This is a genomic window from Actinokineospora spheciospongiae, assembly GCF_003182415.1.
In the GTDB taxonomy this organism is placed as follows: domain Bacteria; phylum Actinomycetota; class Actinomycetes; order Mycobacteriales; family Pseudonocardiaceae; genus Actinokineospora; species Actinokineospora spheciospongiae.
In genome coordinates this window covers 1-57,671 of record NZ_QHCP01000013.1, presented here as the reverse complement: position 1 = coordinate 57,671, position 57,671 = coordinate 1, and the positions used below count along the sequence as shown (strand labels likewise).

At 73.5% G+C, this 57,671-nt stretch carries 44 protein-coding genes (1 of these 44 running past the window's edge); 16 read left to right on the top strand and 28 right to left on the bottom strand.

Annotated features, from left to right (window positions below):
* The 3 genes from DFQ13_RS27495 to DFQ13_RS27485 all read left to right on the top strand — a co-directional run.
* Window positions 1-30: the end of a methyltransferase domain-containing protein gene (locus tag DFQ13_RS27495; protein WP_110081876.1), read on the top strand. Its footprint begins 306 nt before the window's first position; the window shows 30 of its 336 coding nt (coding positions 307-336); its start codon lies beyond the left edge, outside the window; its stop codon occupies window positions 28-30.
* Window positions 31-588: 558 nt separating this feature from the next.
* Window positions 589-1,515, top strand: a complete 927-nt coding sequence (locus DFQ13_RS27490) for an LLM class F420-dependent oxidoreductase (protein WP_110081948.1) — start codon at window positions 589-591, stop codon at window positions 1,513-1,515.
* A 730-nt stretch (window positions 1,516-2,245) separates the two neighbouring features.
* A complete protein-coding gene (locus tag DFQ13_RS27485) occupies window positions 2,246-2,848 on the top strand; it encodes a DUF6801 domain-containing protein (RefSeq protein WP_052020462.1) in 603 nt (200 codons plus the stop codon).
* A 112-nt stretch (window positions 2,849-2,960) separates the two neighbouring features.
* Here the strand turns inward: DFQ13_RS27485 and DFQ13_RS27480 are convergent, their stop codons facing one another.
* Window positions 2,961-4,961 (bottom strand): SEL1-like repeat protein, encoded by a 2,001-nt coding sequence (locus DFQ13_RS27480; RefSeq protein WP_146241373.1) that lies wholly within the window; start codon window positions 4,959-4,961, stop codon window positions 2,961-2,963.
* A gap of 256 nt (window positions 4,962-5,217) precedes the next feature.
* On the opposite strand from DFQ13_RS27480, the gene DFQ13_RS27475 reads away from it, so the two are divergent.
* From DFQ13_RS27475 to DFQ13_RS27465, 3 genes are all read left to right on the top strand, one after another.
* Window positions 5,218-5,694, top strand: a complete 477-nt coding sequence (locus DFQ13_RS27475; protein ID WP_110081874.1) for an ATP-binding protein — start codon at window positions 5,218-5,220, stop codon at window positions 5,692-5,694.
* 72 nt (window positions 5,695-5,766) lie between these two features.
* Window positions 5,767-6,120, top strand: a complete 354-nt coding sequence (locus DFQ13_RS27470; protein WP_052020466.1) for an anti-sigma factor antagonist — start codon at window positions 5,767-5,769, stop codon at window positions 6,118-6,120.
* A 9-nt stretch (window positions 6,121-6,129) separates the two neighbouring features.
* A complete protein-coding gene (locus DFQ13_RS27465; protein WP_233438597.1) occupies window positions 6,130-6,513 on the top strand; it encodes a PRC-barrel domain-containing protein in 384 nt (127 codons plus the stop codon).
* 48 nt (window positions 6,514-6,561) lie between these two features.
* Here the strand turns inward: DFQ13_RS27465 and DFQ13_RS27460 are convergent, their stop codons facing one another.
* Window positions 6,562-7,071 carry a hypothetical protein gene (locus DFQ13_RS27460; RefSeq protein WP_110081873.1) on the bottom strand — a complete coding sequence of 170 codons (510 nt, stop codon included), beginning with the start codon at window positions 7,069-7,071 and terminating at the stop codon, window positions 6,562-6,564.
* A gap of 63 nt (window positions 7,072-7,134) precedes the next feature.
* Complete coding sequence (locus DFQ13_RS27455) at window positions 7,135-7,716, bottom strand: TetR/AcrR family transcriptional regulator (protein WP_052020469.1); 582 nt, start codon at window positions 7,714-7,716, stop codon at window positions 7,135-7,137.
* 123 nt (window positions 7,717-7,839) lie between these two features.
* Here DFQ13_RS27455 and DFQ13_RS27450 point away from each other — a divergent pair, with 123 nt between their 5' ends.
* The 3 genes from DFQ13_RS27450 to DFQ13_RS27440 all read left to right on the top strand — a co-directional run bounded on the left by DFQ13_RS27450 (window position 7,840) and on the right by DFQ13_RS27440 (window position 10,536).
* On the top strand, window positions 7,840-8,490 hold the full coding sequence (locus tag DFQ13_RS27450) for a helix-turn-helix transcriptional regulator (RefSeq protein ID WP_052020471.1): 651 nt from the start codon (window positions 7,840-7,842) through the stop codon (window positions 8,488-8,490).
* Between the two features lie 367 nt (window positions 8,491-8,857).
* The gene (locus DFQ13_RS27445) at window positions 8,858-9,595 is read left to right on the top strand and encodes a maleylpyruvate isomerase family mycothiol-dependent enzyme (protein WP_110081872.1); all 738 of its coding nucleotides are present in this window, start codon (window positions 8,858-8,860) and stop codon (window positions 9,593-9,595) included.
* Between the two features lie 14 nt (window positions 9,596-9,609).
* Window positions 9,610-10,536, top strand: a complete 927-nt coding sequence (locus DFQ13_RS27440; RefSeq protein WP_035278131.1) for an NAD(P)/FAD-dependent oxidoreductase — start codon at window positions 9,610-9,612, stop codon at window positions 10,534-10,536.
* A 4-nt stretch (window positions 10,537-10,540) separates the two neighbouring features.
* Here the strand turns inward: DFQ13_RS27440 and DFQ13_RS27435 are convergent, their stop codons facing one another.
* Window positions 10,541-11,809: a cation:proton antiporter gene (locus DFQ13_RS27435; protein WP_035278132.1), complete on the bottom strand. Its 1,269-nt coding sequence runs from the start codon at window positions 11,807-11,809 to the stop codon at window positions 10,541-10,543.
* A 137-nt stretch (window positions 11,810-11,946) separates the two neighbouring features.
* Here DFQ13_RS27435 and DFQ13_RS27430 point away from each other — a divergent pair, with 137 nt between their 5' ends.
* From DFQ13_RS27430 to DFQ13_RS27415, 4 genes are all read left to right on the top strand, one after another.
* On the top strand, window positions 11,947-12,198 hold the full coding sequence (locus DFQ13_RS27430) for a hypothetical protein (RefSeq protein WP_035278134.1): 252 nt from the start codon (window positions 11,947-11,949) through the stop codon (window positions 12,196-12,198).
* A gap of 71 nt (window positions 12,199-12,269) precedes the next feature.
* Entirely contained in the window at window positions 12,270-12,749 is a 480-nt protein-coding gene (locus tag DFQ13_RS27425) for a DUF6328 family protein (RefSeq protein WP_110081871.1), read from the top strand.
* A gap of 70 nt (window positions 12,750-12,819) precedes the next feature.
* A complete protein-coding gene (locus tag DFQ13_RS27420; protein ID WP_110081870.1) occupies window positions 12,820-14,454 on the top strand; it encodes an adenylate/guanylate cyclase domain-containing protein in 1,635 nt (544 codons plus the stop codon).
* Between the two features lie 121 nt (window positions 14,455-14,575).
* Complete coding sequence (locus DFQ13_RS27415) at window positions 14,576-15,166, top strand: class I SAM-dependent methyltransferase (RefSeq protein WP_219994682.1); 591 nt, start codon at window positions 14,576-14,578, stop codon at window positions 15,164-15,166.
* Window positions 15,167-15,186: 20 nt separating this feature from the next.
* On the opposite strand, the gene DFQ13_RS27410 is transcribed toward DFQ13_RS27415, so the two are convergent.
* The 4 genes from DFQ13_RS27410 to DFQ13_RS33320 form a co-directional block, all read right to left on the bottom strand.
* The gene (locus DFQ13_RS27410) at window positions 15,187-16,098 is read right to left on the bottom strand and encodes a hypothetical protein (RefSeq protein ID WP_146241372.1); all 912 of its coding nucleotides are present in this window, start codon (window positions 16,096-16,098) and stop codon (window positions 15,187-15,189) included.
* Window positions 16,099-16,144: 46 nt separating this feature from the next.
* Window positions 16,145-16,603, bottom strand: a complete 459-nt coding sequence (locus DFQ13_RS27405; RefSeq protein ID WP_267897668.1) for a carboxymuconolactone decarboxylase family protein — start codon at window positions 16,601-16,603, stop codon at window positions 16,145-16,147.
* A complete protein-coding gene (sigJ, locus tag DFQ13_RS27400; RefSeq protein WP_200873277.1) occupies window positions 16,600-17,466 on the bottom strand; it encodes an RNA polymerase sigma factor SigJ in 867 nt (288 codons plus the stop codon). The genes DFQ13_RS27405 and sigJ overlap by 4 nt, the downstream gene beginning before the upstream one ends.
* A 110-nt stretch (window positions 17,467-17,576) precedes the next feature.
* Window positions 17,577-17,807, bottom strand: a complete 231-nt coding sequence (locus DFQ13_RS33320; protein ID WP_146241371.1) for a DUF2630 family protein — start codon at window positions 17,805-17,807, stop codon at window positions 17,577-17,579.
* A gap of 123 nt (window positions 17,808-17,930) precedes the next feature.
* Here DFQ13_RS33320 and DFQ13_RS27395 point away from each other — a divergent pair, with 123 nt between their 5' ends.
* Entirely contained in the window at window positions 17,931-18,671 is a 741-nt protein-coding gene (locus DFQ13_RS27395) for a carbonic anhydrase family protein (protein WP_181400171.1), read from the top strand.
* On the opposite strand, the gene DFQ13_RS27390 is transcribed toward DFQ13_RS27395, so the two are convergent.
* Window positions 18,640-19,440, bottom strand: coding sequence for an MOSC domain-containing protein (locus tag DFQ13_RS27390; protein ID WP_110081866.1), 801 nt, complete (start codon window positions 19,438-19,440; stop codon window positions 18,640-18,642). The two genes, DFQ13_RS27395 and DFQ13_RS27390, sit on opposite strands and share 32 nt — an antisense overlap.
* A gap of 392 nt (window positions 19,441-19,832) precedes the next feature.
* Window positions 19,833-20,456: a DUF6801 domain-containing protein gene (locus DFQ13_RS27385; RefSeq protein WP_035278146.1), complete on the bottom strand. Its 624-nt coding sequence runs from the start codon at window positions 20,454-20,456 to the stop codon at window positions 19,833-19,835.
* Window positions 20,457-20,868: 412 nt separating this feature from the next.
* Between DFQ13_RS27385 and DFQ13_RS27380 the strand changes: the two genes are divergently transcribed.
* Window positions 20,869-23,118, top strand: a complete 2,250-nt coding sequence (locus tag DFQ13_RS27380) for an MMPL family transporter (RefSeq protein ID WP_084175230.1) — start codon at window positions 20,869-20,871, stop codon at window positions 23,116-23,118.
* On the opposite strand, the gene DFQ13_RS27375 is transcribed toward DFQ13_RS27380, so the two are convergent.
* From DFQ13_RS27375 to DFQ13_RS27290, 18 genes are all read right to left on the bottom strand, one after another.
* A complete protein-coding gene (locus DFQ13_RS27375; protein ID WP_110081865.1) occupies window positions 23,115-24,362 on the bottom strand; it encodes an RNA polymerase sigma factor in 1,248 nt (415 codons plus the stop codon). The two genes, DFQ13_RS27380 and DFQ13_RS27375, sit on opposite strands and share 4 nt — an antisense overlap.
* Window positions 24,359-24,727, bottom strand: a complete 369-nt coding sequence (locus tag DFQ13_RS27370) for a YciI family protein (RefSeq protein ID WP_110081864.1) — start codon at window positions 24,725-24,727, stop codon at window positions 24,359-24,361. The genes DFQ13_RS27375 and DFQ13_RS27370 overlap by 4 nt, the downstream gene beginning before the upstream one ends.
* 211 nt (window positions 24,728-24,938) lie before the next feature.
* On the bottom strand, window positions 24,939-26,090 hold the full coding sequence (locus DFQ13_RS27365) for an MFS transporter (RefSeq protein WP_181400169.1): 1,152 nt from the start codon (window positions 26,088-26,090) through the stop codon (window positions 24,939-24,941).
* Between the two features lie 311 nt (window positions 26,091-26,401).
* Window positions 26,402-26,755: a hypothetical protein gene (locus DFQ13_RS27360; RefSeq protein ID WP_146241369.1), complete on the bottom strand. Its 354-nt coding sequence runs from the start codon at window positions 26,753-26,755 to the stop codon at window positions 26,402-26,404.
* 10 nt (window positions 26,756-26,765) lie between these two features.
* Window positions 26,766-28,034, bottom strand: coding sequence for a glutamate synthase-related protein (locus DFQ13_RS27355; RefSeq protein ID WP_233438596.1), 1,269 nt, complete (start codon window positions 28,032-28,034; stop codon window positions 26,766-26,768).
* On the bottom strand, window positions 28,031-29,017 hold the full coding sequence (locus DFQ13_RS27350; protein WP_110081862.1) for an asparagine synthetase A: 987 nt from the start codon (window positions 29,015-29,017) through the stop codon (window positions 28,031-28,033). The genes DFQ13_RS27355 and DFQ13_RS27350 overlap by 4 nt, the downstream gene beginning before the upstream one ends.
* 12 nt (window positions 29,018-29,029) lie before the next feature.
* Complete coding sequence (locus DFQ13_RS27345) at window positions 29,030-30,232, bottom strand: methylaspartate mutase (protein ID WP_219994676.1); 1,203 nt, start codon at window positions 30,230-30,232, stop codon at window positions 29,030-29,032.
* Window positions 30,229-30,648: a cobalamin B12-binding domain-containing protein gene (locus tag DFQ13_RS27340; RefSeq protein ID WP_110081861.1), complete on the bottom strand. Its 420-nt coding sequence runs from the start codon at window positions 30,646-30,648 to the stop codon at window positions 30,229-30,231. The genes DFQ13_RS27345 and DFQ13_RS27340 overlap by 4 nt, the downstream gene beginning before the upstream one ends.
* Window positions 30,649-30,702: 54 nt before the next feature.
* Window positions 30,703-31,206 carry a GNAT family N-acetyltransferase gene (locus tag DFQ13_RS27335; protein ID WP_110081860.1) on the bottom strand — a complete coding sequence of 168 codons (504 nt, stop codon included), beginning with the start codon at window positions 31,204-31,206 and terminating at the stop codon, window positions 30,703-30,705.
* A 5-nt stretch (window positions 31,207-31,211) separates the two neighbouring features.
* Window positions 31,212-32,060, bottom strand: a complete 849-nt coding sequence (locus tag DFQ13_RS35300) for a GNAT family N-acetyltransferase (protein WP_110081859.1) — start codon at window positions 32,058-32,060, stop codon at window positions 31,212-31,214.
* 51 nt (window positions 32,061-32,111) lie between these two features.
* Window positions 32,112-32,318, bottom strand: coding sequence for an MbtH family protein (locus tag DFQ13_RS27325; protein WP_035278156.1), 207 nt, complete (start codon window positions 32,316-32,318; stop codon window positions 32,112-32,114).
* A 55-nt stretch (window positions 32,319-32,373) separates the two neighbouring features.
* Window positions 32,374-45,678: a non-ribosomal peptide synthetase gene (locus tag DFQ13_RS27320; protein WP_110081858.1), complete on the bottom strand. Its 13,305-nt coding sequence runs from the start codon at window positions 45,676-45,678 to the stop codon at window positions 32,374-32,376.
* 52 nt (window positions 45,679-45,730) lie between these two features.
* Entirely contained in the window at window positions 45,731-47,422 is a 1,692-nt protein-coding gene (locus DFQ13_RS27315) for a non-ribosomal peptide synthetase (protein ID WP_110081857.1), read from the bottom strand.
* Window position 47,423: 1 nt separating this feature from the next.
* Window positions 47,424-48,452: a TauD/TfdA family dioxygenase gene (locus tag DFQ13_RS27310; protein WP_110081856.1), complete on the bottom strand. Its 1,029-nt coding sequence runs from the start codon at window positions 48,450-48,452 to the stop codon at window positions 47,424-47,426.
* A 21-nt stretch (window positions 48,453-48,473) separates the two neighbouring features.
* Window positions 48,474-49,244: a thioesterase II family protein gene (locus tag DFQ13_RS27305; protein WP_200873278.1), complete on the bottom strand. Its 771-nt coding sequence runs from the start codon at window positions 49,242-49,244 to the stop codon at window positions 48,474-48,476.
* A gap of 190 nt (window positions 49,245-49,434) precedes the next feature.
* A complete protein-coding gene (locus DFQ13_RS27300) occupies window positions 49,435-55,521 on the bottom strand; it encodes a non-ribosomal peptide synthetase (protein WP_110081855.1) in 6,087 nt (2,028 codons plus the stop codon).
* A gap of 91 nt (window positions 55,522-55,612) precedes the next feature.
* Window positions 55,613-55,843, bottom strand: a complete 231-nt coding sequence (locus DFQ13_RS27295) for an acyl carrier protein (protein WP_035278158.1) — start codon at window positions 55,841-55,843, stop codon at window positions 55,613-55,615.
* 92 nt (window positions 55,844-55,935) lie between these two features.
* A complete protein-coding gene (locus DFQ13_RS27290) occupies window positions 55,936-57,132 on the bottom strand; it encodes a helix-turn-helix domain-containing protein (protein WP_110081854.1) in 1,197 nt (398 codons plus the stop codon).
* A 259-nt stretch (window positions 57,133-57,391) separates the two neighbouring features.
* On the opposite strand from DFQ13_RS27290, the gene DFQ13_RS34150 reads away from it, so the two are divergent.
* Window positions 57,392-57,568 carry a hypothetical protein gene (locus tag DFQ13_RS34150; RefSeq protein WP_181400168.1) on the top strand — a complete coding sequence of 59 codons (177 nt, stop codon included), beginning with the start codon at window positions 57,392-57,394 and terminating at the stop codon, window positions 57,566-57,568.
* Window positions 57,569-57,671 lie beyond the last annotated feature (103 nt).

Below are 57,671 nucleotides of genomic sequence, written 5' to 3'. Positions count from 1 at the left end.
AGGCCGCGGAATGTCGGTGGTCGTCGGTAAGCTTGAGTCGGAAATGGCGCGCGGGGGCGGACGACATCCTCTGGGCCCTCGGCTCCGATGCCGACCTGCCGGTACTGGCCCAGGTGCTCGGCCCGGCCACGGTCGGCGCACTGACCGTGACACACGCCCTGCACCGGATGGACCACGACCGCCTCTTCGCCGAGGCCCACACCCAGCTCCGCCCCGGCAGCGGCGGCGCGGCAGCGGCGGCGGCAGCGCGGCGGCGCGGCAGCGGCGGCGGCAGCGCGGCGGCGCGGCAGCGGCGGCGGCAGCGCGGCGGCGCGGCAGCGGCGGCGGCAGCGCGGCGGCGGCGGCGCGGCGGCGGCGGTGGTGGCGCGGCGGCGGCGGCGCGGCGGCGGCGGTGGTGGCGCGGCGGCGGCGGCGCGGCGGCGGCGGCGCGGCGGCGGCGGCGCGGCGGCGGCGGCGCGGCGGCGGCGGCGCGGCGGCGGCGGCGCGGCGGCGGCGGTGGGCGGTGGGCGGTTCACGGAGTGGGTGCCGGTTCCGGCGCTGTTCGCGCGGGCGGACTACCGTGGCCGGGTGACCACCGCACACCCCCCACTGCGCTTGCGCGTCTTCACCGAACCCCAGCAGGGCGCGGACTACGCGGACCTGCTCGCCGTGGCCCGCCGGGCCGAGGACGCCGGTTACGACGCGTTCTTCCGGTCCGACCACTACCTGCCGATGGGTGGCGCCGACGGCCTGCCCGGTCCCACCGACGCGTGGATCACCTTGGCCGGGTTGGCGCGCGAGACGGGCAGCATCCGGCTGGGCACCCTGATGACGGCCATCACCTTCCGCCTGCCGGGTCCGCTGGCGATCTCGGTGGCCCAGGTCGACCGGATGTCCGGTGGACGCGTTGAATTCGGCGTCGGCAGTGGGTGGTACGGCGACGAGCACACCGCCTACGGCATTCCGTTCCCGGACCTGGGTGAGCGGTTCGAGCGCTACGCCGAGCAACTGGCCGTCATCACCGGGTTGTGGCGCACGCCGGACGGGGAGCGGTTCTCCTTCCGGGGCAAGCACTACGAGCTGACCGATTCGCCCGCCCTGCCCAAGCCGGCCCAGCGGCCCGGCCCGCCGGTGATCATCGGCGGCTTCGGGGCGCGCAGCACACCACGGCTGGCCGCGAAGTACGCCGATGAGTTCAACCTGCCGTTCGCGGGGATCGACGCGTGCGTCGAGCAGTTCGCGCGGGTGGACGCCGCCTGCGCCGCCGTGGGGCGGGGGCCGTTGGAGCGTTCGGTGGCGCAGGTGGTCTGCGTGGGGCGCGACGAGGCGGAGTTCGTCCGGCGTGCGGCCGCGATCGGGCGGGAACCCGGGGAGCTGCGGGAGAACGGGGTGGCGGGGACGGTCGGGGAGGTCGTGGACAAGATCGGCCGCTGGCGGGAGGCCACGGCGATCAGCAAGCTGTACCTGCAGTTCTTGGACCTGTCCGACCTCGAGCATCTTGACCTGGTTGCCGCTGAGGTGGCGCCGCAACTCTGAGCAGGCTGGGCGCGGTTCACCAGGCGGTTCGGCGTGGCTCCGAGCGGGTCGGTTCGCCGGACTGGTCCGGCACGGACCTGCCCTGCCCAGGCGCCGCCGATCACCGGGGTTGGTGGGCGGATTCGCCACCGGGTGCGTGTTCGGAGCCCGGGATCTGCGTGGCGCCCGGGCGGGTGGCCGCTGCGCCGGTTGGCCTCGGAGCGGTGGGTGGGCAAGCCGGTTTCGGGTTGACCGATGGCCACACCGGGTTGCGTTCGAGCGGTTGGCGAGCAGGCCGCCGGTTTCGGGTTGGTCGATGGCCACACCGGGTTGCGTTCGAGCGGCGATGGGCGAGCCGCCGGTTTCGGGGTTGGCCGGTGGCTACACCGGGTTGCGTTCGGGCAGTGATGGGCGGGCCGCCGGTTTGAGGGGTTGGTCGGTGTCCGCGCTGGCTTGCGGGTGGTGGACGGGCATGTGGCCAGGTGGTCGGCCACTGCGCCGATGGTGTCCAGCGCGGCGGGCAGCCCGCACGCTTCTGCTCATCCCCGCTCAATACCAAATCAGCGTTATGAAACTTCCGTGACAAAATTTGAAGATCTTTTAGTGACGGAGAATGTTCACCTTGTCACAGTCAGTGAGAACGACCTACTCTCACTTTCGGTAGCCCGGCGCGCGGGATTCACCGGTTCCACCTGTGTGTTCAACCCCTGCATCACTCGTCTGTTCACTCAGTGTCGAGGAGGACCTGCCAGTGACGACCACTTTGGCCAAGGCGAAGCGCGCGGTGACCGGCGGCGGCATCGTCGCCGTGCTCACCGCTCTCGCCCTCACGCTTCTCGGGACCAGCAACGCCTTCGCCGTCGACAAGAGCCTCACCTTCTCCGGTTCGTTCCCGCTGATCGGCACGCAGAGCGTGGCGACGGTGACCCACGTGAACGTGCCCGCGTCGGTCAAGCGCGGGACGACGGTGACGGTGCCGTTCAGCATCGACGTCAACGCGGGTCAGACGGCGGCCGACGGCCTGCGGCTGGTCGGTGCCACCCAGATCTCGGGCACCATCACGGCGTCGGTGTCGGTCAAGGCCAGCAACAACACCGTGTACAACGTGCCGGTTTCCCTGCCCATCGGCGCGACCCCGGTCCCGGCGACGGGTCCGCTGACGTTCACGGCTTCCGGCTCGGTGGCCTTCGCCCTCCCGGCGAGCGCCGCCACGGGTCCGGCCACCGTGTCGGTCAACCCGAACGCGTCGTCGCACATCGTCACCAACAGCGCCCTGGGCACGTTCGACGTGGCCCTGACGCTGAGCCCGGCCTCCCAGAACACGACCCTGGGGACCAGCAACATCACCAGCTGACGACAGCCCGGGTCGACGAGGACCCGGGACGGCACGGCGAGAGTGCGTGATTCCGATGGGGACGGCGGGCGTGGGGGACCACGCCCGCCGTTTCCCGTCGGAGGCGGGGCGGCTACTGCGGGAGGCGGAACCTGATGGGAGGCCACGGGTTCTGCGCCCGGGCCGCCCGCACCCGGGCCAGGAACCGCGACACCTCCGGGTACTCGCCCTCGGCTTCCAGGTAGTACGCCTCGGCTTCGTCGAAGGCGCCGCGCTGTTCGGACATCTGGCCCAGGTAGCCCACCGCCCGCAGCCTGCCCGCGTCGGCGGCGGAGAGGAAGAGGAGTTGGGCGCTGAAGGTGTCGGTCTTGCGGAGGCGGACGCCCAGTTCCTCCACCGCGTCCGACCTGCCCAGCCGGTGGGCCAGTTCGCACCACTCGCCCAGGGCGACGCGGCCCTTGCGGTCGTTGGCGAAGTGGCCGTAGACCAGCAGGGCGTCCATCAGGCCGGTGTTGGCGGCGCGGCGCAGCCAGTGCTCGGCCTCGTCGTGGCGGCCGGGGCGGTTGAGGAGCATCCCGAGCAGGATCATGGCGTCCGAGCGGGGGCAGGAGAACTCCAGGAAGTCGCCCGCCACCACGCCGGGGCGGGCTGAGCCCGCGGGCACCTCCAGGGGCAGGCCGTCGGTCAGCGGCAGCAGTTCGACCTCCAGGCGGTTGCCCTCGATCACCTTGCGCAGCCACCGGTCGGCCTCACCGCGTTCGCCGCGTTCGATGAGCCTGCGGCCCAGGGCGACCATGGTCTCGGCGTTGCCCGCGTGCGCGCCCCGGCGGGCCCACAGCTCCATCGAGTCGACGTCGCCGGTTTCGCGGTAGAGCTGCACCAGGTGCCCGGCGGCGTCGGCGTTGCCCGCCTCCACCGCGCGCACCAGCCACGGGATGGCCTCGGAGGCCCGGCGCGGCGGGGAGACGTCGGTGCCGCCGCGGAAGAGCATGGCGCCGACGAGGCTCCAGACCGCCGGGTCGGCCGAGGAGTCGGCCCAGCGGACGAGGATGCGGCGGCCGATGTCCTCCTGCTTGGCCCGGTGCGCGGCGAGTCCGACCAGGGGCAGGTCGGTTGGCGCCAAGTGGCGCAGCAGCACCTCCCACACCGATTCCGGCACCGGTGCCTCGGCCCCGTCGACGAGGTAGTCGAAGGCCTCGAAGGTGTCGTCGGGGCGGGTGAGCAGGCAGCCGCCGGTGCCGCGCACCGGTTGGGTGGCCCAGGCCAGCCCGGCGTCGAAGGCGGCCGGGCCGATGGGGGCGTTGTCGAGGTAGTGCCCGTACAGCTCGGCGAGGACCTTGCGGGAGACCGGGGTGGTGCACCCGGCCCGCTTGACGTCGACGGCCGCGGCGACGATCGCGGCGCCGGTGAGGGCGGTGACGTCGTCGGAGTCGAAGCCGCGGTGCCAGCGGGCGGCGGTGGAGCGGCCCGCGCACAGGCGTTCGGGCAGGGCGTCGTCCTCGCTGCGGTCGAGGGCGTCGGCGATGCGCGGGTCGGTGCGCAGGGTCTCGGCGCGGTCGAGTTCGGCGGCGGAGAAGGCGCGGCGCAGGGTGACGGTGGTGGCCGGGCCGAGGACGTCGGCGGCGCGGCGGGCCAGTTCGGCCTCGGCCTGCGAACCGGCGGCGGTGAGGGTGAGCCTGGCCCGGGAGCGCAGCGTGGCGAGCAGGAGCACGTCGGTGCGACCGGCGGGGACCAGGCGGGTCAGCAGGTCCTGGTCGAGGCCGCCGGGGACGAGGAAGCGCTCCAGGTCGTCGAGCCAGACGACGGTGTCGGTGGGGGCCGGGTCGGTGCCCGCCCAGGCGCGCAGGTCGGCGGCGTCGCGGGGCTGGACGAGGGTGCGGTCGGGCAGGGTGCGGCGGGCGGCCTCGGCGGCGGTGCGGGTCTTGCCGGAGGCCGAGTCGCCCTCGACGACGACCAGGCCGCCGTCGACGAGCAGGGCGTCGAGTTCGGGGTCGACGTCGCGGGGCACGTACGGCGGTGGGCCCGCGGCGGCGCCGGGCGCGGGCGCGGCGGGGTGCGCCCCGAGCTGCTCGGGGCCGAGGTCGCGCACCCGCGGCCCCCGACCGCGCCTGCCGAGGCGCCTCAAGCCCCGCATCCCGCCCCTCCTCGTCGACTCGCCCACCACACCGTCACACCCGCTCCCGCCCTGTCCCATCGTGGGAGCAACGGGGCGGGGACACCACCCCCAGACGGGCGGGCGCGGGCGCTCGGGCTGAATCGTTATTCGACCGGGCGCGGCGCACCGGTCCGGTCGCCGGATCGTACGCACCCCCGGTCGCCGGGGGTGGTCGGACCGCCGTCCGGCGGTACGGTGATCGGGAACCGCGGCGGACCGGGGAAGGGACTTGGCGATGATCGACGCGCACACCCCGGATGCGGAGCACCCGGGCACCGGGGGCGTGGCGGGCGCCGACCCGGCCGCGGGCGATCCGCGGGTGCTGGTGGTGACCGTGCCCGCGGACAGCACCCGGTTGCCCGCCCTGCGCAGGCGGCTGGGCCGGTGGTTGGACGGGCGCGGGGTGACCGGGCCGCTGCGCGAGGACGTGGTGCTCGCCGCGGACGAGGCCGTCGCCAACTCGGTGGAGCACGGCTACCGCGAGCGGCTCGGCGGTCTGGTCGGGGTGACGGTGACGGTGCTGGAGGAGTCGGTGACGCTGGTGGTCGTCGACCACGGCGCCTGGAAGCCGCCCGCGCCCGACCGGGAGGACGCGCGGGGCTGGGGGCTGAGGATGGTGGCGGCCCTGGCGGAGCGGCTCGACGTGGTGCACGCCAACGGGAGGACCACCGTCACAGCGCACTTCCGGCGGGACGCCGGGTGCAGGGGTTAGGCTGGGGGCTCGGGATCGGTTGAGCAACCAGCCGCCCGGTGGCGATATCCACCGCGCGATGGAGGGGCTCCCATGCGTACCAACCTGCTCACCACCCGTGTCCTGCGGGTCGGCCACGCCGAGCAGGACGTCGTCTTCCGCGCCACCGGTGAGGTGGACCTCAACACCGGTGCGGAGTTGGACGCCGAACTGGCCGAACTCGCCGCGCAACCGGGCGTGACCGGCGTGGTGTGCGACCTGACGGGGGTCGGGTTCTTCGGTTCGGTCGGGTTGACCGTGCTGCTCGCCGCGTGCGACCGCGGCCGGTTCGTGGTCGTCGCGGGCCCGGGCACGGCCGCCCACCGGACCCTGCAGGTGTCGGGGGTGCTGGAGGCGCTGCCCGTGGTCGACACGGTGGCGGACGGGTTGCTCGCCCTGGCGCGGTGAAGTCGGGGTTTGACCAGGGGGCGGGCCGGGAAGCCGGGGGTCATGTTTCCCGCGGAGAACCTGCGTGACTGGGTCGGTTACGACATCGTCGACCCCGACGGCAAGACCATCGGCTCGCTGGAGGCGGTGTACGTCGACACCATCACCGACGAGCCGAGTTTCCTCACGGTGAAGGTGGGGTTCATCGGCAAGCACCGGTTGGCCTTCGCCCCGGCGGTGGGGGCGACGGTGGCGCCGAAGTTCATCCGGGTGCGCTTCCCCAAGGACCTGGTGAAGAACTCGCCGTCGATCGACACCGACGGCGAACTGCTGGCGGCCGACGAGCCCAGGCTGTTCGCGCACTTCGACCTGGACTACGGCTCCGGTGTGGAGCGCAGGCTCGCCCGCCGCTGACCGGTTTCCCGAGGCGGCCTCGCGGGAGAGTCGACCGGGGTCCGGCCTCTATGGACGCCCGCGCCCGGCCAGCACGCGCCGCAGGTACTCGTCGGTGGGCACGGAGCGGTTGTGCTCCAGTTCCACCTCGACCGGCGGCGGGTAGGGCTCCCAGCCGCTGATCAGCGCTCGGACCACGACGCCGTCGAGGCGCAGCGCGGCGCTGTCGCCGCGGGCGACCGGGACGTGGATGGGGCGCATGGTGGCCTGGTTCATGCCGATCACCAGGCCGTTGCCGAGCACCCAGCCGCGGGTCTCGCCCGGTGTGTTCTGCGCGCGGAAGCGGATGCGCACGCCGTCGGCGGTGTCGCGGACCTCCCCGCGCGGCAGCTTCTCCACCCGCTCCACGGGCAGGGGGATCGGCAGCAGGCCCGCGGTGAAGGCGGCTGCTGGGAAGTCTCGAACGGACTGTTCGATGCTGGACAGCGCCTCGGGTTCCACCAGGCGGCGGCGTTCGGCGTCGCGCGCCAGCCAGCGGGGCCAGCCCAGGGGGTCCAGCAGCGGGCTGCGGTCGGTCACGGCGCGATCCTACGGTCGTCCGCGCGTTTCCCGGGCGATCGAGGCCGAATCGCTACCGGCGGGTCACCCCGGGACGAGGACGCTCAGCGCGTCGGCCACCGCGGTCGGGGTGGTGCCCTCGGGGTCGATGAGCAGTTCGATGGCGAAGGCGTTGACCACGGCGAGCAGGGTGGTGGCGAAGGTGTCGGCGGGCAGCGGCAGCGGCATCCCCCGGCTGTCGAAGTAGGCGGTCGCCGCGGCGGCGACGGCGCGGCGCCTGCGGCGGCGCGGCTCGACCAGGGTGGCGCGCAGGCGTTCGTCCCTGGTGGCCTGGGCCACCAGTTCCAACTGGAGCTTGCGGTGCACCGGCAGTTCCCGCACCCAGTCGGCCACCAGGCGGCCGATGCCCGCGCGCAGCGCGCTCGGCGGGACGGCCGGGTCGAACACGGTGGTGCCGTCGACGGCCATCCGGTCCGATGTGGCGTCGACCACCGCGGCGAGCAGGTCGGCCTTGTCGGCGAAGTTGGAGTAGACCGCGCCCCTGGTGAACCCGGCGGTGGCGGCGACGTCCTGGATGCGCGTGGCCGCGATGCCCTTCTCGGCGAAGACCGCGGCCGCCGCCTCGACCACCCGGTGCCGGACCTCGGCGCGTGTGGGGCGTGCCATGGCCGCGACCGTACCGGGTATGGGGCCGCGGTGAGGCCGGGTTGTTGACCCGCGGCGGGTTCCCGCCTACGGTGCCCGATACATCCGCGTATCCACTTTGCGTTCCGGGAGGTTACCGGCGGCGTGGACCCCCACATGCTGTCCCGGGACCCCGCGGTCGAGACGCTGTCCGACCCCGGGGACCAGCTCGCCGCTCTGCGGTCCCTGCACGCCGGGGCGCGGGTGCAGGTGCGCTCCATCGAGCAGTGCGACCCGTCGCGGCCCGGCACCCCGTGCGCGGCCCCCGGGTTGCGCGAGCTGCGGGCTGAGTCGCGGACCGCGCGCATCGCCGCGGGGGTGCGCTACCGCACGATCCACCCCGGGTACACCCCCGACAGCATCGCCCCGGTGTCCGGGGAGCAGTTGCGCACGCTGGCCGCGCCGCCGCTGGGCCTGCTGGTGGCCGACGACGACCGGGCGCTGGTGCACGTGGACGGGACCAGCCTGCTGGTGGGCGCTTCGGCGCTGCTGACCGCGCTGGCCCGGACGTTCGAGTCGCTGTGGGCGCTGGCGGTGCCGGTGACCGTGTCGGTGGCCGGGGGCCGGGACCTCGACGAGCGGGACCGGCGGATCGTCACGCTGATGGCCGCGGGCGCCACCGACGACGCGATCGCGCGCAGGCTGGGCCTGTCCCGGCGGACGGTGGTGCGCCGGGTCGCGGTGCTGCAGGAGCGGCTGGGGGCGACCACCCGGTTCCAGGCGGGCGTGCAGGCCGCGCAGCGCGGTTGGCTGTAGTGCGGCGCACTTGCGCCAGAGCACCCCTGTTCCGCGGTGGTGCTCTGGTCAACGGACCGTCCTCTGTGCACGATTCACGCGGTGGGGGGTGGACCGGTGACCCGGTCGGCTTCCCGGTCGGCGTTGCGGTCCCCGCACCGGCGCCGGACCTCGAATCCACGGATCGGAGCGGCAGATGTCCCCCAGCCCGGCTTTGGCACCCGTCCCCGCGAGCACCGGCGGGTCCCGGTGAGGAAGGGGACCGACCGTGCCGTCGTGCTCACCCACCGCTCCCCCGGCCGCGGGCCCCGGGTCACCGCCTGACTGGCCGTGGGCCCTTCCGGAATGACCGGGCGGGAGACCGGGTCGATGCGGTTGGATCGGGGGCATGACCGACCTCGACCACGCCGCGACGTTCACCGACTACAACCGCCGCTTCGCCGCGGTGATCGCCGCGGGAGACCCGCGGGCGCCCGTCCCCACCTGCCCGGGGTGGACCCTGACCCAGCTCGGCAGGCACGTCGGCCGAGGTGACCGCTGGGCGGCGACCATGGTGCGCGAGCGGGCGACCGCCCCGCTGGACCCGAAGGCCGTGCCCGGCGGCAAGCCGGCGGACGGCAGGCTCGTCGAGTGGCTCGGCGACGGCCCGCGCGAGCTGTTCGACGCCGTGGCGCACACCGGCGCCGAGGTGCCGGTGTGGACGTTCACCGGGCCGCGCCCGGCCGGGTGGTGGGTGCGCAGGCGCCTGCACGAGACCGTGGTCCACCTCGCCGACGCCGCCCTCGCCTCGGGGGTGCCCTACGAGGTCGAACCCGAGGTCGCCGCGGACGCCCTGTCCGAGTGGTTGACCCTCATGGCCGAGATCCCGCAGCAGCGGGCGCTGCCGGAGGCCACCGTGCACCTGCACGCCCACGACGAGGGCCTGGGCGCCGCGGGCGAGTGGCTGATCACCTCGGGGGCGGGTGGCCTGCGCTGGGAGCACGGCCACGGCAAGGGCGACGTCGCCCTGCGCGGGCACTCGGCGGACCTGCTGCTCGTCGCGCTGGGCCGGGCGCGGGCGGACTCGGTCGAGGTGATCGGCGACCGGGCCGTGTGGGACGCCTTCGCCGCCGAGCTGGCGTTCTGAGCCGGGGGGCGGGCATGGGTGTCGTGGTGGTGGGCGCGGGCATCGCCGGGGTCGCCTGCGCCCGGGTGCTGGCCGGGGCCGGTGTGCCGGTGCGGGTGCTGGAGCGCGGTCGGGTGGTGGGTGGTCGGATGGCCACCAAGCGCTACGGCGGGCGCCCGGCGGACATCGGCGCGGGCTACTTCACCGCCCGGGACGGGGCTTTCGGCGCGGTGGTGGCTTCGTGGTGCGACCGCGGCCTGGCCCGCCCGTGGACCGACACGCTGCTGGCGGTGGACGGGTCCGGGCGTGCGCCGACCACCGGTCCGGTGCGCTACGCGGCCGCGGGCGGCCTGCGCTCGCTCGTGGCCGACCTGGCCGAGGGGCTGGAGGTGGTCACCGAGCACCCGGTGACCACAGTGGACACCGGGCTGGTCGACGGGGAGCGGGTCGACGCGGTCGCCCTGGCCGTGCCCGGTCCGCAGGCGGCCCGCCTGCTGCCCGCGGGTTCCCCGGCCCGGCACGCGGCGGCGCACCAGTCCTGGTCCCCCGCCCTGGTGGCCACGCTGCGCCACCCGGCCCGGACGTGGCCCGCCTTCCACGGCGCGTTCGTCAACGACCACCCCACCCTCGCCGCCGTCTTCGACGACGGTTCCCGGCGCGGCGACGACGCGCCGGTCCTGGTCGCCCACACCACCGCGGAGTTCGCCGCCCGCCACCTGGAGTCCCCCGCCGCGGCCACCGCGGAGATCGCGGACGCGGTGGGTGCGCTGTTCGACCTGCCCGCGCCCACCGAGGCCCACGTCCACCGCTGGACCCACGCCACGCCCAACACCCCGGCCGACGCGCCGTTCCTGCTGGCCGACGGTATCGGGATCGCCGGTGACGCCTGGGGCAGGCCGAGGGTGGAGACGGCGTGGCTGTCCGGGACCGCCCTGGGCAAGGCCATTGTGGACGGTCTGTGACCGCTCACACCGGCGTCCGCTCCACCGCCTCGTCGTTGGGCGCCTCGCGCTCGCGCTTGCGGTCGAGGAACCGCATGACCGGTGTGGCGGTGACGCCGTGGAGCAGGATCGACCCGACCACGACCAGCCCCACCAGCCGCCACAGCCGGTCCGGGTCGGTGAACTCGGCCTCGCCGAGGGCGTAGGCGAGGTAGAACAGCGACCCCACCCCGCGCACGCCGAAGAACGCGATCACCGCCCGCTCCCGGGGCCCGGTCTTGCCGCCCGCCAACCCGATCAGCCCGGCGACCGGCCGCACCACCAGCAGCACCGCGGCCACGGCACCGACCTCCAGCCAGGTGGTGCCCGCGAACAGCCCGCTCACCGCGGCGCCGCCGAGCAGGAAGATGACCAGCACGGTCACCATCCGCTCGACCTGCTCCACGTACTGGTGCAGCACCTTGTGGTAGCCGTGGGAGTGCTCCGCGGCCCGGATCGTGCACGCGCAGACGAAGACGGCCACGAACCCGTAGCCGTTGACCAGTTCGGTGATCCCGTAGGCGAGGAAGGTCGCGGCGAGGGCGACGAAGCCCTCCGCGTGCTCGGCGAGCCGGAACGTCTCCGAGGGCGCGGAGAAGAACATCTTGCGCAGCGCCCACCCGATCCCCAGCCCCAGGGCGACCCCGGCCGCCAGCCGCCACGCCACGTCGACCCCGAGCCAGTGCGGCACCCAGGCGGCCGGGGCGGCGGCGGACGCGGCGGCGATGGCGACGGCGGCGTAGGTGAACGGGAAGGCCAGGCCGTCGTTGAGGCCCGCCTCCGAGGTCAGCGCGAACCGCGCCTCGTCCTCCCCCGACTCGTCGGCGGGTTCGCCCACCTGCACCTCGGTGGCCAGCACCGGGTCGGTGGGGGCGACCACGGCGGCCAGCAGCGCGGCCCCGGCCACGCCGAGGCCCAGCCCCCAGCCCAGCAGCCCCACCCCGATCATCGACAGCGGCATGGTGATCCCCAGCAGCCGCCACGTGGTGGACCACCGCCGCCACCCGACCAGCCGGTCGAGCGCCAGCCCGGCGCCCATCAGCGAGACGATGACGCACAGTTCGGTCAGGTGCAGCGCGACCTCGGGGTGCTCGGCGGGCACCGGGTCGGGCAGCGCCGGGATGACCGCGAACGCCAGCGCGCCCGCGAAGAGGAACACCATGGGCATCGAGACGGGCACCCGGCCGAGCACCCTGGGCAGCAGGGCCGCCCCCAGGGTGGCGACACCGGCCGCCGCGTAGATCAAAGCCCCCACGGGACCTCCTTCTGCTCCCGCCTGGCTACCCCGCCACCCGACCAGGTGAAACACCCGGCCCATCGGTTGACCGACAGCGACCGCCGACCACTCCGCCGGGTGGTGTAGCGATCAACAACCGGGGGTACCTCCCCGCCGTGACCATCACCAAGGACGATCTGCACCAACTGCTCGAGTCCGACCTGCCCGACCCCGTGCTGCTGTTCCTGGAGGGCCGCTCCCAGGTCGTCGACGGCAGCGTGCTGCGCCGCCCCGACTACGCGGGCGCGATGCTGATCGCCACGCGCGAGGAACTCGACACCCGCCTGGGCGGGGCGCAGCCGCAGGATCGGGAGCTGGCCGAGGTCGCGGCGCAGTTGGACGTCCAGGTGAACCAGATGGGTGCCTGATCAGGGCCGTTCGGACGCCGCACGGCGCGGGGTGCGAGGTTGACGAGCGGTGTCGGGCAGGCTCTGCCCCCATGACCGAGGAATCCCCGAAGCACGTGGAGCACGATGAACACCCGCGGGAGAGGCTGAACCGCAACCTGAACGAACTGCTCCAGGAACTGCGGGTGGCGCAGGCGGGTGTGCAGATCCTCTTCGGCTTCCTGCTGTCCATCACGTTCACCGACGTGTACCAGGAGGAGACCGGCGCGTTCGAGCGGTCGACCCACATGGTGGCGGTGTTCTTCGCCGTGGGGGCGGTGGCGCTGCTGACCGCGCCTGCGGCGTGGCACCGCATCCTGATCGGGCAGGGCAAGCGCGAGCAGATCATGCGGTTGGCCACGCGCACGACGATCGCCGGGCTGGTCTGCCTGTCGCTGGCGGTGACGGCGTCGTTGCTGCTGCTCTCGGAGATGGTCGTGGGCGGGCCCCTGGCGTTCGTGATCGCGGGGGTGTGCGCGGTGGTCGTGGGGGTGCTGTGGTTCGTGCTCCCGATGCGGCACTGGGACGACTAGAGTGACCCGGATTGACAACCGGGCTAACCTACTCATGAGTAGGTAACTCGTCGGCCCTGGGGGACACAGCATGGTTGAGCGGGGACGGCCCGGGACGGCGGCCCCCTTCGGGTCGAAGTTGCTCGGCCCGGCCGGGCAGCACGGGCTGGCGCTGCGCATCCGGGTGCAGAGCCTGCTGACGATCACCCTCGTCACCGCGAACGTCATCGGCGCCGCGGTCGTGGTCGTGCTCTCCGGGGTGGTGATCCCCGGTCCGGACATGACCGGGCGGACCCTGCTGGCCATGGCGATCGCGGTCCCCGCGTACGTGCTCGCGGCGCTGGTCGTCGGCGCCGTCTGGGGCACCGGGCGGGCGCTGCGGCAACTGCGCTGGGCCATCGACCAGCGCGAACCGACCGCGGCCGACCGCCACGCCACGATCAGGGTGCCGCTCGGGCTGACCCTCATGCAGGCCGCGCTCTGGGGCGCGGCCACGGTGCTGTTCACCCTGCTGGTGGCGTTCCTGCAACCCGAACTGGTCTTCGCGGTCGGGTTCACCGTGGCGTTCGCGGGCATCGTGGTCTGCGCGAACGCCTACCTGCTCAGCGAGTTCGCCCTGCGCCCGGTGTCGGCGCGGGCGCTGCAGGACGACCCCCCGCAGCGGGTGGTGGGCGCGGGCGTGCAGGTGCGGATGCTGCTGTTCTGGTGCCTGGGCACCGGCGTCCCGGTCGCCGGGGTGGTGATGGTGGCGCTGTTCGCCATGGTGCGCGGCAACGTCACCACCAACCAGCTCGCGGTGACCGTGGTGGTGCTCGGCGGTGTGGTGCTGGTGTTCGGGCTGCTGGTCATGATCTTCAACGCGCGGGCCACCATCGCCCCCATCGACTCGGTGCGCGACGGCCTGGCCCGGGTGCAGCGCGGCGACCTGGACAGCGAGATCCCGGTCTACGACGGCACCGAGCTCGGCCTGCTGCAGGCGGGCTTCAACCGGATGGCGGCGGGCCTGCGCGAGCGCGAGCGCATCCGCGACCTGTTCGGCCGCCACGTCGGGCAGAAGGTCGCCGAGGCCGCGGTCGCCGCCGGGGTGGAGCGCCTCGGCGGCGAGGTGCGCGAGGTGGCGGTGATCTTCGTCGACATCGTCGGGTCCACCACGCTGGCCGCCACCCGTCCGCCGACGGAGGTGGTGGACCTGCTCAACCGCTTCTTCGCCGTGGTCGTCGACGAGATCGACGCGCACGGCGGCCTGGTCAACAAGTTCGTCGGCGACGCCGCGCTGGCCATCTTCGGCGCCCCGGTCGACCTGCCCGACCACGCCGGGCGGGCCCTGGCCGCCGCCAGGGCCATCGCCGCCCGGCTGCCGGTCGAGGTGCCCGAGTGCGAGGCGGGCATCGGCGTCGCCGCGGGCCCCGCGGTCGCGGGCAACATCGGCGACGCCCGCCGCTTCGAGTACACCGTGATCGGCGACCCGGTGAACGAGGCCGCCCGGCTGACCGAGCTGGCCAAGTCGTTCCCCGGCAAGCTGGTGGCCTCCGCGCACACCCTGGCCGCGGCCTCCCCCGAGGAGGCCGAGCGCTGGCGGGCGGCGGACACGGTCACCCTCCGCGGGCGCACCCAGGAAACCACCGTGGTCATCCCGGTCGACGCGGCGGACGCCCCGACCGACCCCGCCGAGGCAGCCGGGTCGGACCCGGTCGCCTCGCTGGACGACCCGATCGGCCAACCCTGAGGCAACCCCGCGCGGGTGCGCCCCACCGCGGTTGAGGAGATCGACTCCGCGGCCCTACAGTCTCCCGGTTGTGACCGAACCCGCCACCCACCACCGGACGACAGCGGACGCCTACGACGCCATGGCCGTCCGCTACGCCGCACTCCCCCGCGACGACCTCGCCAGCTTCCCCCTCGACCGGGCGGTGCTCGCCGCCTTCGCCGAGTCCGTCCGGGCCGACGGCCCCGGGACCGTCGCCGAGCTGGGCTGCGGCCCGGGTCCGGTGACCGCCCACCTGCGCGACCTGGGCCTGGACGTCTTCGGCGTCGACCTGTCGCCGGTGATGGTCGACCTCGCCCGCGAGGCGTACCCGGACCTGCGCTTCGAGCTCGGCTCCATGGACGCCCTGGACCTGCCCGACGGCGGACTGCGCGGCGTCGTGTCCTGGTACTCGATCATCCACGCCCCGCCCCGGGCCGTGCCCGCGTACTTCACCGAGTTCCGCCGGGTGCTCGCCCCCGACGGCCACCTCCTGCTCGCCTTCTTCGAGTCGGGCGGCGAGCCCACCACCCCGTTCGACCACAAGGTGACAACCGCCTACCGGTGGCCGATCGACGCCCTGGCCGAACTGGCGGTCGAGGCGGGGTTCGCCGAAGTCGGCCGGGTGCTGCGCGAACCGTGCGAGGGCGAGCGCTTCCGCCGGGGCCACCTGCTGATGCGCGGAACCGGCTGACGGCTCGGGTCGGGCGCGGCCTAGCGGAGTTCCGCGCCCAGCCGCACGGCGTCCGTGCTGATCCGCTTCATCACAGCCCGGTGCAGCACCGCGTCCGGATCGCGCTCGACGGTGTCGGACTCGACGATCACCACGTCCCGCCCCGCCCGCTCAGCGGCGAACCCACCGCGGCTGAGCCGGTCGAGGCCGGGAACGGTGACCACCTGGTCGCGGAGCAGGTCGGTGACGCTCCCGGTGCCCTCCTGCCGGACCAGTTCGGTCAGCCGGACCGACGCCTCCTCCGTGCGCATGCGGACGACGGCCACCGAGGTGAACACGGTCCGCCCACCCGGGAGCGCGGCCGAGTACACCGCGCGGGTCAGTTGCAGGCAGCGGTTGGCGACGAGGAACTCCTGCGTGCGACCGTAGGCGTGCGGCGCGCAGTCGCTGTCGCGGATGGGTTCCTCGGTGTCGGGCAGGCGGTGGAAGTCGAACTCCCCCACCGGCGCGGGCGCGACGGCGGCGGGCGGAGCGGGTTCCCCCGTGGGGAGCACCCAGGCGAACAGCACCGCGACCGCGACGACCAGAACTCCCGCCGCACCCACCGCCACCGACTTGCGCCGCCACCCGGCGGACCGCTCCACCCCACGGCGCCGGTCCTCCCCGGTGGACCGATCCTCCCCGCCACGCCGAACCCCCTCGGCGGACGAGCCATCCCCGACGGGCGGGGTCCGGTCCGCCGACGGGCGTGCCAGCGGGACGGCGACCAGGATCGGCGCGGCGGCGGCGCGCAGGGAGCGCGGGAGTTCGGCGGGCAGCGCGCTGACGATGAGCGGGCCCCGGACGGTGTCCTCGGGCTTGGGCGGGAACATCGGCAGCGCGGTGCCCGCCGATCGCGGGCGGACGGCAAGCTTCGCGCCATTAACCCGTTCGGGGGTATTGAGGTCCGTCACGGGTACATAGCGTAACGGCTCACTCTCGAACAGGTGAATGCACTGGTCACTTCTTCCGCATCGACCCCGGGACCAGCCGCAAGATCGTTCCGAACCGGTTCCAGGCGTTGATGGTGGCGATGGCCACGACCAGCGCCGCGAGCTGCTCGTCGTCGTAGTACTTGCGGGCCTCCTCCCACACCTCGTCGCGCACGCCCTCGCGGCCCAGCACGGTCGCCTCCTCGGTCAGCGCCAGCGCGGCCCGCTCCTCGGGGGTGAAGAACGGCGCCTCCCGCCAGGTGACGACGGAGAACAGCCGCTCGTCGGTCTCCCCGTCGGCGCGCAGGTCGTGGGCGTGCATGTCGACGCAGAACGCGCAGCCGTTGAGCTGGCTGGCGCGCAGCTTCACCAGCTCGCGGGTGGTCTTCGGCAGGGCGCTGCCCGCCAGGAACCGCTCCAGGCCGTACATGTGCTTGTACGCCTCGGCGGCGGGGCCGGAGATGTCGAGCCGGGGGGTCGTGTTCACGGTGTTCCTTCCACGTGGGCGGCCCGCACGCGGGCCAGTTTCTCGGGGTTGAGCACGATGTCGACGGCGGTGACCCGACCGTCGGCGACGGTGAGGGCCATGACGCCGGTGGGGTGACCCTGGTGCACCCGCAGCAGGCCCGCCCACCCGTTCACCCGGACGGGGCGCAGTTCGGCGGGTTTGCGCCGCTGCACGCCCGCCAGGAACCGGGCCACCCGGTCCGCGCCGACGACCGGGTTGCGCGCGGCGGAGACGAACCCGCCGCCGTCGCTGCGCAGCACCACGTCCGGGTCGAGCAGGGCCAGCAGCGCGCCCAGGTCGTCCCCGGCGCAGGCCGTGGCGAAGGCGGACACGACGGCCCGCTGCCGGACCGGGTCCGGCTCGAACCGGGGTGCCCGGTCGGCCACGTGCCGCCGGGCCCGCGACGCGAGCTGCCGCACGGCCGCCGGGGTGCGGCCCACCACGCCCGCCACCTCGGTGAACGGCAGGCCGAAGACCTCGTGCAGGAGGAAGACGGTCCGCTCGGCGGGCGAGAGCGTCTCCAGCACGACCAGCAGCGCCAGGGTCACCGACTCGTCGAGGGTGACCCGGTCGGCCGGGTCGGCGTCGAGTTCCACCAGGGGCTCCGGGAGCCACTGGCCGACGTACTGCTCGCGGCGGTGGCGAGCGGACTTCACCACGTCGAGGGCCAGCCGGGAGGTCACCACGACCAGCCAGCCGGTCACGTCGTCGACGGGTTCGCGGCTGGAGACCAGGCGCAGCCAGGCCTCCTGCACCACGTCCTCGGCGGCTCCCCGGTCTCCGGTGATGCCGTAGGCCACGGCCAGCAGCCGCTCCCGCGCCCGGGCGAATTCTTCTTCCACACCAGTAGGACGAGACAGCCCCCGGGAATGTGACAGCCCCGGGTGGGTGGAGTCGGCGCAGTGCCAACGATCACCCGACCGGGGAGCAGCGCGGCCGGGCGGTCGGTGTCCTACTGGCGGTAGCCCTCCACCTCACCCACCGGGCGCGCCTGGGCGTCGTCCGGGTCCTCCCCGGCGTCGCGGCGGGCGCGGCGCTGGCGCAACAGGTCCCAGCACTGGTCCAGCGCCACCTCCAGCTCCGAGAGCCGGGTGTGCTCCTCCGGGGAGGGGGAGCCCGCGCGCAGGCGGTGCTCCTCCGCGACCAGGGCGCTGATGCGGGCGTGGATCTCGTTGTCGTCCATGGGGCCCAACGTAGTCCCCGGTGTCGGAGATCACGACTCGTTCGTCCGCTTCGTCGACTTCGCGGAGATCAGGGGATTGGGGGCGCGGGCGCCGGGGAGGAAAGTGGTCCGGACCATCCTTCGGTGAAGTGGGGGTCTGTCGTGGTCGGCAAAGCGGTGTTCGCCCTGGTGGTCCCGTTGGCGGCGGTCGGGGCGCTGCTGGCGGCGGGTGCGCCCGCGGCGGAGTCCGCGCCACCGGGGCAGAGCCCGATCGACGTCACCGCCTCGGCCATCCGGTTCGACCCGTTCGCCCCCGCGCTCGACATCCACTACGGGCACTCGGCGGTGGACCTGGTCTACGTCCAGAAGGACGCCGACTGCGGCGCCAGGGGCGGCGAGGAGACCGAGGAGGGGGACGTGGCGCCGGGGTCGGCGTACGTCACCTACGCCGGAACCCGCTACGACCTGGTGCAGTTCCACTTCCACACCCCTTCCGAGCACACCTTCCAGGGCCACCACGACCCGCTGGAGATGCACCTGGTGCACCGCAGCGCCGCCGGGGGCGTGCTGGTGGTCGGGGTTCCGCTGCGCATCGGCGCACCGTCTGTTGTGGACAGCGTGCTGAGCGGTCTGACGCCCGAGTGCGGGACGCCCCGGCACCTCGACGACATCGACCTGAACGCGCTGCTGCCCGCCAGCCACCTCACCGCGCGCTACACCGGGTCGTTGACCACCGCGCCGTTCACCGAGGGGGTGCTGTGGTTCCTGATGCCCGAGCAGCACGTGACGGCCGCGACCGTGTCGGGCTTCCAGCACCTGTTCACCGCGGGCAACTCCCGGGGAACCCAGCCGCTCAACGGGCGGACGGTGGTCCTGCACCCGTGACCTCGTCGCCGACCTCGATCCAGCCGGGGGTGGTGACGGCGAACTTGACGCCGAAGGCCACGCCCTCGGGCGTCCTGCGGTAGGTGGCCAGGGTGCGCAGGGGCTCGGGACCGGTGCGGGCGGCCGTGGCCTGGTCGACCGTGGTGACCGCGCAGCGGATGGCGGGTTTGGTGTAGCCGAGGGCGACCCCGCCGACGGTGATCGCGCGGAGGTCGTCCTCGGCGTGCGGGAGGCCGCCCGCGACCAGGACGTTGGCCCGGAAGCGGTCCAGCGGGACCGGGGTGGCCAGCCTGCGGTTGAGTTCGGCGTGGGAGGCCAGGCCGAGCAGGTGGACCGCGCTGCTGTCGGCGTAGCCGGAGGTGCCGGGGGTCAGGCCGGTGGGGGCGCGGTCGTGGTCGGGGGGCACGCGGACGAGGCGGCTGGGGCGGCCCAGGACCCGGGTGAGCCAGTCGGCGGCGGGGTCACCCTGGTCGATGCCGCGGAAGGGTTCGCCGAAGAGGGTGACCGGGCGGGCGGGGGCGTGGTCGTCCACCTCGACCTCGATGACGGGGGCGTCCGGTGCGGAGAGGACCAGCACGTCGTCGGCGACCCGGGGGTGGACCAGGGCCAGGCGGGGATCGCGGCGCTGGCTGCGGAAGGTGCCGTCGGGATCGGTGACCATCCAGGCCCGGTCGTGTTCGAGGCCCGCGGCACCGACCCTGGCGCGGGTCAGCGGGACCGGGGCGCATCCCTTGACGGGGAAGGTGTTCAGCCCGGCGACCGTCAGCACGGGTGGACTGTACCGATCGGATCGCGGGTGGAGGGTTCGGACGGTGGCGACCGGGTACCCGAGACCCATGTCACAGCCGACACCGAACCCCGTGCCCACGCCGCCCGTGCCGGACCCGGGACTGCCCGAACCAGGGCAGCCCATCCCGGAACCCGCCACCGAGCCGCCGGTGCCGCCCACCCCGCAGCCGCCGAACCCGACCTGAGACCCAGGCCGGGGCTCAGAGCCCCGGGGCGGACCGCCCGCGCGAATCGCGCTCCGCCGTCCGGGAATCAGACGGCGGAACGCGCGAACGGAAAAGGTCGGGCCCGGGAAAAGCGATCTCGGAAATGACCGCACAGGAAAAGGCCTCCCGGCCGCGCCGCCGGGAGGCCCTTTCTTTCCCCGATCGGTCAGACGACCGGGATCGAGACCAGTGCCGGGTCCTGGCCCGGGAGCATCGAGCAGTTCAGGTCGAAGGTGCCCAGCCCGGTGAGCGTGCCGTCCGCGCGCTTCGGGGTGATCTTGCCGGAGAAGGTGCTGCCGATGGCGATGTCGACCTGCCCGGGGGCCTTGACCGTCAGCGACGGGACCTGGCCGTTGATGTTCAGCGCAACCGGGGCGGGGCCGGTGACGTTGGTGACCGGGATGTTCAGGCCGGGCAGCGTGACGCCCAGCTCGGTGCCGTTGATGTCCAGCTCGACCCCGGCGGTGGTGGTGCCCTCGACGGTGGCCGAGCCGATCAGGGTCAGGGCCTGCAGGGTCAGCGCGTCCAGCGACACCGCCACGGAGAAGTTGGTGGTGTTGATGGGCGAGCCCACTGCGACGCTGTTGGGGAAGGTGGCGGTGACGGTCGCCGGGACGTCGCGGTTGCCGATGAGCGGGTACGCGCAGCTGAAGGTGACGTTCTTGGTCACCACAGCCGTGGTGTGCACGGTGTCGGCCTGGGCGGTGCTGGGCGCCACGACCATGGCGACGGCACCGGCGGTGCCCGCGGCGAGGGCGAGCAATCTCTTCACACGAACGTTCCGGGACATGCGAAACTCCTCGATGAATACGCACGAAGCGAACGGAAAGAACAGCGGGGGATGAGCCGGGAGCGTGGACGCCGGACCGGAACCCGACCCGGTCGGCGTGCAAATGGAGCGTAACCACGCAATAGCCGGACGGGCAAGGGAAAACCAACCGATGGCGGATCGGGGAAAATCGATCCTCGTTTCCTTGTCACGCCGTGAGGGCCACCTCATCGCACCGGGAGCAAAATGTGGCCCCGACCACAGGCCGCTCCGCGACGGGCCGCTGACCAGCGATCTCGCGGGGTGACTTTTCCGGGCGGGGGCGGCAGACTGGACTCGACCCCCACCGGCGATCGGGTCCGCACAAGTCGTGCGCGCAGTTTTGTCATCCCCGTGCGTATTCCCGAATCCCCAGCTCAACTAGGCTGGGCGGGTGCGGGCTCTTGCGATCTTCTGCTTCCGCCACGCGCGATTGGTCATCGTGTTGTGGCTCGCCGTGCTGGCCGGGGTCACCTTCGGGGCCCAGTCGGTGGGGGTCGACTTCCGGGACATCCTGGCGCTGCCCACCTCCGACAGCACGACAGCGCAGGAGCTGCTGCAGGAGAGCGCGGGCGGGGTCAGCGGCGCCACCGAGCGGGTGGTCTTCGAGGCGACCGGCGTGCCGGTGTCCGACCAGTCCGTGCAGGGGCGCATCGAGCCGATGCTGGCCGAGGTCGCCGCGCTGCCGCACGTGGAGACCGTCGTCTCCCCCTACAGCCCGCAGGGCGCCGCGCAGGTGTCGCCGCAGGGGCAGGTCGCGTTCGCCACCGTCACCTTCGACGTCAAGGCCGACGACCTGACCATCGAGGAGGCCAAGAGGTTCGTCGAGGTCGCCACCGGGGCCCAGGGCGGGGTGCTCAGGATCGCCGTCGACGGCGCGGTGGCCGGGCGGACCCTGGCCCCACCGGACCTCGACGACGCCGGGCTGGGCCTGCTGGCCGCCGCCCTGGTGCTGCTGTTCACCTTCGGCTCGCTGTTCTCCATGCTGGTGCCGATCCTGACCGCGATCATCTCCGTCGGCACCGCGATCGGCGTGGTGGGGCTGCTGACGCACCTGATGGACGTGCCCACGGTCAGCCAGGAGATCGTGGTGCTGCTCGGCCTCGGCGTCGGCGTCGACTACGCGCTGTTCGTGGTCACCCGCTACCGGCAGGCGCTGGTCGGCGGGGCCCGGCAGGAGGACGCCCTCGGCCTGGCCGCGGCGACCTCGGGGCGCAGCGTGCTCTTCGCCGGGGTGACCGTCTGCGTGTCGCTGCTCGGGCAGTTCACCGTGGGGATCAGCTTCCTCGACGGCATCGCCATCAGCTCCAGCATCGCGGTGCTGATGACCATGTTCGCCGCGCTGACGCTGCTGCCCGCGCTGCTCAAGCTCTTCGGCATCCGCATCCTGTCGGCCTCGGTGCGCCGCGACCTGACCCTGCGCCACCGCAAGGTGCTGCCCGAGGGCAGGCGCTGGGGCGCGCTGGCCAGGGTGGTGACCCGCAAGCCGGTCTGGAGCACGGTGGTCGCGCTGCTGATCATCGGCGCCCTGACCGTCCCGGTGTTCTCCCTGCGCCTGGGCATCCCCGACGCGGGCCTGCAAGCGCCGACGGCGACCACCCGGCAGGCCTACGACATGCTCGCCAAGGGCTTCGGCCCCGGCTTCACCGGCCCCCTGGTCGTGGTGGGCCGCGCCGACTCCGACGAGGAGCGCCGGGCCGCGGAGGAGGTCCACGCCGAACTGGTGGGCCACCCCGACGTCGCCCTGGCCGTGCCCCCGGTGGTCAGCCCCACCAAGGGCGGCGGCCAGATCACCGCCGTCGTGGTCTACCCGAAGGCCTCCCCCCAGGACGAGGCCACCGACGCCCTGGTCGACTCGCTGCGCGCCGAGGTGATCCCCCGCGCCACCGACGGCACCAACGCCCAGCTCTACGTCGGCGGCTCGACGGCGGTGCAGTCGGACTTCGCCCGCGCCATCACCGACCGGCTGCCGCTGTTCCTGGGCACGGTCGTGGCCATCTCGTTCCTGCTGCTGGTCGTGGTGTTCCGCAGCGTGCTGATCCCGCTGACCGCGGCCGTGATGAACCTGCTGGCCGCGGCGGCCATGTTCGGCGTGCTGGTGGCGGTGTTCCAGTGGGGCTGGTTCGGCATCGCGGGCACCGGCCCGATCGAGCCGTACATCCCGGTCTTCCTCTTCGCGGGCCTGTTCGGCCTATCGATGGACTACGAGGTCTTCCTGGTCAGCCGAATCCAGGAGGAGTACCACCGCCGCGGCGACACGGTGGAGGCCACGGTCAACGGCCTCGCCGCCACCGGCCGCACCATCACCGCGGCCGCCCTGATCATGGCCCTGGTCTTCATCTCCTTCGTCACCACCGGCGACCGCGTCGTGCAGGAGTCCGGCCTCGGCCTGACGGTCGCGGTCCTGCTCGACGCGGTGGTCATCCGCATCGCCCTGGTCCCGGCCATCATGGCCATGTTCGGCAAGGCCAACTGGTGGCTGCCCCGCTGGGCGGGCCGCGTCCTCCCCCGCCTCGACGTCGAGGGCACCGGCCACAGCCACCGCCTGGAAGACGACGAGGAACCCCCCGGCCCGTTCGACTGGTTCTCCCCCGCCACCGAGGAGCAGCCCGAACCCAAGCAGCTCACCGGCCAGGTCGGCTAGGGCGTGCCTCCCGCCCGGTCGGTCACCGGCGCGGCGGTGCCCAGCCGAGCAGCCCGACCCTCCAGGTACCGCCGCTCGGGAAGGCTGAGAGTCCGCCGAGCCGCCCGCCGGTAGGCCTCCCGGGCAGCCCCGTGCTCCCCCGCCATCTCCAGCAGGTGCCCCCGCGTCGAATCCAGCCGGTGGTGCTCAGCGAGCCGGGCATCCCCGGCCAGCGGCTCCAACAAGGCCAGCCCCGCCCGCGGCCCCGCGGCCTCCGCGACGGCGATCGCCCGGTTCAGCGTCACCATCGGGCTCGGCGCCAGGCGTTCGAGGACCCGGTACAGCAGCGCGATCTGCGCCCAGTCCGTCTCCCGGGTGCTCGGCGCGGTGGCGTGCAGCGCGGCGATGGCCGCCTGGAGCTGGTACGGCCCGAGCGGCGCGCGCGCCATGGTCGCGGTGATCAACCCAGCCCCCTCGGCGATCGCGGCGGCGTCCCACAGCGCCCGGTCCTGCTCCGCGAGCGCGACCAGTGAGCCGTCCGGGCGGGTGCGGGCGGGGCGCCGGGCGTCGGTGAGCAGCATCAGGGCGAGCAGGCCCGCCACCTCGCCGTCGTCCGGGAGCAGGGAGTGGACCAGGCGGGTGACGCGGATGGCCTCGGCGGTCAGCTCCGGCCGGTGCAGGTCGGTGCCGGAGCTGGCGGTGTGGCCCTCGTTGAAGATCAGGTAGAGCACGTGCAGCACGACCCGCAGGCGTTCGGCGCGCTGGGCACCCGCCGGGGGCACGGTGAACCCGGTGGCCCGGACGCGGAGCTTGGCCCGGGTGATGCGCTGGCCCATGGTGGCCTCGGGCACCAGGAAGGCGCGGGCGATCTGGGCGGTGGTGAGACCGCCGACGGCGCGCAGGGTCAGCGCGACCTGCGACGGGGCGGAGAGTTCCGGGTGGCAGCAGAGGAACAGCAGCGTCAGCGTGTCGTCCTCGTCGGGCACCGCGGGCGCGTCGCCGGGTTGCAGGGCGGCGACGGCGGCCTCGCGGCGGGCGCGGGCGGCCTCGGCGCGGAAGGCGTCGGTGAGCTTGTGCGAGGCGACGGTGACCAGCCAACCCCAGGGGTTGTCCGGGACGCCGTCGCGCGGCCACTGGGTGCCCGCGGCGAGCAGGGCGTCCTGCACGGCGTCCTCGCACATGTCGAAGCGGCCGTGCCTGCGCACGAGCAGGCCGAGGACCCGCGGCGCGTGCTCGCGCAGCAGGTCCTCGACCGCGGTGCTCACAGGTCGGGGCCCGCCGAGAACATCACCGGCCGCACCTCGACGCCCAACCCCTCGACCGCCGCGTCGGGGATCATCGCGGCGAGTTCGAGCGCCCGCTCCCGGCTCTCGCAGTCGACGAGGTAGAACCCGGCCAGGTACTCCTTGCCCTCGGCGAACGGGCCGTCGGTCACCGCCGGGACGCCGTCGCGGACGCGGACGACGGCGCTGGTGGCCGGGTCGCCGAGGGCCTGGGTGCTGATCATCTCCCCGGACCCGGTGATGGCCGCGATGAAGCCGTCGTGCCCGTCCATGATCGCCTTCTGCTCGTCCTCGGTGAGCCCCTCCCAGGTGGCGGGGTTCATGTGCATGATCAGCAGGAACTTCACGGTGTGCTCCTCGTGTGCCGGTGTCGGATCGCCAAGGGGTCGGAGCCGGACCCGCGATCCCTACACCCGTCCCGGCGGATTCTTCCACCCGCGACCGCCGCAGCCCCACCCGCGACCGCCGCGGCCCCGTCCGCGACCGCGGCGGTCCCGCCCCGACCCGGCGCGACACCGCCGGGCCGGGTGGCGGCCCCGCTCCACCGGACCGGGCGGCTCATTCCGGCGAGCGCAGCGCCAGGACCGCGGCGACCGGCCCGGCGAACGCGAGCACCCCGCACACCAGCCACGTCGCCTGCACGCCGACGGCCAGCGCCAGCGACCCGAACAGCGCCACCGAGAACGGGGTGGTCCCGATGCCCGCCAGGGCCAGCGTCGCCATCGCCGCGCCCATCCGGTCCGGCGGCGCGGCGGCCTGGTAGAGGCTGACGATCGCGGGCCCGTTGAACCCGGACGCGACACCGGTGGCGTAGGCGGTGACGGCCAGCGCGAACACGGTCGGGGTCAGCGCCATGACCAGCACACCCCCGGCCAGCACGACCCCGCTCACCACGAGCCGCACGACCAGCGGCAACCGGTGCCCGAACAGCGCCCCGAGACCGGTGGAGGTCAGCGCACCCGCGCTGAACGCGGCGATGACCGCCCCGACAGCGCCGACGCCCCACCCCCGGCTGTCGGCCAGCAGCGGCAACGCGGCCAGCATGGGCCAGCCGAAGCAGAAGTCGAGGGCGAACGCCGCCACGAACAACCAGCGCAACCGCCTGCTCACGGCCAACACCCGCACCCCGTCGAGGGACCGGCGCAGCAACCCGGTGCGAACGGGCGCGGCAGGCCGCACCATCCCCCGGGTCACGTGGAACAAACACCCGAACGAGGCTGAACAGGTCACCGCAACGACGGCCATGGCCATCCACAGTTGCCCGGTGGCGATCAGCCAGGCCCCCAGCGGCGCCCCGGCGATCGGGGCCAACCTGGTCACCATGGAGTACAGGGAATTCGCCCGCACCAGGTCGTTCCCCGGCGCCAACTTCGGCAGGACGGTCCCGAAGGACGGCCCACCCAACCCCACCAGGACGCCCTCGACGACCGCGATCACCGCCAGCACGGGCACCGACTCGGCCAGCCCGACCGCCACCGCCCCGGCCGCCAGCAGCGCGACCCGACCGGAAGTGGTGCGCAGCAGCATGAAGCGCGGACCCACCAGGTCGGCCACCGCGCCACCGAAGATCAGCATGAGCGCCTTGGGGATGGTGGAGCACAGCATCAGCAGCGTCACCGCCCCCGGCCCACCCAGCCGCACCGCGCTCCAGGTGAGCGCGATGGTCAGCATGTTGTCGCCGACCAGCGAGATCCCCTGCCCGCCGATCAACGACCCCAACCGCGACCAATCGGTCCGCGCAGGCGCGGCCCGCTCCGCCCCTCCCCCACCCCCCGCCCCGACGCCCAACTCGACAAGCGACCCAGCGCCCGGCCCGGCGACCGGCTCGGCTCCCGGCCCGGCGGTCAGTCCCGCAGGCGGTCCGGCAGCCAGTCCAGCGCCCAGCCCGGCAGCCGATCCGGCGCCCTGCCCAGCGGCCACTCCAGCACCCGGCCCGGCAGGCGGCTCGGCAGGCGGCTCGGTGGGCGGGTGGGCGGTCGGGTGGGCGGTCGGGTCGGTGGCTGTGTCGGTGTCCATGGTGGTCATCGGTCGCTCCTGGGGTCCACCACGTCGGTGAGGGCTCGGGTGTCGGTCAGCAGGCGGTCGAGGAGGGGCCAGCGGGCGTCCTCCCGGTGACCGCCCCGGGCGGCGTCGTCCACGGCCATGACGGTGGCCAGCCGGGCGGCGGCGTCGTGCCTGCCGTCCGACAGCACCACCAGGGCGCCGCCGAGGTGGGCCCGGCCCAGGGCGGCCAGCGACCAGCGGGCGGCGTGCCCGGCGCCCGCCCGGCACCACGGTGGCCACACGGTCAGCACGGGGTCGTCCGACGGGGTGAAGAAGGCGTGCGAGACCGCACCGCCCGACTCCGCCTCGCCCACCCCGACTCGTTCGCGCACCTCAGCCCCCTCAGACCGGGACCCGCTCGACGGCCGGGGTGCCCGGCCACCACAGGTCCTCGGGGTCGAGGTCGGTCGCGGTGTACTTGCCCAGCGCGCTGATCAGCAGCCGCGCCTCCAGCGCCAGGCACTCGACCAGCCGCACCAACCCCGCCCGGGGGTCCTCGGCGACCGCGAGCAGCGCGGCCCGGCCCAGCCCGGCGGCGGTGGCGCCCAGGGCGAGCCCGCGCACCACCCGGCTGCCCTCCCACATCCGCCCGGTGACCAGCAGGCACCCGGAGGGTGGGCCGATCCGGCGCAGGCACTCGGCCAGCGGGAGCCCCACGTGCCGCAGGAACGCCGTCGGCGCCCAGCCGGTGCCGCCCTCGGCGCCGTCGACGGTCACCGAGTCGGCGCCCGCGGCCCAGGCCACCTCGGCGGCGCGGGCGATGTCGCGGCCGGGGTGGAATTTCACCCACACCTTGGCGCGGGGGAAGTTGTTGCGCATGAACCGGATCTGCTGGCGCACGATCTCCTCGGTGAACGTGCCGGGGGTGGCGCAGCGCAGCCGCTCCCCGGAGCCGAACACGTCGTGCATGGAGAACCGGTCGGCCAGCCGGGTGGCCTCGGCGGCGTCAAGGACGGTCATGCCGCCCAGGCCCGGCTTGGCGCCCTGGCCGACCTTCAGCTCGAAGGCCAGCCGCCCGGTTTCGAGCAGCGGGGCGGCGGCGGGTGAGCTGTGGACGAGGTTCCACACCTCGGAGTCGGCGTCCTCGGTGCTCTGCTGCACCACGACCCCGCCGAGCCCGTCGGCCACCGCGTCCAGGTACGCCTCGATGCGGGCGAGGATCGGCGAGCCGCCGAACCCGTGCACCGGCACCATGTTCTCGCCGATCACCATCGGCACGCCGAGCTGCCCGGCCTGGGTGCTCGCGGCGACGCCGAGTTCCCGGCTGCCCAGTTCCGTCGACCCGAAGGCGGACAGGAACACCGGCAGCGCCGAGCGGAACCCACCGACCACAGTGGACAGGTCCACGTCGGTGTGCTCCGGCTCGCGACCCAGGTCGATCAGCTTCTCCAGCCGCCGCGGCATGAACACCGGTGGCACCAGCCGCGCGGCGTCCAGGTCGTCCACCGGGCCCGCGGCCGGGTCGGGGACCGCGCCGAACATCGCCCGGCCGTAGTCGGCGGCGGGCGGGAACGCCTCCGCCGTGCCGTTGCGGGCCCGCGCGCGGACCTGCTCCTCCGGGAACCCGGCTGCCGTGGCACCGGTCGTCATCGAACTGTCGGGGGTGCTCACGGCGTCGCCACCCCCGGCAGCTTCGGGTAAGCGCTGACCTGCCACAGCGCGTCCAGCCCGGTGAGGAAGCGGACGAGCCGCTCGACGCCCATGCCGAACCCGGCGCTGGTCGGGATGCCGTCGCGGGCGGTGTCGAGGTACCACTTGTACTTGGCCGGGTTCTCGCCGCTCTCCCGCATCCGGGTGACGATGGTGGCGTAGTCGGCCTCGCGTTCGCTGCCGCTGACCAGCTCGCCGAACCCGCCGTGCGCGATGAGGTCGAAGTTGCGCAGCTCACCGGGGCGGTCGGGGTCCTCGCGGTCGTAGAAGCCGCGGGAGCCCTTGGGGTAGCCGGTGACGAAGAACGGCCGCTCCGCCTTGTGCGACAGCATCTCCTCGCCCTCCCAGTCGATCTCGCCGTCGGGGTTCTGCGGGTGCCCGACCGACACCAGCCGCTCCACGGCCTCGGTGTGGGTGATCCGGTCGAACGGCCCGGCGAGCAGTTCGGTGAACGACTCCCGGTCGCGGCCGAGTTCGCGCAGCACGTCCGGCACCGCCCGCCACACGTGGTCGACGACGTGGGTCAGCAGCCCCTCGGCCAGCGCCATCGCGTCGGCCCGGGTGGCGCCCGCCACCTCCACGTCGATCTGGTGGAACTCCACCAGGTGGCGGCCGGTGCCCGCGGTCTCAGCCGGTTCGACGCGCACGTTCGGGGCGATGTAGAACAGCTTGCCGAACCCGCGCAGCGACGCCTGCTTGTAGAGGATGGCGCTGGTCATCAGCTTGTACCGGTGCCCGTAGAAGTCGACGTCGAGCGCCTTGGCGCCGCGCCCGCCGGGGTCGGTGACCGGCCCGATCAGCGGTGGCAGCAGCTCCTGGAAGCCCTGGGCGCGCAGGTGGTCGCGCGCGGCCTGCAACGCCTCCTGCTGCACGCGCATGGCGGCCGCGGTCGACCGGGCGGCGAGGTGCTCGCCGAGCGGGGCGAGCGGGGACTCGTGGGACATGTCTCCTCCGGGTTATCGGTCGAACGAGCGGGCGACGTGGGTCAGGGCGGTGAGCAGGCGGTCCGAGGTCAGGGCGCTGTCGGGCTCGGTGGGGACGATCGGCATGGCGCCGACGGCGGTCCAGCGCAACCGGCCGTCGGCCCCGACGGTGCTGCGCGACTGCCCGGCGTTGTCCGGGTGCAGGCAGAACGGGACGTCGAGCAGCCCCCGGGCGAACGCCTCGGCGAACGCCCTGCCGAGGTCGTCGTCGAGGTCGAGCACCGCCTCGACCAGGGCTTTCGCCTCGCCGAGGATGCCGGTGTCGGCGGTGGTGGCGGTGGGGACGGTCTCCCGCGCCGCCGTGGCGGCGACCTCCAGCGCCTGCACGTTCTCGGCGATGGTGGGAATCCGGTGCGCCTCGGCGACGGTCTTGACGATGAGCCGCTCGGTTCCGGTGCGCGCTGCCAGTTCCGCGGACGCCTGGAGCAGCCTGAGCGCCCCGCGCCGGGTGGTCGGGTAGACGCCCATGTAGCCGTAGAGGACGACGTGCCAGTCGGTGCCTGCCGGGAGGTACCGCGCGGCAAGGGTCCTGAGCGCGCGGATCGCCTCTTCGTCCTGGGCGGGGTGGGTCTGCTGGGCGTAGCTGAGGGACACGCTGGTGATGCCGTACCGGGTGAAGAACAGCGCTTCGAGCACGCTGACCGCCACGAGCAGCCCGGGTGGGCAGAGCTGCCCGAGCAGGCAGCCGCCGAAGCTCTCCAGGTGCGGGGTGTCCGCGTGCTCGGCGAGCAGTTCGCACGTCTCCCGCCAGTTCGCGATGGATTCGCGGATCGGGGTGCGCCCGTAGGGCAGGCAGTAGGAGATGGGGCCGCCCTCGGTGGCGTCGAGCCCGGCGGCGGTGAGGGCGTGGACGATGTCCTGCGGCTGCGCCGAACCGTGCCGCACCTGCACGGGGAACCCGCTGTCGCGGATGCCGTCGAGGAGGGCCGCGGTGGTCTCGGTGCTGTGGCTGACGATGGGGTAGCCGTTGAGGGGCGCCCGTTCGCGCAGCGCCTTCGCCGCGGCCTGGTGGTCGCCGACGCGGGTGTAGCTGTCCAGGGTCAGCGTCCCCACGGTGGTGGCGTCGGCGTCGCGGGTGGCCCGGAGCCCGTCGCGCATCGCGACCGGGTCGCCGAAGCCCATCCTGGGCTGCACCACGAGTGCTCCGGCCCGCTTGACGAACCGCCCGAAGCTCACGACGCCACCGCCTGCGGCAGCCGCAGGAACGCGTCGAAGGCGGTGAGGTCACCGTCGTCGAACACGGCGTCGAAACCCGCGCGCAGCAGGGCGTCGGTCCGGTCGGCGTGCCTGCGCCCGTCGACGCCGAGCTTGCCGCCGAGCACGATCCGCGGTCGCGGGGCCCGCGGCCGCAGGGCGGTGATGGCAATGAGCCCGTCGGTGAACCCGTGGCCGTTGACGCTGCTCAGCACGACCAGCTCCGGGCACAGGGCGGTGGTCTCGGCCACCAGCAGCGCGTCCGGCACGCAGGGGCCGAGGTTGACCACCCGGTGGCCGCGCTCTTCGCAGAAGAGCTGCAGGAAGATCAGGTTCCAGGTGTGCGAATCCGACGCCGTTCCGGCGACCAGGACGTCACAACCGCTCCGCGAGGACATGCGGCAAAACTAGGTTCGCCGCCCCGGCGCGGGCGGTAGTTGCACCGGCAGTATTCAGGCAGCCTGCCCGGCCCACAGCTCCCGGTACATGATGTGCAGGCCGACCGGCCCCGCCGTGGCGTGGTGGTACCCGCCGGGCAGCGTGGCGATGACCTCGAACCCGAGCGAGGTCCACAACCGGACCGCGGCCGTGTTGGTCGACACCACGGCGTTGAACTGCATGGCGGTGAACCCCGCGGCCTCGGCCTCGACCAGCACCCGCTCCCCCAGCGCCCGCCCGATGCCCCGACCGGCGTGCGCCGGGTCGACCAGGAAGCTCGCGTTGGCGATGTGCGCGGCCGGACCGCCGTGGTTGCGGGCGAACCGGGCGCTGCCCACCACCGCCTCCCCGTGCACGGCGACCAGGGTCCGGGCCGGGCTCGGCGCCATCCACAGCGCGCGGGCGTCCGGCTCGGTCAGGTCGCGGTCGAGGGTGTAGGTCTCCCCCGCGGCAACGATGTCGTGCATGAACGGCCAGATGTGCGGCCAGTCCTCGGCCACCGCGGTTCGGATGCGCATACCCCTCACTCTCGTTCCGGACCGCCCTGCTCGCCACTGGATTTCCGATAGGTGCGGGTTTCCGCATAGCCGCGGAATCCCAGGTCCCGGTAGAACGCCTTCGCCTCGTCCGTGATCGGGTACACCACCGCCTCCACGGCCCCGGTGCCCCGCAGGGCGTGCAACGCGGCCAGGCAGACCGCCCGCCCCAGGCCGAGGCGCCGGTACCGCGCGACCGTGCCCACGGGCTCCAGCTCGCCGACCCGGTTCACCTCGTCCGGCCAGATCAGGCACTGGGCGGCCACGGTGCCGTCCGCCGCGACGGCCGTCCAGTCGAGCTCGGCCCGGTAGGGCCAGGCCGCCATCACCTGCCGGTAGCTGTCCTCGGTGACCCGGGACGGGTGCCAGACCGAGCGGTGGCAGGCCACCCTGGCGGCGACGTCCCCGACCGGCGCCAGGGTGAACCCGGGCGGCGCCACCGCGGCGGGCAGCTCCACCAGGGAACGGGCCAGGTACTGGAAGGACGGGGCGTCCACCCGGTGGAAACCCCCCGCCACGAGACCGGTGATCACGTGCTCGGCACCGTCGAGGACCTCCACCTCGCTCGGGTCCGCCCACGCCAGCACCTCGGCCACCAGCTCCGGCGCCTCCGGGTCCACCAGCAGCGACAGCGAACCCGGGGCGTGCAGCCACCCCCACGCCACCACCCGCCCGTCGCGCTCCCACAGCGCGGTCGGCCACTCGGGTTCGCGGCCCAGGTGTTGGAAGCGCTGCCAGGCCAGGTCCCCGATGTGCCACTGGCTGCGGTGCGACCAGGTCCGCTGGACCAGCTCCTGCATCAACCGCAGGTCCGCCGGTCCCGTGTAGGGGCGCATGGTGGAGTTCTACCCCAGGACGCCCGCGGGCGTCCTGGGGTTTTCCGGACCTCAGGCGTACTGGGCGACCAGGCTCTTGGGGCGCATGTCGGTCCAGTTGGCCTCGACGTAGGCCAGGCACTCGTCGCGGGAGGACTCCGGCAGGGCGGTGGCCCAGCCAGCCGGGACGGTCACGAACGACGGCCACAGGGAGTGCTGGCCCTCGTCGTTGACCAGGACGAGGTAGGTGGCGTCGGTGTCCTCGAAGGGGTTCGACATGGTGTGCTCCTTCAGTTCTCGGTGTTCGGCTGGTTTCAGTGGGTCGAACGGGTGCTCAGCGGGTGAGCTGGGTGGGGACGATCCCGGCGAGGGTTTCGCCGATGGTGGTGAGCGGCGCCGGGTCGGCCAACCCGAGGTGGGTGGCGTCGACGTCGACGACGGTGAGGGCACCGGTCAGGTGCGGGTGCCAGCGGTCGGGGGCGGGCCCGTCGCCCCGGGTGGCGCGGAAGAGCAGGGCGCCGCCGGTGACCAGGCGCGGGGTGTGGGCGCGGAGCAGGGCGGTGTGGGTGGCCGCCGCGCGGACGAGGGTGGTGACCTCGCGGTGGTCGAAGTCGGCCAGGACCGGGTCGCGGTCGCGCAGGGCCGTGGCCAGGGCCGCCGGGGCGGTGTCGGTGATGGAACCCGGGTCCTCGAAGAGGGCGCCGAGGACGTCCGGGGTGATGGTCTCGGTCAGCTCGGCGGGAGCGGCCGAGATCGTGGCCGTGTGGGCGCCGGGGAGGTCCAGGGGCACGCCCCCGGCGGCGGACCCGGTCGGGGCCTGGGCCGGGTAGGAGTCGAGGAGGGCGAGCAGGTCGACGTCCTCCCCGACCTCCTGCAACTGGGCCGCCATCTCGTGGGCGACGACCCCGCCGAAGGACCAGCCGAGCAGCCGGTACGGGCCGTGCGGCTGGACCCGGCGGATGAGGGTCAGGTAGTCGGCGGCCATCTCGGGGACCGAGCGGGCCACGTGGTCGGGGTTGGTCAGGGCCCGGGTCTGCAGGCCGTAGATCGGCTGGTCCGGCCCCAGGTGCCGGGTCAGCCCGGCGTACGGCCAGGCCAGCCCCATGCCGGGGTGCACGCAGAACAGCGGGGTGGCGGTGCCGCCGCGGCGCAGCGGCAGCAGGGTGTCCAGGGCCCGCCCGTCGGCGAGCGGCGCGTCCGCCAGCGCGGCCAGCGCGGCCGGGGTGGGCGCCCGGAACAGGTCGCGCACCCCGAGTTCGGCCCCCAGCGCGGCGCGGATGCGGCTGACCAGCCGCACCGCGAGGAGCGAGTGCCCGCCCAGGTCGAAGAACGCGTCGTCGACACCGACCTCCGCCAGCCCCAGGACCTCGGCGAACAGGTCGCACAGAATTCGCTCGCGCGGGGTCCGGGGCGCCCGGCTGCCCCCGGTGCAGACCGCGGGGGCGGGCAGTGCCCGCCGGTCGGGCTTGCCGTTGGGGGTCAGCGGCAGTTCGTCGAGCACCACGAACGCCGAGGGCACCATGTACTCCGGCAGCGCGGCCGCCGCCAGCGCCCGCAGCCCGTCGACGTCCACGGTGGACGAGGCGGCGGTCACGTAGGCGACGATCCGCTTGTCGCCGGGCCGGTCCTCGCGGACCAGCACGACCACCCCGCCGACCTGCGGCGAGGACGCCAGCACCGACTCGATCTCACCGATCTCGACGCGGAACCCGCGCAGCTTGACCTGACCGTCGACCCGGCCGAGGAACCGCAGCTCCCCCGAGGTCGACCAGCCCACCCGGTCGCCGGTGCGGTACATCCGCGCCCCGGCCGGGCCGAACGGGTCGGCGACGAACCGGTGCGCGGTCAGCCCCGGCTGCCCGAGGTACCCGCGGGCCACCTGCTCACCGGCGATGTACAGCTCACCGACACCGCCCAGCGGGACCGGGAGGAGCCGGTCGTCGAGGGCGTAGAGCCGGTTGTTGTCCAGCGGGATTCCCAAGTGGACGCTGTCGACCGTGCGGGTGTCGGTGCCGAACCGCTGGTGGCTGGAGGCGAACGTGGTCTCGGTGGGGCCGTAGCTGTGCACGACCACGGTGTCCGGGCAGTGCGACAGCACACGTTGCAGCGTGGCCGGGGCGACCACGTCCCCACCGGTCCACACCTCACGCAGCCGGGCCAGCGCGTCGAGGTGCTCCTCGGCCATCAGCGCGAACAGGCCCGCGGTGAAGTAGGCGGCGGTGACGTCGCGCTCGGCGATGACGGTGGCCAGGTGGCGCAGGTCGGCACCGTCGCCCCCGGCGACCACGAGCGACCCGCCGGTCAGCAGCGGCACCCACATCTCGTAGGTGGAGGCGTCGAACCCGAAGGCCGAGTGCACCATCATCCGCCGGTGGGTGTCCGGGTCCCAGCACTCGTCGTGCGCCAACCGCACCACGTTCCGGTGGGTCACGCCGACGCCCTTGGGGCGGCCGGTGGAGCCGGAGGTGAACATGATGTACATCAGCGAATCCGCGCCGACCGGGATCGCGGGAGCGGGAGCCGGGCTCAGGGCGCCGAGTGCGTCCAGCAGCACCGAGGCGCCGGTCTCGGCCATGATCGTGCGCAGCCGCGCCTCGGGCACCCCGTCCGGGATCGGCACGTACGCCGCGCCCGCCTTGAGCACACCGAGCACGGCGACCAGCAGCTCGGCGGTGCGGTCCATCCGGATCGCCACGGCCGACCCCGGGGTGACCCCGTCGGCGATGAGCCGGTGCGCCAGCGCGTTGGCCAGCCCGTCCAACTCGCCGAAGGTCAGCGACCGGGTCCCGTCGCACACCGCCACCTCGTCCGGGGCGGCCTGGGCGCGGGCGGCGACCAGGTCGTGCACGCAGGCGTCCGGGACCTCGACCGGGGCCCGGTTGAACCCGGTGACCAGTCGCGCCCGCTCCCCCTCGACCAGCAGGTCCACCTCGCCGACCCGCAGGTCCGGGTCCGCGGCGACCGCGTCGAACAGCAGCCCCAGCCGCCGCACGAGCAGTTCGACGGTCTCCCGGTCGTAGAGGTCGGTGGCGTACTCCACCGTGCCGCGCACCCCGCCGCCCGGGGTTTCCCGCACCGCCAACGTCAGGTCGAACTTGGCCACGGTGGCGGCGAACGGCTCCTCGACCGCGTCGAGCGCGGCGTCGGCGGCCTCGGCGTTGTTCTGCAGCACCAGCATCACCTGGAACAGCGGGTGGTGCGCGGTGGTCCGGGCCGGGTTCAGCGCCTCCACGACCGCGTCGAACGGCAGGTCTTGGTGCTCGTAGGCGGCCAGGTCGGCGTCGCGGACCCGGTCCAGCAGCTCGGCGAACGTCGGCTGCCCGGCCACGTCGGTGCGCAGCACCAGCGTGTTGACGAAGAAGCCGACCAGGTCGTCCAGCGCCTCGTCCAGGCGCCCGGCCACCGGGGTGCCGATCGGGATGTCGGTGCCCGCCCCGAGCCGGGACAGCACCGCCGCCAAACCGGCCTGCAAGACCATGAACACCGTGGCACCGCGGCCCGCGGCGACGCGGCCGAGCCGGGCGTGGGTGTCGGCGTCCAACTCGAACGGCACGACGTCGCCGCGGTGCGAGGCGACCGCGGGGCGCGGCCGGTCGGTCGGCAGCTCCAGCACCGGGGGCGTGTCGGCCAGGGTGGTGCGCCAGAAGTCGAGCTGCGCGGCGGAGACCCCGTCGAGCAGGTCCCGTTGCCAGAGCGCGTAGTCGGCGTACTGCACCGGCAGCGGCGCCCACCGCGGCGCGTCCCCGGCGAGTCGGGCGGCGTAGGCGGTCGACAGGTCGCGGGTCAGCGGCGCCATCGACCAGCCGTCGCCCGCCACGTGGTGCAGCAGCAGCACCAGCACCGACGAGTCACTGTCGCCGAACAGCCACGCCCGGATCGGGATCTCCCCGGACAGGTCGAAGGTGTGCGCGACCGCGGCGTCCACGCACCCGGGTTCCAGTGTGGACACCGAGAGCACCGGCGTGACCTCCTCAACCGGCAGCACGACCTGGAACGGCTCGCCGTCGACCGACGGGAACACCGTCCGCAGCACCTCGTGCCGGGCGATGACGTCGCCGAGGGCCGCCCGCAGCGCGTCGGCGTCGACCGAACCGGGCAGGCGCAGCACCACCGGCACGTTGTAGGAGGAGCTGGACTCCTCCATCTCGGCGAGGAACCACAGCCGCCGCTGCGCCGCGGACAGCGGCAGCACGTCCGGCCGGGCCACCGGCACCAGCGCGGGCCGCACCGGGGCACCGGACAGCTCACCGACCCGGACGGCCAGCCCCGCGGGGGTCGGCGCGCGGAACAGGTCGCGGATCGCCACGTCCACCCCGAGGGTGGTGCGGATGCGGCTGATCAGCCGGACCGCGAGCAGCGAGTGCCCACCGGAGGCGAAGAAGCTGTCGTCCGCACCGAGCGCGGGCAGCCCCAGCACCTCGGCGAACAGCCCGCACAGCGCTTCCTCGCGCGGCGTCCGGGCCGCCCGGCCATCCACCTGGTGGGTGGGGGCGGGCAGGGCGCGGCGGTCGAGCTTGCCGTTGGCGGTCAGCGGCAACGCGTCGAGCAGCACGAACGCGGCCGGGACCAGGTGGTCGGGCAGGGTCAGCGCGGCGTCGGCCCGCAGTCGCTCCGGGGTGATGTCGGAGCGGGGCACGCAATAGGCGACCAGGCGCTTGTCGCCTGCGGTGTCCTCGCGGACGACGACGGCGACCCTGGCCAGGTCGGGGTGGGTGGCGAGCAGGGCCTCGACCTCGCCCGGCTCGACCCGGAAGCCGCGGATCTTGACCTGGTCGTCGGCGCGGCCGAGCAGTTCGACCACCCCGTCCCCGGTCCAGCGGGCCAGGTCGCCGGTGCGGTACATCCGGTCGCCGGGCCCGCCGTGCGCGTCGGCCACGAACCGCTCCGCCGACAGCGCGGACCGGCCCAGGTAGCCGTCGGCCAGGCCGGTGCCCGCCACGTACAGCTCGCCCACCACACCGGTCGGGACCGGGCGCAGCCGCTCGTCGAGGACGTAGGCGCGGCGGTTGCCCATGGGCAGCCCGATCGGCAGCGGGTTGCCGCCGGTCTGCGCGGTGACCTGCTGGGTGTGGGTGAAGACCATGCTCTCCACCGGCCCGTACCCGTGCACCAGCCGCAGGTCGGGGAACAGCGCGCGGGCCCGGTCCACGTGGTCCAGCGACGGCTTGTCGCCCCCGGTCACGACCTCGCGGACCCGGGTGAAGACCTCCGGGTACTCGTCGACCACCAGCGCGAACAGCCCGGCCGACAGCCACAGCGTGGTGATGCCGTGCGCGGCGACCAGGTCGGTGATGCGGTCGGGTTCCGGGCGCTGGCCGGGTTGCAGCACGCAGGTGCCGCCGTTGAGCAGCGCACCCCAGAACTCCAGGGCGCCCGCGTCCCAGGACACCGGGGCGGCGTGCAGCCACACCTGGTCGGGTCCGAAGTCGACGAAGTCCTGGCCGGTGAGCGTGCCGACGAGCGAGCGGTGCGAGGCGAGCGAACCCTTGGGGCGCCCGGACGAGCCGGAGGTGAACATGACGCTCGCGGCGTCACCCGGGTCCCCGGTGCCCCCGAGCCGGGTGGGGTCCTCGTGCGCGGCGTCGGCCACGGCGATCGCGGGCAGGCCGAGGGCGAGCCGGTCGGCGGCGGTGACCAGCAGCGCCAGGTCGGCGTCGGCGGCCATCGCGATCAGCCGCTCGTCGGGGAACTCCGGGTCGAGCAGGACGTACCCGGCGCCGGTCTTGAGCACCGCCAGCATCGCCACGGCCAGGTCGGTCCCCCGGTCGAGCAGCACGCCGACCAGCCGTCCGCGCCGGGCACCGCGCGCCGCCAGGTGCCGGGCGAGCCGGTTGGCGGCGGCGTCCAGTTCGGCGTAGGTGGTGCTCCGCCCGTCGAAGACGAGTGCGGTGGCGTCGGGGTTGTCGTCGACCCGCCGTTCGAAGACCTCGTGGACACGCAGGTCCGGCGCACCGGTCTCGGACGACTCACCGATCCGGGCCCACTCGGCGTCGGTGAGCACGTCCACGTCGGCGACGGAGCGGCCCGGGGCGGACAGCACCGCCTCGAACAGCGCGGTCAGCCGGGCCGACAGGATTTCCGCGGTCGCCCGGTCGAACAGGTCGGTGGCGTACTCGATGCCGCCGGTCAGGCCCGCCTCGGACTCCGCCACGGCGAGGGTCAGGTCGAACTTGGCCACCCCGGGCCGCGACGCCTCCTCGGCGACCCGCAGCCCGGTGAGGCCGGTGTCCGCGGCAGCGTTGTTCTGCAACACCAGCATCACCTGGAACAGCGGGTGGTGCGCGGTCGAGCGGGTCGGGTTGAGGGCTTCCACGAGCTGGTCGAACGGCAGGTCCTGGTGTTCGTAGGCGGCCAGGTCGGCGTCGCGGACCCGGCGGACCAGCTCGGCGAAGGTGGGGTCGCCGGACACGTCGGTGCGCAGGACCAGGGTGTTGACGAAGAACCCGACCAGCTCGTCGAGCGCCGCGTCCAGCCGCCCGGCGACGGCCGCGCCGATCGGGACGTCGGTGCCCGCGCCGAGCTTCGACAGCAGCAGCGCCAACCCGGCCTGCACGACCATGAACGCGGTCGCGCCGGTCTCGGAGGCCAGCGCCCGCAACCGGGCGTGGGTGTCGGCGTCGAGTGCGAACGGCACGACGTCGCCCGCGTGCGAGGCCACGGCGGGCCGGGGCCGGTCGGTCGGCAGGGTCAGGACCTCGGGGGCACCCGCCAGCTCCCGCTGCCAGAAGTCGAGCTGCGCGGGCTGGAGGTCGGTCAACAGGTCGCGCTGCCAGAGCGCGTAGTCGGCGTACTGCACCGGCAGCGGCGGCAGGTCGGCGGCGGTGCCGGAGTACGCGGCGGCCAGGTCGCGCAGCAGCGGGGCCGTGGACCAGCCGTCGCCCGCGATGTGGTGCAGCAGCACCACGAGCACGTGCTCGGCCGGGGCGACCCGCAGCAGCGTCACCCGGATCGGAATCTCCCCCGCCAGGTCGAAGGTGTGCGCGGTGGCGGCGTCGACCGCGGCCACGACGTCCGTGCAGTCGGCGACGGTGACGATCGGACGGACCTCCTCGACCGGCAGCACCACCTGCATCGGTTCGCCGTCGACCGACGGGAACACCGTTCGCAGCACCTCGTGCCGGGCGACGACCGCGCCGACGGCGGCGGTCAGCGCCGCCACGTCGAGCGCGCCGGTCAGCCGCAGCACGGTGGAGACGTTGTAGGAGTGGCTGGAACCCTCCAGCTCCGCCAGGAACCACAGGCGGCGCTGGGCGGCGGACAGCGGCAGCACGTCCGGGCGCGGCTGCGGGACCAGCGCGGTGCGCACCGGGGCGCCCGCCAGCTCACCGACCCGCGCGGCCAGGTCGGCCACGGTCGGGGTGCGGAACACGTCGCGCACGCCCAGTTCGACGCCGAGCGCGGCCCGGACCCGGCTGACCAGGCGGGCGGCGAGCAGCGAGTGCCCGCCGACGGCGAAGAAGTCGTCGTCCGCGCCGACCTCGGCCAGACCCAGGACCTCCGCGTAGAGCCCGCAGAGGATTTCCTCGCGCGGGGTGCGCGGGGCGCGGCCGGTGGCGGTGAACTCGGGGGTGGGCAACTGCCCGCGGTCGAGCTTGCCGTTGTTGGTGATCGGCATCCGGTCCAGCAGCACGACCGCCGCGGGCACCAGGTGCTCGGGCAGCGCGCCCGCCGCCCAGGTGCGCAGGTCGCGGCCGGAGACCGCGGCCCGGGGAACCACGTAGGCGACCAGCCGCGCCGGTTCCCCCTCGGTCTTCCAGGCCACCACGGCGACCTGGGCGACGGCGTCGTGCTTGGCGAACGCGGCCTCGACCTCCCCGGGCTCGACCCGGAACCCCCGGATCTTCACCTGGTCATCCGCCCGACCCACGAAGTCCAACACCCCGTCAGCGGTCCACCGGGCAAAATCACCCGTGCGGTACATCCGCTCACCGGGCTCCCCATGCGGATCAGCCACGAACCGCTCCGCCGTCGTACCGGGCCGACCGGCATACCCACGGGCCAGGCCGACACCGCCGAGGTACACCTCGCCCACGACACCGGGCAGGACCGGCCGCAGGTGGGCGTCGAGCACGTAGGCGCGCTTGTTGACCACGGCCCGCCCGACCGGCACCGAGCCTTCGACGTCGGCGGGCACCACGTGCGTCGTGGTGAAGCCCATCGACTCCGCCGGGCCGTACCCGTTGGCCACCACCAGGTCCGGGAACCGGGCGAGCACCCGGGCGACGTGCACGGCGGAGGCCGCCTCACCGCCGGTGAAGGCGATCCGCACGCCCTCGAACGCTGCCGGGGTCTCGTCGACGAGGAAGTTGAACAGGCTGGAGGACAACTGGAGCATGGTCACCCCATGCTCGCCCACCAGCCGCTCCACCACCGCGGGCTCGGGCCGCTGCCCGGGGTGCAGCACGCACAGCCCGCCGAAGGCGAGCGCCCCCCAGAACTCCAGCGAGAAAGCGTCCCAGGAGACCGGGGAGCACTGGAGGAACACCTCGTCGGGGCCGAAGGTGGCGTAGTCCTGGCCGAGCAGGCTGCCGACCAGCGCCCGGTGCGATGCCACCACGCCCTTGGGGCGGCCGGTGGAGCCGGAGGTGAACATGACGCAGGCGACGTCGTCGGGCGAGATCGGCAGGTTCAGGTTCGCCTCGGACAGCGCCGGGACCCGGGCGATGTCGAGGGTCGGTACGCACACCCGGGCGGCCGATGTCGAGTCGGTGACGACCACGCCGACCCCGGTGTCCTCGACGACCACGGCGAGCCGCTGGTCGGGGAAGTCGGGGTCGAGCACGGTGTAGCCCGCGCCCGCCTTGGCCACCGCGACGACGGCCACGGCGAACTCGACCCCGCGCTCCAGCAGCACCCCGACCACGTCACCGCGCCGGACACCGTGCGCGAGCAGGTGCCGGGCCAGCCGGTTCGCCCGGGCGTTCAGCTCGGCGTAGGTGACCCGGGTGCCGTCGAAGGCGAGCGCGTCGCCGGTGGTGTGCCGCTCGACCAGGTCGACCAGCGTGACCTCGCCGAGGGAGACCGGCGCCGGGTTCCACCCGTCGAGGACCTGCCCGCGCAGGCCCGGGGTGAGCACGTCGAGCCGGTCGACCGGGCGGGTGGGGTCGGCGGCGAGCTGGTCGAACAGGTGCGCCAGCGCGTCGGCCACCCGCAGCACGGTGGAGCGGTCGAACAGGTCGGTGGCGTACTCCAGCACACCTTCCACGCCGTGCGCGGTCTCGTGCACGGCCAGGGTCAGGTCGAATTTGGCCGCGCCGGTGGTGAACGGCACGTCGGTCGCCGCCAGGTCCGCGAAGGGCGCGGGCGCCGGGGCATCGTTGAGCAGGAGCAGCACCTGCACCAGCGGGTGCCAGGCCAGCGAGCGGGTGGGGTTGAGCGCCTCCACCAGCGACTCGAACGGCAGGTCCTGGTGATCGAAGGCGGCCAGGTCGGCGTCGCGGACCCGGGCGACCAGGTCGGCGAAGCCGGGGTTGCCGGACACGTCGGTGCGCAGCACCAGCGTGTTGACGAAGAAGCCGACGACCTCGTCCAGCGCGGCGTCGGTGCGCCCGGCCACCACGGTGCCGATCGACACGTCGGTACCCGCTCCCAGCCGCGACAGCAGCAGCGCGAACCCGGCCTGCAACACCATGAACGGCGTCGCCCCGGCTTCGGCGGCGATCCGGCGCAGTCCGGCGTGGGTCTCGGCGGAGAGGGCGAACGGGACGGTGTCACCGCGGAAGGTCGGCGCGGCCGGGCGGACCCGGTCGTGCGGCAGGGCCAGCACCTCCGGGGCACCGTCGAGCGCGGTCCGCCAGAAGTCGAGCTGCCCGGGGCCGATGTCGGCGAGCAGGTCGGCCTGCCAGAGCGCGTAGTCGGCGTACTGCACCGGCAGCGAAGTCCACTGTGGAGCGCCCCCGGCGCGGCGGGCGGTGTAGGCGTCGGCGAGGTCGCGCAGCAGCGGGCCGGTGGACCAGCCGTCGGTGGCGATGTGGTGGACCAGCAGGACGAGCACGTGCTCGGTCGGGCCGACCGCGAACAGCCAGGCGCGGACGGGCAGTTCGGTGGCCAGGTCGAAGGTGTGCGTCAGCGCGCGGGCGACCTCGGCGGGCACGGCCACGGCCGGGCAGTCGCGCACCAGCAGGCTCGGCGCGGCGTCGAGGAGCACCTGCCTCGGCTCGCCGTCCACGGCCGGGTACACCGTGCGCAGCGCCTCGTGCCGGGCGACGACGTCGCCGAGGGCGGCGGCGAGCGCGGCGTGGTCGAGCAGGCCGGTGATCCGCTTGGCGACCTGCACGTTGTACGACGTGCTCGGCCCCTCCATCCGGTTGGCGAACCACAGGCGGCGCTGCGCCGACGACAGCGGCAGCACCTCCGGGCGCTCGGCGGCCACGACCGCCGGGCGGACCGGCAGCCCGGCCAGCTCGCCGACCCTGGCGTCGAGACCGGCCGGGGTGGGTGCGCGGAACAGGTCCCGGACCGCGACCTCCACCCCGAGCACGGCGCGGATGCGGGCCACCAGCCGGACCGCGAGCAGCGAGTGCCCGCCGACCTTGAAGAAGTTGTCGGTGGCGGCGACCGGCCTGCCCAGCGCCTCGCCGAAGAGCCCGCACAGGATCTCCGCCCGCGGCGACACCGATCCCGCGACCGCGACTTCGGCGGCCTGCTCCACAGCCACCCGCCTCCGGAACGCCGACCGCTCGGCCTCGGTCAGCGGCACCAGGTCGTCCACCGGGGCCTGGGCGTCGCCCATCGCGGTCAGCAGGCGCAGGTAGATCCCGGCGAACGCCTCGACGGTCGCGGCGTCGAACAGGTCGGTGGCGTACTCGAACCAGACGGCCAGCCCGGACCCGGTCTCGGTGCAGGAGATGGTCAGGTCGAACTTGGTGGCGGTCAGCCGCGCCTGGTCCAGGGTGACCGCCAGCCCACCGAGGGTCAGTTCGGCCTTGGCGGTGTTCTGCAGGGTCAGCATCACCTGCACCAGCGGGTGCCACGACGGCGAGCGGTCCGGGTTGAGCCCCTCGACGAGCAGGTCGAACGGCAGGTCCTGGTGGTCGAACGCGGCCAGGTCGGCGTCGCGGACCCGGGCCAGCAGCTCCCCGACGGTCGGGTTGCCGGTGGTGTCGGTGCGCATGACCAGGGTGTTGACGAAGAACCCGACCAGCTCGTCCAGCGCGTCGTCGGACCGCCCGGCGACCGCGGTGGCGATCGGGACGTCGGCACCGGCGCCCAGCCGGGACAGCAGCAGGCCCAGGCCCGCCTGCAACGCCATGAACAGGGTCGCGCCGGACTCGGCGGCCACGGCGGTCAGCCGGGCGTGCGCCCGCGCGTCGAGGGTGACCGCCAGGCCCGCGCCGCGCTGCGTGGGGGTCTGCGGGCGGGGGCGGTCGGTGGGGAGGTGGACCACGGTGGGGGCGCCGTCGAGGGCGGTCCGCCAGAAGTCGAGCTCGGTGGCGGCGGACCGGTCGAGCAGGTCGCGCTGCCAGAGGGTGTAGTCGGCGTACTGGACCGGCAGCGGCGCGAACCGCGGCGCGGCGCCGAAGCGGCGGGCGTCGTAGGCGGTGGCCAGGTCGCGCAGCAGCGGCGCCAAGGACCAGCCGTCGGCGGCGATGTGGTGCAGCAGCAGGACGAGCGTCGAACCGGTCAGCAGCGCCCGCACCGGCAGCTCACCGGCCAGGTCGAACGGCAGGTTCGCGAACGCCTCCACCTCGGCGGAGTCGTCGACCACCAGTTCGGGGCGCGCCTCGGGCAGCACGAGTTGGCACGGCTCGCCGTCGGTGGCCGGGTAGAGCGTGCGCAGCACCTCGTGCCGGGCCACCAGGTCGGCCAGCGCCGACTCCAGCGCCACCGCGTCCACCGGCCCGCCGAGCCGCAGCACCATCGGCAGGTTGTACGAGGAGCCGGAGCCCTCCATCCGGTCCACGAACCACAGTCGGCGCTGCGCGTAGGACAGCGGCAGCACCTCGGGGCGCTCGGCGGGCACCAGTGCCGGGCGCACCGGGGCGCCGGACAGCTCGCCGACCCGGGCGTCCAGGCCGAGCACGGTCGGCGCCCGGAACAGGTCGCGCACCCCGACCTCCACGCCGAGCACGGCGCGAATCCGGCTGGTCAGCCGCACCGCGAGCAGCGAGTGCCCGCCGTGCCGGAAGAAGTTGTCGGTGGCCGCGACCGGCCGCCCGAGCGCCTCGGCGAACAGGCCGCTGAGGATCTCCTGGCGCGGGGTCAGGACGTGCTCCCCCACCACCGCCTCCGGCGCCGACAGGGACTCGACGAGCCGCGCCGACTCCGCCCGGACGGCGGCGCGGTCCGCGACGAGCAGCAGGTACTCCTCCTCGGTGACCACCCGGGCGTCGCCGATCCGGGTGCCCGGCGCGGTCACCATGGCCCGCAGCACCCGGGCGAACACGTCCGCCACCAGGGCGACGGTCCACTCGTCGAACAGGTCCGTCGCGTACTCGAACCACAGCTCGACCCCGGCGGGCGCCCCGGTCGGCCCGAACGCCTCCGCGCAGGACACCGACAGGTCGAACTTCACCGATTCCAGCCGCGACGGTTCCTCCACCGCGGTCAGCCCGGGGAAGTCCACCACGGCCGCGGCGTTGTTCTGCAACGTGAGCATCACCTGCACCAGCGGGTGCCAGGCCAGCGAGCGCACCGGGTTCAGCGCCTCCACGACCAGGTCGAACGGCAACTCCTGGTGCTCGAACACGGCCAGGTCGGCCTCCCGAACCCGGCCGAGCAACTCGGCGAAGGTGGGGTCGCCGGAGGTGTCGGTGCGGGTGACCAGGGTGTTGACGAAGAACCCGACCAGGTCGTCGAGCGCCTCGTCCCCACGACCGGCGACCGCGGTGGCGATCGGGATGTCCTGACCCGCGCCCAGCCGGTCCAGGGCGACCGCGAGCCCGGCCTGCAACGCCATGAACAGGGTCGCCCCGTGTGAACGCGCCAACCCGAGCAGACCGGCGTGCAGGTCGGCGTCGAGCGCGTGGATGACCCGGCCGCCCCGGCTGGTGGGGGACGCGGGGCGCACCCGGTCGGCGGGCAGGGCCAGCACCGGGGGTGCCCCGGTGAGGGCGTCCCGCCAGAAGGCGGACTGGACCTCCGCCAGCGTCCCGGAGTCCTCTTCGGACTCCAACACGTCCCGCTGCCAGAGCGCGTAGTCGGCGTACTGCACCGGCAGCGGTTCCCACCCGGGGGCCGTGCCGGTGCGGCGGGCTGCGTAGGCCTCGGCCAGGTCCCGCAGCAGCGGGGCCATGGACCAGCCGTCGGCGGCGATGTGGTGCAGCAGCACGACCAGCACGTGCTCCTCGGCCGCGACCCGGAACGCGGTGGCCCGCACCGGGAGGTCCGCCGCGAGGTCGAAGGTCGAGTTGGCGAACTCCGCCACCCTCCCCGTGGCCTCGTCGGCGGAGCACTCCTCGACGGTGAAGGCGGGCGCGGTGGCGGGCAGCACCCGCTGGAGCGGCTCGCCGTCGACCGCCGGGTAGACCGTGCGCAGCACCTCGTGGCGCTCGACCACGTCGGCAAGTGCCGCGGCCAGCGCGCCGGTGTCCAGCGCGCCGGTCAGCCGCAGCACCACCGGCACGTTGTAGGACGAACTGGGCCCCTCCAGGCGGTTCACGAACCACAGCCTGCGCTGCGCGTAGGACAACGGGATCATTGCCAACTCCTTCGGCTGTGGTGGGTGGACCCTTGGGACAAGAGGGGTTCGGTCAGGAGAAGAGGGCTTCGATGACCTGCGCGAGGTCGCGCAGCCGCGGGTTCTGGTAGACCGCCTTGACCGGCAGGGCGACCCCCAACTCCGCGCGCACCTTGGCCACCAGCTTGATCGCCAGCAGCGAGTGCCCGCCGAGCTTGAAGAAGTTCGCGTCCGCCGACAGGTCTTGCACGCCGAGCACGTACGACCACACCTCGGCGATCAGCCGCTCGACCGGACTGTCCAGTCCGGTCGTCCCGGCGTCGGCCGGGGCGGTGACCACTGGTGCGGGCAGTGCTCGGCGGTCGAGCTTGCCGTTCACCGTGCGGGGGAAGGATTCCACTGCGACGAGGACCCCCGGGACCATGTATACCGGAAGAGTTTCCTTCAGGCGTTCAGTTGTCCACAGGGGGGAGATCCCGGGCTTGCCACGGTAGTAGCCCACCAGGCCCGGACCGGTCGGGGAGTCGTCCCGGTAGAGCACGGCGGCTTCCTCGATGCCCTCGCACCGGGTCAAGGCGGCTTCGATCTCACCCAGCTCGATCCGGTGACCGTGCACTTTGACCTGTCCGTCGCGGCGGCCCAGGTACTCCAGGCGACCGTCGGCGTGCCTGCGGGCCAAGTCACCCGAACGGTAGACCCTGCTGCCGTCCGCGGCGGCGATGAACCGCTCGGCGGTGAGGCCGGGGCGGTTGCGGTAGCCGCGGGCGACCCGCTCGCCGCCGAGGTGGATCTCGCCGACCTCGCCGTCGTCCACCGGGTTCAGCTTCTCGTCGAGCAGGTGCAGCTCCAGGCCGGGCAGCACGGTGCCGATGTGCGGCTCGTGCTCCGCGGTGACCCACCCGGCAGTGGCGTCCACAGTGCACTCCGTCGGACCGTAGAGGTTGACCGCGCGCAGGTTCTCCTGCGCGGCCATCCGCTGCCACAGCGACGGACTGATCGGTTCACCACCGACCAGCAGCGTCAGCGGCCACGCGATCTCCGCCAGGTGCGGCAGCAGCGGGTCGGCGTGCGAGGGGGTCAGGTCCAGGTCGGTCAGCCGCTGGTCGACGACCAGCTCGGCCATCAACGCCGGGTCGGCCCGGGTGGCGTCGTCGAGCACGACCACGGTGTCCCCGCGGCACAGCCGGGTCCACTGCTGCACCGACGCGTCGAACGAGGCGGACGCGTTCCAGCCGACCCGACCCGCGGTGGTGGCGGCGATCCCGGCCGACTCCAGCGCGTCGAGCAGCAACGCCGCGCTCCCCCGGGTGATCTCCACGCCCTTGGGCAGGCCGGTGGAACCGGAGGTGTAGATGACGTAGGCCAGCGTGTCCGGCTCGACCGGCACTGGGGCGAAGTCGGCGACCACGCCCGCGGTCAGCGCCTCGACGGACACGGTCCGCACCGCGGCGGTCGCGGACTGGCCGATGACCAGCTCGGCGCGGGCGTCCTCGACGAGGTACCGCCTGCGCTGCTCCGGCAGCGCCGGGTCGACCGGCAGGTACGCGGCCCCGGCGGTGAGCGTGCCCAGCAGGGCGACGACCAGGTCAGCGCCCCGGGGTAGGCTGATCGCGACCAGGCTCTCCGGGCCGACCCCCCGGGCGGTGAGGGCGGCGGCGACCCTGGCGGCCTCGGCGCGCAGTTCCCCGAAGCTCAGCTCGCGGTCCCCGGCGACGAGCGCCTGCCGGTCGGCGGGCTGCTGGGCGAGGCGGGTGATGAGGTCCATGTCAGGCCCCGTACGGGGTGGTCGAGGGCTGCGCGGTGGGGGCGCAGTCGGACAGCTCCACCGGGTCGCCCATGCCCACCACGATCTTGCGGGCACCGGAGAACGCCTCCCGGCCGTGTGCGCACAGGATGTTGTCGACCAGCAGGAGGTCACCCACCTGGTAGGTCTCGCGCATGGTGACCTCGTCGTAGGCGGCGTTGAGGGTCGCGGCCTCCTCCTCGGTGAGGGGGGTTCCGTCGCCGAGGTAGGTGGCGAAGGGCAGGCCGTCGGCGCCGTAGGTCTCCACCAGCACGTCGCGGATGTCCGGGTCGAGCGTCCAGGAGTTCCAGAACGCCATGTGGTTGAACCAGACCCGCTCACCCGTCACCGGGTGGCTGACGATCGCGGACCGGCGCTGGGTGGTGCGCAACGAGTCCTCGTCCAGCCACTCGTAGCCGATGGTGTGCTCGTCGCAGTAGGCCTCGGCGACGGCCTTGTCCTCGGTGGCGAAGCTGGTCTGCCACGGCAGGCCCGCCATCTCCGAGAAGTTGCGCACCAGCAGCCACCCGGCCTCCTCGCAGCGGGCGCGCAGGTCCTCGGGCAGCAGCGCCAGCACCCGGCGCATGTCGCCGACGGTGGTGGCGCCGCCTTCCTCGGGGGCCACCAGGCAACCGAAGAGCAACGCGCCCGGGAAGTCCAGGGTGTAGCTGTTCTCGTTGTGCAGCCGGATGGGCTGGACCGCGGGGAGGTCGGTGGAGGAAAAGACACCACCGCCGAAGTCGCTGCGCGGTGTGGCCTTCTCCTTGTACGAGGCCAGCTTCGGGAAGAGGACGTCGCGGATGGTCGCGAACGCCTCGTTGCCGGTGACCGGCAGGCCGCGCAGCATCAGGCAGCCCGAGCGCAGCAGCTCGGCGCGGATCGCGGGCAGCGCGTCGGCGACCCAGCGGGCCGCCTCGTCCAGGTCGGCCACGGCCGGGGCGATGGCGATCGGGGGCTTTCCCGGCTCGCGGCTCAGGTCCAGCTCGCGCACGGAGTTGTCGAGGGATGTCATGGGGTTGTCGTTCCTCCTGGGTCAGCCGAGCAGGCTCTGGACGACCTGGCCGACCCGCGTCAGGAACGGGGGCAGGTCCTGCTGGAAGTAGAAGTGGTCGCCCGCGAACAGCTCCACGGTGGCGCGGTCGGTGGTGACCTCCGACCACGGCGCCAGGGTGTCGAGCGGGACGATCGGATCGGCGTCGCCGCCGAGCACGGTCACCGGGCAGCCCAGCGGCGTGGCCGGGCCGGTGTAGCGGTACACGTCGTCGATGCCGAAGTCGGCGCGGATGGCCGGGAGGATGATCTCCCGCAGCTCCGGCTCGTCGAGGATGCCGTCCTGGGTGCCGCCGCGCGCCTTGATCGCGGCCACGAGCTGGTCGTCGTCGAACCGCCCGGCGTCGACCGGGGCGGGGTTGGCCAGTTGCGGCGCACGGCAGGCGCTGACGACGAGCCCCAGCGGCGGGGTGCCGCGCTCGGTGAGAATCCGGGCCACCTCGAAGGCGACCAGCGACCCCATCGAGTGACCGAGGACGACCAGCCGACCGGTGTCCTCCGGCAGGCAGTCCACGACCGGGCCCGCGAGGTCCTCGACGTTCTCCGGCAGGTCGTCGACGAACCGGGCGCCGCGACCGGGGTACTGGCCGATGAGCAGGCGGATGCTCGCGGGCAGGTGCTCCCGCCACTCGGCGTAGGCGTGCGCGTTGCCGCCCGCGTGCGGCAGGACGAGCAGGTCGGTGGTGCCGGTGCCGAGGGCCCAGACCACGTCCTCGCGGTCGGCCATCGTGCCGGTGCCGTGGGCTGCACTCATGTTCGCTCCAGGGGTTCCGGTGCCGGGGTGGGGCCCGGTCTCGATGGCAGAACACTATGTGCGCCAGGGCTTCCCGAGCGGCGGCACGACCGGCAGTTCCAGGTGTTCGCGGTACTGCCGGTCGTGCCGCCCGGACGCGAAAAGGGCCCCGCCGCGGTTGACCGCGGCGGGACCTCCTCGTCGTGTCCGCTCAACTGGGGGCGCCCGCCTCGGTGCGCCTGCGCAGCATCGGCCTGCGCGCGGGCTTGGCGGTGCCCTTGGCCTCGATGACCTCGGTCAGTTGCGCCACCGTCGGCGCCTGGAAGATGTCCCGGATCGTCAGCTCCACGCCCAACGCCGTCCGGACGCGGCTGATCAGCCGGGCCCCGAGCAGGGAATGGCCACCCAGGTCGAAGAAGCTGTCGTCGATGGTGGGGTTGTCCACGGCCAACAGCTCCGCGTAGAGCCCACAGAGCACGGTCTCCCTCGGATCACGCGGGGGACGACCTTCGACCTTCGCGGCGAACTCCGGCGCGGGCAGGGCCCTGCGGTCCAGCTTGCCGTTGGGGGTGAGGGGCAACCGGTCCAGGACGGTGATGACCGACGGCACCATGTGCTCCGGCAGCCGTTCCGCCGCCCACGACCGCAGCTCCGCACCGGTCGCCGCGGCGACGACGTAGGCGACCAGCCGAGCCGGGCCGTCGGCGCGCCAGGCGACCACCGCCGCCTGCCCGACCTGTTCGTGGCCGGTCAGCAGCGCCTCGACCTCCCCGGGCTCCACCCGGAACCCCCGGATCTTCACCTGGTCATCGACCCGGCCCACGAAGTCCAACACCCCGTCAGCGGTCCACCGGGCAAGATCACCCGTGCGGTACATCCGCTCACCGGGCTCCCCGTACGGATCGGCCACGAACCGCTCCGCCGTCGTACCGGGCCGACCGGCATACCCACGGGCCAGGCCGACACCACCGAGGTACACCTCGCCCACGACGCCCGGGGGAACCGGTTGGAGCCACCTGTCCAGTAGGTACGCGCGCTTGTTGACCACCGCCCGGCCGACCGGAACCGACCCCTCGACGTCAGCGGGCACCACGTGCGTCGTGGTGAAACCCATCGACTCCGCCGGACCGTAACCGTTGGCCACACGCAGGTCCGGGAACCGGGCGAGCACCCGGGCGACGTGCACGGCAGAGGCTGCCTCGCCACCGGTGAACGCCAACCGCACGCCGGTGAACGCTTCCGGTGACTCGTCGACCAGGTAGTTGAAGAGGCTTGAGGACACCTGGAGCATCGTCACCCCGTGTCGGGCCACCAAGTCCGCCACCACGGCGGGTTCCGGGCGCTGTCCTGGGTGCAGCACGCACACCCCACCGAACGCGAGCGCGCCCCAGAACTCCAGCGAGAACGCGTCCCACGACACGGGCGAGCACTGGAGGAACACCTCGTCGGGGCCGAAAGTGGCGTAGTCCTGCCCGAGCAACGTCCCCACCAACGCCCGGTGCGGCGCCACCACCCCCTTCGGCCGTCCCGTCGAACCCGACGTGAACATCACGCACGCCACGTCGGCGGCCGACAACGGCAACCCCAGGTTCTCCGCCGAGCCGACCGAGTCCTCCACGACCGCACGAGCCCGCACCCGCGAGGCCGACCCCGTCGAGGTGACCACCAGCGAAACCCCGGTGTCCTCGACCACCACCGCCAGCCGCTCGTCCGGGAAGTCCGGGTCCAGCACGGTGTACCCGGCCCCGGCCTTCACCACCGCGACGACCGCCACGGCGAAATCGATCCCACGCGGCAACAACACACCCACCACATCCCCCCTCCGCGCTCCCGCAGCCACCAACTGGCGGGCAAGCCGGTTCGCGCGCATGTTCAAGTCCGAGTACGACAACTTCTCACCCTTGAACACCAACGCCGTCCGATCGGTTGCAGCGACGCGCTCGAACAGGTCGACCAGGGTCACCTCGGGAACCTCGACGGGGGTCGGGTTCCACTGCGCCAAAACACGCGACCGGTCGTCCTCGGAGAGGACGGCAACCTCACCCACCCGCAGCCCCGGATCGGCGAGCACCTGGGCCAGCACCCGCCCGAGCGTCATGACCAGCCGCTCGACGGTGGGGGCGTCGAACACGTCGGTGTTGAACACGACCAGACCGGTCATGTCCTGGCGCAGCAGGAACTCCAGGTCGAACTTGGCCGTCCCGGTCCCGACGTAGTCCATCCCGGCGGGCGGGGTGTCCTCCAGCGCCAGGCAGACCTGGAAGAGGGGGTGCCGGGAAAGGGATCGCGCGGGGTTCACCGCATCAATCACCCGATCGAATGGGATCTCCTGGTGGGAGTAGGCGTCGAGGTCGGTGGAACGCACCCGGTCCAGCAGTTCGGCGAAGGTCGGGTCGCCGGAAGTGTCGGTGCGCAGCACTACCGTGTTGACGAAGAAACCGACGAGACCGTCCAGGGCGCTGTCCTGGCGGCAGGCCACAGGAGAACCGATGGGGATGTCCGTACCGGCGCCGAATCGCGTCAACACCACTGCGAGTGCCGCCTGCACGACCATGAACGGGGTCGTCCGGGTGCTCCGCGCCACCTCGACGAGCCGATCCCGGTCCCCGGGGACCAGTCCGAACGGGACAGTGCCGCCGCGGTGCGACCGCACCGGCGGGCGCGGGCGGTCGAACGGGAGCGCGATCTCCTCGGGCAGGTCCGCCAGCGCTTCCCCCCAGAACGCGAGACCCCGGGCCACCGTGCTCGTCGGGTCCGACTCGGCGCCGAGGAGGTCGTGGTGCCACAGCGTGTAGTCGACGTAGGAGATGGGCAGCGGAGCCCACTGCGGGTCGTCGCCTGCGAGGCGGGCGGTGTAGGCGGTTTCGAGGTCGGCGAGCAGGGGGCGCAGCGACAGGCCGTCGGTGGCGATGTGGTGCAGCAGGATCAACACGCGGTCGTCGAACAGGGTCACCCGGAGCGGTGCCTCGACGGCGAGGTCGAACCGGTGCGCGGCAGCGGCCCGCACGGCCTCCTCACTCGCCTGGCCCGCCTGGTGGAACACCTCGGCCTCGGGCAGCACCCGCTGGTACGGCTCGTCCTCGGCCACCGGGAACACCGTGCGCAGCGGCTCGTGCCGGGCGACGACGTCGCGCACGGCCGCGGCCAGTGCGCCGGGGTCGACCCGGTCGAGGCGGAACACCATCGGCACGTTGTAGGCGGTGCCCGCGCCGTCGAAGCGGTCGAGGAACCACAGGCGGCGCTGGGCGGGCGACAGCGGCGGACGCTCCGGGCGCTCGGCTGCCACCAGAGCTGGGCGCTCGCCGTCGGAGACGGTGATGCGCGTATCCAGGGCGGCCACGGTCGGCGCCTGGAAGACATCCCGGATGGTCAGCTCCGCGCCGAGCACCGCGCGGACCCTGGCGGCGAGGCGAGCGGCGAGCAGGGAGTGCCCGCCCAGGTCGAAGAACCCGTCGTCGACCGTCACCCCCGGCACCCCGAGCACCTCGGCGTAGAGCCCGCACAGGATCTCCTCGCGCGGGGTGCGCGGCGCCCGGCCCGCACCGGCGGCGGTGAACTCCGGCGTGGGGAGCGCGGCCCGATCGAGCTTCCCGTTGGCGGTCAGCGGGAGCCGGTCGAGGACCACGACGGCGGCGGGCACCAGGTGGTCGGGCAGCCGTTCGGCGGTCCACGCCCGCAGGTCCGCCCCGTCGACGTCCCCGACGACGTAGGCGACGAGCCGGTCCGGGTCCCGCAGCACGACCACCGCGACCTGGGTGACGGCGTCGTGCCGGATGACGGCGGCCTCCACCTCCCCCGGCTCCACCCGGAAACCGCGCACCTTCACCTGGTCGTCGACACGGCCCACGAAGTCCAACGCCCCCTCGGCGGTCCACCTGGCCTGGTCGCCGGTGCGGTACATCCGCTCGCCGGGCACGCCGAACGGGTCGGCGACGAACCGCTGCGCGGTGAGCCCCGGCCGGGCCGCGTACCCGCGGGCCAACCCGACACCGCCCAGGTACACCTCACCGACCACCCCGACCGGCACCGGCCGCAACCGGCCGTCCAGCAGGTACGCGCGCTTGTTGACGACCGCCCGCCCCACGGGCACCGAGCCCTCGACGTCGGCGGCGACGGTGTGGGTGGTGGTGAACCCCATCGACTCCGCCGGACCGTACCCGTTGGCCACGCGCAGGCCGGGGAACCGGGCGAGCACCCGGGCGACGTGCGCGGCGGAAGCAGCCTCACCACCGGTGAACGCCAACCGCACCCCCGCGAACGCCTGCGGCGACTCGTCGACCAGGTAGTTGAACAGGCTCGACGACACCTGGAGCATCGTCACCCCGTGGCGGCCCACCAGGTCGGCGAGCAGCGCGGGGTCGGGCCGCTGCCCGGGCTGGAGCACGCACGTCCCGCCGAAGGCCAACGCACCCCAGAACTCCAACGAGAACGCGTCCCACGACACCGGGGAGCACTGGAGGAACACCTCACCCGGCCCGAAGGTGGCGTACTCCTGTCCCAGCACTGTGCCCACCAGAGCCCGGTGCGGTGCCACAACCCCTTTCGGCCGCCCGGTCGAGCCGGAGGTGAACATGACGCAGGCGACGTCCTCCGCGGCGACGGCGATGCCCAAGTCGTCCTCGTCCCGGCCACCGTCGCTCCGTTCGCCGTCGATGACCACTGGCGCCGCCTCGACCCGGCCGAGCTGCGCGGCCTCCACGGCCACGACCCGCACCCCCGCGTCCGCGACGACGAGGGCCAGCCGCTCGTCCGGGAAGTCCGGGTCCAGCACCGCGTACCCGGCCCCCGCCTTGAGCACGGCGACGACCGCCACGGCGAACCCGATCCCGCGCTCGGCGAGCACCCCGACCAGGTCACCGCGCTCGACACCCGCCGCCCGCAACCTACGGGCGAGGTGGTTCGCCCGGGCGTTCAGGTCGCGGTAGGAGAGGCGTTCGTCATTGAAGACCAACGCCGTCCGGTCGGACCGCGCGACCTTTTCGAACAGGTCGACCAGCGTGACGTCCCCGGTGTCGACCGGGGCGGGGTTCCACTCCCGGAGCACAGTGTCGCGCTCGGCAGCGGAAAGCACGTCGACATCGGCGACACGGACGTCCGGGTCGGCGGCGAGGGCCCGCAGCAGCTCCACGTAGGTGCGCAGGTGGGCGCTCAGGTCGACGGGCAGGGCTTCGTCGATGGTGAACTCGGCCCGCAGACCGCCCTCGGCGAACCTGGTGACGGTCAACGCCAACTCGTCGGCCGTGCCCCCGACCGACAGGACGTGCGGCCGGGCCACCACGCCGTCGAGGTCGGTGTCGGCGTCGTCGGCGATGACGTTGACGACCGGACCGAAGTGCCTGCGGCCCAGCTCGCGCAACAGCTCGGTGGGGTCGAACCGCTGGTGCCGCTGGGCGAGCCGCACCGAGGCCGACACCTCGGCGGCCAACTCGGCCACGGTGGCCCGCGGGTCGATCGGAACGCGCAGCGGCAGGATCGTCGCGGCCATCCCGGCGGCGGCCCGGGCGCGCCTGGACATGCGGCCGGTCAATGGGAGGCTGAGCAGCACGTCCCGGTCGCCGGTCCACAGGTGGCGGTGCAACACGGCGGCGGCCACAACAGCTTGCTGCCAACTGACCCCCGCCTTGTCGGCAAAGGCCCGCAACCCGTCGAACACGGCCTCGTCGAGGTGGGCGCCCACCCGGGTGATGCGGTTGCTCAGCGGCTGTTCCCCCGGGGAGACAGCAGCGGGCGCGTCGGCCATCAGGGTGCGCCAGTACTCGGCGTCGCGGCGGTACGCGGGCGAGTCGGCGTACCGTTCCTGCTCGTCGAGGACGTCGGCGAACGACCCGATCGGTGTGCCGCCGCCGCGGTAGACCTCGGCGATCCGCCGCCACAGCAGGGTCTGCGCGTGTCCGTCGTGGACGGTGTGGTGCATCCGCGTGTACCAGAACACCCGCTCGTCACCGACGCGGATCAGCACGTGCCGGAACAGCTCGTCGGCGACGGTGTCCAGGTCGGTCCACATGAAGTCCTCGGCCGCCGCCACGGGGTCGGCCTCCCCGCGCAGGTCGACCACCTCCGGCTCGTTGTTCCCCACCGGCCCGAACTCCTGCGTCGGTTCACCGTCAACCTCGGTGAACCGCAACCAGAGCGCGTCGACCTCGGCGACCACCGCCGCCGCGGCCGCCCGCAGCCGGTCGTGGTCGACGGGCCCGCGCACGTCGAGGTGGCCGCCCACGTTGTGCGCCGGGCTGCTCGGGTCGAGTCGCTGCGCGAACCAGATGCCGCGCTGTGCCGGGTTCAGCCGACGCCCTGCCATGGGAAACCCTCCGCTGTGTGCGCAACGCCGGACCGGACTCCCCCGGCCCGGCGTCCTCGCCCTGGTGTTGGTCGGTGCCGATCGGTACTGGTCAGTGCTGGTCGACGAGGTCGAGCAGGTCCTGCACGGTCACCACGGTCTTCAACTTGCTGTCCGGGATCTCGATGCCGTAGGAGGTCTCCAGCTCCACCAGGATCTCCACCATGGACAGCGAGTCGATGCCGAGGTCCACCATCAGGTTCCGGTCGGCCTCGACCTTGCCGTCGAGCGCGGGAAGCACCTCGACGATCGCGCGGTCGACTTTCTGAAACGTCTCGGTCATGGCCTTCTCCCTCTCGCGGCGTCCGTTGAGAGGATTCAAGCCCCACCGAGCGCCCGCCTGCGGCAGTTCCACAGGCACTTCGGCGGCGGCCGTCAGACCACCACCAACATCTGCGCCAACACCGCCCGCACCAGCGCGGGCACCCGGAACCGATCGGCCAGGTGCGGCCGAACCACCCCGCGCAGCAACAACCCGCGCACCAACCGACCGGACTCCGGCAGACTCCCCCCGGTCACCGCCACCACGTCGTCCAACGTGAACTCCTGCGGCAACCGACCCAACAACCCCGGATCAGGCAGGTCCCGCACGCACCGAACCAGCCCCTCCCGCACCCCGGAAGGCCGCAACACCCCCTCGACGTGGTCGAGCGGGTCATCCCGCAACGCCACCGCCAACCGCACCGGGTCGTAGACCGCCAACCACGAAGCCGCCGCCGCCAAGGCCCGGGGCAACCCGTCCAACCCGGCGCAGATCCCAGCCACGGTCTCGTCCTCCACCACCGGCCGCTCAGCGCGGGCGTGGTGCAGGAACAACCGCACCGCAGCCTCGTCCCCGAGAGCGGAAAGCAGAAAGGGCCGCTCCCCAGGAAGATCAGCAGGAGCCGTTCCGACGACGAGCACCCGCAATGCGGGGCAGTCCCGCAACAACACCTTCACCCGCTCCCCGTCAAGCACCCGCGCGGGGTCGTCGAGAACGAGCAACGTCTCCCGCCCCGCGATCAACTCAGCCAGGTCACCCGCGGCCCGCTCATCACCCGTCCGGCAGAGCCCGGCAACCCCCGCCTGCACAACGGCGGCAAGCCGCTCATCCCGAATCGGGCAGTCCACCCCCACCCACAGCACAGGCACACCCCCTCGGTGCGCCCGCGCGGCCACCTCCACCGCCACCCGGGTCTTCCCCACCCCACTAAGCCCCACCAGCCCCACTAATCGACTGTGCCGCAACTCCTCGACGAGTGCGTCGACCTCCACCTCCCGCCCGATCAGTGGCCCCTGCACCCCAGGCGCGGGGGCAAGCTCCACGGCGTAGTCGGTCCGCAGGGACCACCCCATCCGCCCCTGGTGCGCGGCCCGCTCCAGGTCCTCCCGCGCCTGCCTGCTCAACCGGAGCGCGTCAGCCACCAACCGCACGGTGTCCTGCCGCGGCCGCCGAGCCCGCCCCTGCTCCAGATCCCGAATGGCCCGCACGCTCACGGTCGACAAATCCGCCAACTCCCGCTGCGTCAGCCCGACCCGGGTCCGGTGCCCGTGCAGCAACCGCCCGAACCGGGTGTCGTCGACCTCGGACATGTCCGCCTCCTCGGGTGGGCGGGACAGATGGCCCCGCCTTTCTCGCCCCCAATCCAGTGAATCCCGCTATCCCCCCGGCATCACGATGCCAATCAACCGACAATAGGAGAGTTTTCGCAGGTCAAGCGCCCCTCTATCATGCGACAGCCGACCCGACCACTGGTGATAGCACGGAGATAAAGGCGGAGATAGCCGGGGAATTGGACGGCCTCATACCTTTTTGTCAGCAGCCGGAAACACCCCCAGAAGGAGCCCCCAGATGCGCACCACCGCCGCCAAGATCGCCGCCACCACCGCCCTCGCCGCCGCCCTGTTCCTCGGCACCGAATCCCTCGCCCGGGCCACCACCACCACCCCGACCCAGAGCACGGCCACCACCAACAGCAACCCCTGGGACCAGACCCCCACCACCACCGACAGCAACCCCTGGGACTGATCCACCAAACCGCACCACCGCACCACCGCACCACCGCACCACCGCACCACCGCACCACCGCACCACCGCACCACCGCACCACCGCACCACCGCACCACCGCAC

Bases quoted from the DNA above. Each gene is read 5' to 3' on its own strand.
- DFQ13_RS27480 (WP_146241373.1), bottom strand. From the start codon at position 4,961: ATGCGGGGCTTGAGGCGCCTCGGCAGGCGCGGTCGGGGGCCGCGGGTG.
- DFQ13_RS27475 (WP_110081874.1), top strand. From the start codon at position 5,218: ATGATCGACGCGCACACCCCGGATGCGGAGCACCCGGGCACCGGGGGC.
- DFQ13_RS27470 (WP_052020466.1), top strand. From the start codon at position 5,767: ATGCGTACCAACCTGCTCACCACCCGTGTCCTGCGGGTCGGCCACGCC.
- DFQ13_RS27455 (WP_052020469.1), bottom strand. From the start codon at position 7,716: ATGGCACGCCCCACACGCGCCGAGGTCCGGCACCGGGTGGTCGAGGCG.
- DFQ13_RS27445 (WP_110081872.1), top strand. From the start codon at position 8,858: ATGACCGACCTCGACCACGCCGCGACGTTCACCGACTACAACCGCCGC.
- DFQ13_RS27440 (WP_035278131.1), top strand. From the start codon at position 9,610: ATGGGTGTCGTGGTGGTGGGCGCGGGCATCGCCGGGGTCGCCTGCGCC.
- DFQ13_RS27425 (WP_110081871.1), top strand. From the start codon at position 12,270: ATGACCGAGGAATCCCCGAAGCACGTGGAGCACGATGAACACCCGCGG.
- DFQ13_RS27420 (WP_110081870.1), top strand. From the start codon at position 12,820: ATGGTTGAGCGGGGACGGCCCGGGACGGCGGCCCCCTTCGGGTCGAAG.
- DFQ13_RS27415 (WP_219994682.1), top strand. From the start codon at position 14,576: ATGGCCGTCCGCTACGCCGCACTCCCCCGCGACGACCTCGCCAGCTTC.
- DFQ13_RS33320 (WP_146241371.1), bottom strand. From the start codon at position 17,807: ATGGACGACAACGAGATCCACGCCCGCATCAGCGCCCTGGTCGCGGAG.
- DFQ13_RS27385 (WP_035278146.1), bottom strand. From the start codon at position 20,456: ATGTCCCGGAACGTTCGTGTGAAGAGATTGCTCGCCCTCGCCGCGGGC.
- DFQ13_RS27350 (WP_110081862.1), bottom strand. From the start codon at position 29,017: ATGTCCCACGAGTCCCCGCTCGCCCCGCTCGGCGAGCACCTCGCCGCC.
- DFQ13_RS27340 (WP_110081861.1), bottom strand. From the start codon at position 30,648: ATGTCCTCGCGGAGCGGTTGTGACGTCCTGGTCGCCGGAACGGCGTCG.
- DFQ13_RS27335 (WP_110081860.1), bottom strand. From the start codon at position 31,206: ATGCGCATCCGAACCGCGGTGGCCGAGGACTGGCCGCACATCTGGCCG.
- DFQ13_RS35300 (WP_110081859.1), bottom strand. From the start codon at position 32,060: ATGCGCCCCTACACGGGACCGGCGGACCTGCGGTTGATGCAGGAGCTG.
- DFQ13_RS27325 (WP_035278156.1), bottom strand. From the start codon at position 32,318: ATGTCGAACCCCTTCGAGGACACCGACGCCACCTACCTCGTCCTGGTC.
- DFQ13_RS27320 (WP_110081858.1), bottom strand. From the start codon at position 45,678: ATGATCCCGTTGTCCTACGCGCAGCGCAGGCTGTGGTTCGTGAACCGC.
- DFQ13_RS27315 (WP_110081857.1), bottom strand. From the start codon at position 47,422: ATGGACCTCATCACCCGCCTCGCCCAGCAGCCCGCCGACCGGCAGGCG.
- DFQ13_RS27310 (WP_110081856.1), bottom strand. From the start codon at position 48,452: ATGACATCCCTCGACAACTCCGTGCGCGAGCTGGACCTGAGCCGCGAG.
- DFQ13_RS27305 (WP_200873278.1), bottom strand. From the start codon at position 49,244: ATGAGTGCAGCCCACGGCACCGGCACGATGGCCGACCGCGAGGACGTG.
- DFQ13_RS27300 (WP_110081855.1), bottom strand. From the start codon at position 55,521: ATGGCAGGGCGTCGGCTGAACCCGGCACAGCGCGGCATCTGGTTCGCG.
- DFQ13_RS27295 (WP_035278158.1), bottom strand. From the start codon at position 55,843: ATGACCGAGACGTTTCAGAAAGTCGACCGCGCGATCGTCGAGGTGCTT.
- DFQ13_RS27290 (WP_110081854.1), bottom strand. From the start codon at position 57,132: ATGTCCGAGGTCGACGACACCCGGTTCGGGCGGTTGCTGCACGGGCAC.
- DFQ13_RS34150 (WP_181400168.1), top strand. From the start codon at position 57,392: ATGCGCACCACCGCCGCCAAGATCGCCGCCACCACCGCCCTCGCCGCC.